The sequence below is a fragment of the Chromatiales bacterium genome, from assembly GCA_020445605.1.
Taxonomy (GTDB): Bacteria; Pseudomonadota; Gammaproteobacteria; order JAGRGH01; family JAGRGH01; genus JAGRGH01.
In genome coordinates, this window is record JAGRGH010000007.1 from 1 (window position 1) to 55,523 (window position 55,523).

Genomic DNA, 55,523 nt, shown 5'->3' on the forward strand with positions numbered 1-55,523 from the left:
CTTGTACGTCGTTCTCGGACCTGGTCTTGGCATCTCAAACACTCCTGAAGGGTTAGTTCAGGGTGTCCACTAAACCGTGGGAACTATCAATTCTCATTTCAACGGCCTGTTAGCGCGAGACAGGGACGTCTCGCCCGAAAATCAAACATGCAAGTGTTTGATTTTCGTGAGCAACCGAAAACCACGCTTTTCGGTTGCGACGTTGAAAAGGCCATGGATGGGCCTTTTTCAACAAACTGCTAGGCAGCGCCCTGCTTCTCGGCACGCTTGCGCCGCTGTTCCCGCGGGTCCGCAATCAGGCCCCGGTACAGCTCCACGCGATCACCGTCTTCTAGCACGCGCGACCAGTCGACCCGTTCGCCAAACACGCCGACGGGCGTCTCGCCAATGGATATTTCGGGAAACTCGGTGCGGATCCGGCTCTTGCTCACGGCATCGGCCACGTTCGCGCCGTCCGGCAATTCCACGACGAGCATGAGCTGGCGCTCGGGCAGCGCGTAGACGACCTCGATCCGCATCAGCCGTAGACCACACCCGCCCGGCGCACGAAGGCATCGACCATCGCCTCGACCAGGCTGCGAAACAGCGGCGCGAACGCGGTGGCGAGAAACCGGCTGGAGAACTCGAATTCCAGGCTCAGGGTCACCTTGCTGCCCTGCCCGCCGACCGGATCGATCTGCCAGTAGCCGTCGAGGCGCGAAAACGGGCCGTCGACCAGTTCGATGTCCATGCGACCCGGCGGACGGATGCGGTTACGCGTGGTGAAGTGCCGACGGATCGGGCCCTTCGCGACGTCGATGCGACCGACGACCTCCTCGGCTGTGCGCGAGAGCTGCCGCGAGGCGACGCAGCCCGGCAGGAACTCGTGGTAACGATCCACGTCGGCGATCAGTTCGAACATCTGCTCCGGCGTATGGCCGACCAGTGCGCTGCGCAGGATGCGTGGCACGAATTCAGATCAGGCCAATGGCGTGCAGGAACACCAGCAGCACGGCGAACGGCGCCACATAGCGCGCGAGGATCATCCACATGCGGTAGCTGATCTCGTGGCCGGCCTGGTCGAATTCCTGCTGGCTGACCCGCGGCGAGAGCACCCATGAACTGAACACGGCGATCAGCACGCCGCCGAGCGGCAGCAGGATATTCGCCGTCACGTAGTCGAGCAGATCAAATATCCCTTTGCCGAACAGGGTGTGTTTTTCCCAGAGATTCAGCGAGAGCAGCGCGGCGACACCGATCGTCCAACTGATCAGGCCCGCGATCGAGGTCGCCTGCACACGGGTGAGGTCGAACTTCTCGACCATCCACGCGGAAACCGGTTCGAGCAGGGAGATCGCCGAGGTCAGTGCCGCGAACACCAGCAGCGCGAAAAAGCCGACCGCGAACACGCTGCCGCCCGGCATCTGGCCGAATGCGACCGGCAGTACCTTGAAGATCAGGCCCGGCCCCTGGGTCGACGCGAGTCCGAATCCGAACACCAGCGGAAAGATCGCCAGCCCGGCGAGCACGGCAACGACTGTGTCGGCCGCGGCGATGATCAGCGACATGCGCGGGATGGACGCGTCACGGTCCAGATACGAGCCATACATGAGCATCGCGCCCATGCCGAGGCTCAGGCTGAAAAACGCCTGACCCATGGCATCGAGCACCGAGCGCGCGGAGACCTTCGACCAGTCCGGCGAGAACAGATAGTCGACCGCGGCACTGAAATCACCCGTGTTCGCCGCATAGCCGACCAGCAGCACCAGCAGGATGAACAGCGCGGGCATCATCCAGCGCACGGCGCGTTCCAGGCCCGCCTCAACGCCTCGCGCGACGATGAACACGGTCAGCGCCATGAAGATCGTGTGCCAGGCGAGCAACCGCTCGGGATCGCCCACCAGCGCACCGAACATCGCATTGGCGGCCTCGAGGCTGATGCCCTGAAACACACCGGCGCTGGCACGCACGGCGTAGGCCAGGGTCCAGCCCGCGACCACGGCATAGAACGACAGGATCAGAAAGCCCGACAGCGTGCCCATCCAGCCGATCGCGACCCACAGCCCGGTCTTGCCCTCGGCGGCGGAGATCTCGCGCAGGGCGTTGATCGGGCTCATGCGCCCGCGCCGGCCGAGCATGACCTCGGCCATCATGATCGGGATGCCGATCGCCAGCACGCAGGCGAGGTAGATCAGCACGAACGCGCCGCCGCCGTTCTCGCCGGTGAGATACGGAAAGCGCCAGATGTTGCCGAGCCCGACGGCCGACCCGGTCGCCGCGAGCACGAACGCCCAGCGGCTGGACCACTGCCCGTGCATGGTGCTTGCCATCGTCAAATTGCTCCGGCCTGAGAAACCACGGCCATTCTCGCCAAATCGAAGCGGGTCGAACAAGCTGGCTGATCGTTGCGGCCGGGGCGGCGGGTACAATTCCGCGATGGGAACCGCGAACGAAAAGAAGAAGGGTGCGGGTGGATCCACCATCGCGCTGAACAAGCGGGCGCGCCACGAGTACTTCATCGAGGAGCGCTTCGAGGCCGGACTCGCCCTGACCGGCTGGGAGGTCAAGGCCCTGCGCGCTGGACGCGCACAGATCAGCGACGCCTACGTGCTGCTGCGCGATGGCGAGGCGTATCTGTTCGGTGCGCACATCAATGCGCTGGCGTCGGCCTCCACGCATGTCGAAACCGATGCACAGCGCACCCGCAAGCTGCTGCTGCACCGGCGCGAACTCGACCGTCTGACCGGTGCGGTGGAACGCAAGGGCTACGCGCTGGTCGCGCTCGCGCTGTACTGGAAGGCGGGCCGGGCGAAGATCGAGATCGGCCTCGCCCAGGGCAAGAAGCTGCACGACAAACGCGAAACCGTGCGTGACCGCGACTGGGCGCGCGATCGCGAGCGGCTGCTAAAGCACAAGTCGCGCTGAGCGTTCAACCCAGGCCATCCGCGCGGTTGCATGCCGCGCGCCTGAACCACTGCCAAGTGCCTGTCCACGCTATGGCTGAGCAGGCTGTTGAGATTCTCATTTCAACAGTCTGCTCTAGCGAGACAGAGACGTCTCGCCCGAAAATCGAACACACAAGGGTTTGATTTTCGTGAGCCACCGAAAACCGCGCTTTTCGGTTGCGATGTTGAAAAGGCCATGGACGAGCCTTTTCCAACAACCTATTAGGGCTGCAACGCTGCGCCAAGCGTGGCGCGAACAGGCCAACCTGCCACGACGCGCTCAGCCCGCCGCGCGATACGGCACGGACGCGGCCCGGCCATGGGCTGCGACCCCGTCGACGAAAAATCCCTGCGCCGCGTGGAAGCGGTGTTCACGCACCATTTCGAGCAGCTCCCGCGTTTCAACGCCTTCGGCGACGGTGCGGTAGCCGCAACCCCCGACGATGTCCACGAGCTGTTGCACGATCCAGCGCTGGCGGTTCTCGGAGCCCAGCTGCCGGACCAGCGACGAATCGAACTTGACGATGTCGACGGGCATGTCGGCGAGATAGCCTAACGAGGAGTATCCCGTGCCGAAATCGTCGAGGGCGACGCGCCAGCCGGCCTCACGCAGCCGCTCCAGCGAGCGTGCGGCGACATCGAGCTGTGGAATCAAAACGGATTCAGTGATTTCGACCAGCATCGGCCGGCGCATCTGGCCGACGAGTTCGATCAGCATGGCCTCGACCTGGTCGTCGAGCAGTCCTGGACCGCTGATGTTGATCCCAACTCCGACGCCGTCGGGCAGTGCGCCGGCCCTGAGGTCCGAACTCACCCGCGCGACCACGGCACGGTCAAAGTCGACCTCCAGACGCCGTGCCGCGATCACCGGCATGAAGTGGTCGGGCCGATAGCGCCGGCCCGCGTGGTTCAGCCTGGCCAGCGCCTCGTGATAGTGGATGCGCGAATCGTCCAGCTGCAGGACCGGCTGATACTCCATTTCGATGTGTGCCGGATCCGCGATGGCATCGTAGATCGCCGTGCCGATATCGCTGGCGACCAGATGGCTGCCGCCACTGCTTTCGAGTTCGTGCGAATACTCGCAGACCGGCGGACGACCGGGCCGTTTCGCCGCGAACATCGCGATATCCGCGCGGGCGCGCAGTTGCGACAGCGCATCGCGATCGCCGGCCGGCGCCGCCGCGATGCCGACACTGAGCCGTACCGGCTCAAACACACCCTGGGAGACGAAATCCAGCGCGCGCACGGCTTCAAGGCATTGCTGCGCGATCCGCAGCGTCTGCGGGCCATCAAGGTCGAACAGCAGTGTGATGAATTCGTCGCCACCGAGCCGGTACAGGCGACCACGCTGATCCAGCGCCGCATCAATCGCATTGGCCAGGGCGCGCAGCAGCGCGTCGCCGACATCGTGGCCGTAGGTGTCGTTGAAACTCTTGAAGCGATCACAGTCGAACAGCATGCACTGCACGATGGAAAACCGGTCGTTGCGTCCATCCAGCAGTTCGAGATAGTCCTCCTCGAACGCGCGCCGGTTGTGACAGATGGTCAGCTCGTCGCGGTAGATCATCTCGCGCAGTTCGACGTTGGCGCCGGCGAGGTCGCGTTGCGCCCGATCGAGCCGCGCGTGGTAATCGAGCATCGAGCGACGCACCTTTTCGAGTTCCGCCAAGGGCAGTTCCGCGCTGCGATGGAGCATGTCCTCGGTACTGCCGCCCAGATTCAGGGCATCGATCTGACTGGATAGCCGGCGTGCGGGCAGCACGACGAACCAGCGCAGCAACAGGGCGAAGATGACGCCGGCTAGCGCAACTGCGGCGCCGATCTCGATGATTGAGCGGACGACGACGTGTGTCACGTCGCGCCCCTGGGTGTGTGCGCGCGGGACGAATTGGGTGTTGGCAGCGAGTTCGGCCACCGCCAGCGACACGTCCGGCGCAAGCACGACGCGCAGCGAATCCGCATCGATGTAGTCGAAGCGGCGCAGCGAACGCAGGGCGTCGATCACGGGTGCCTGAACCACGACCCAGCCGATCGCGGCGCCGTCCGGACCCGTCAGTTGACCGGCGTCGATGAATTCCGCCACGCCGCGTGCAAGGCGCACGCGCGGAAACGGAATCGAAAGATCGATCTCCGAGCCGGGCGCGCGGACGCCCTTTTGCAGAGGCTGGCCGGTCGCGGAGTACAGCTCCACGTTGCGTATCCAGTCCGGTGTGCGCCAGGTCGCCATCGCCCGGCTCTCGTGCCAGTAGGCGTAATACACCGGGTCGGCGAGTTGCTGGCGTACCTCGTCCCAGGCCAGCAGTTCGGCAACGGCATGACTGCTGCGCCCGGTCAGTTCTTCGATCGCCGAACGCAGTTCCGCACGCTGTACCGCCTGCTGATCGGCGCGGGCCTGACGTTCGACCTCATCCAGCCGCTGCGTGATCAGCAGCCACAGCGCAGCCACGAGCAGCACCAGTATCGCGACAAAGCCGGCCACCAGGGTGGTGACCGACAGGCGCTTCTCCCATGGTCCGCTGTCGTGACTCAGTTACGTTCTCCGCTGAGCATGGACAGGACCGTGTCGTGCAGTTCGAACTCGTGGCTGGCGTCGAAGAAATGGTCCGCGCCGGGAATCACCGTTGCGTTGGCACCGCCCGCAGCCAGGCGCTCGGCCCAGTCCGGACCGACCCGCCCGTCGTCCCCGGCCATGATGACATCCACGCCCACCCCGGGAATCGACAGCAGCTTCAGGAGATCGGCGACGGTCCAGTCCGCGTACGACAGGAAACTTTCCGGCGTGGCGACCAGCCGGTCGCAGAACGACAGCCGATAACGGAACAGACTCTCCGCGCGGCGCCCCATGCGCGCCGAGGCAGCCCCGCGCAGCGCCAGAAAGCCCGGCCGCTCGGTCTCGACCCGCGGGTCGATCAGGCTCAGCAGAATCAGACGCGAAACCCCCTGTTGCGGTTTCCCTTCCATGAACTTCAGCACGTTGAGAGAACCGAAGCTGTGGCCGATCAGCACGACTTCGGCATGCCCGCGCGACCGTAGCCAATCGACCCAGACACCGATCTCGCGGGAGTCCGCACCCAGTTCGTGGGCATGAATGGCATCGCAGGCAAGGCTCTGGCGACGATCGGATACGCGCAGCGAAAGATTCGGTGTGAGTACCGAATGGCCCGCCTCGGCGAGCGTCTCGGCGAGTCTTGTGACCGTTGGGAACGAATAGGTCTGATACAGGCCGTGAACGATCACGACTGCCGGTCGCGCCGTTCCGCGCCCCCAATGGGCGGCGTTCGCCCGAATGCCGGCGGCGACCTCGAGATTGACGATCTCCTGCGCACGCGCGGTCCCGTGCCAAGTGTTGGCAGCGAGGACGAACAGCACGACGAACCACGGTGCAGGGCGTTTCACGATCGTCGCAGGCGCAGGCAGAGTCAATGATTGATCCATCAACGATAGCGCAAAACCCGCGGTTGCGGGGCCGACGCCGCCCGGCCGGCCGCGGACGACGCGATGGAACTGTATATATAATCAGTGGATGCCGACCACCGCTCGACCCACCAAAGGCCGCGGCGCAACCGCCAATCCGGCCAGCCGCTACCGGATGACCGCCGTGGACCCGGTCGATGACGGGTGGCCAGCCGCGGACTCGCCGGAGGCATCCGTCAGAACGACCGTGACGGCCGATCCCGCCCGTTCGGTGCTGAGCTTCAACACCTCTCCCGATGTACCGTTCGACCGGTCCGTCAATCCGTATCGGGGCTGTGAACACGGCTGCATCTACTGCTACGCGCGGCCGTCCCACGCCTGGCTGGAGCTTTCCCCGGGCCTCGACTTCGAGACCCGGCTGTTCGCCAAACACGATGCCGCCAACGTACTCGCGGCGGAACTGCGCCGCCCCGGCTACCAACCCGCGCCGATTGCCCTGGGTGCAAACACCGATTGCTGGCAGCCCGTTGAACGCGACCTGCGCATCAGCCGCGCAGTCCTGGAACTGCTGCACGACTGCGGCCACCCCGTCACGATCGTCACAAAGTCCAGCGGCATCGAGCGCGATGTGGATCTGCTCGCGGCCATGGCAGGGCGCAATCTCGTACACGTCGCCGTCAGCGTGACGACGCTCGACCCCGAACTCGCGCGTCGCATGGAACCGCGCGCCGCCGCGCCATGGCGACGGCTCGAAACAATCCGGCGACTGTCACAGGCCGGCATTCCGGTGCACGTACTCGTGGCGCCGGTCATTCCCGCGCTGAATGAGCCGGAAATCGAGTCAATCCTCGAGGCTTGCGCGCAATCTGGCGCTGCGGCCGCCGGCTACGTGACGATCCGGCTGCCGCTGGAGGTCAACACCCTGTTTGCGCAATGGCTCAACGAGCACTACCCGGACCGTGCGCGGCGTGTGCTGCATGGGATCGAATCCCTGCATGGTGGCCGGCGCTACGACCGGCGTTTTGGTCACCGCCAGCGTGGCAACGGCGAGCGCGCGAAAATCATCGCAAAAAGGTTCGAGATCGCAATGCGTCGCCATGGTCTGGGGTCGGAACTGCCGCGACTCGATCTCGGCCAGTTCCAGCCTCCGCCCGCGTGCGGCGATCAGCTGAACCTGTTCTAGGGCCTGCGTCGGCTGCCTATTCGGTGCGAGCCTTCGCCCGTCGCCACGCGGCATCCACGGCAAGCGGATCATCAACGTCGAACGGCGCGGCCTTGCATTGCGCCTCAACCGCGCGTGCGCGTTGCTCGAAACGCATATTGGCCGCGCGCAGCAGGGCCTCCGGATCATGTCCCGCCCAGCGCGCCATGTTCACCATCGTAAACAGGATGTCGCCAAGTTCCCGCCCTTCTGCCGCGGCATCATTCGCCGCACCGAGTTCGGCCAACTCCTCGTCGAGCTTTTCGCGAACCTCAGCCGCGCTCGACCAGTCCAGCCCGAGCCGTCGGGCGCGCTTTTGCAGCTTCGCCGCGCGGGTCAGCGCCGGCAGCGAAACCGGAATGTCGGCAAACAGGGAGGCATCGCCGCGCTCTGCGAGCTTGAACGCTTCCCAGCGTTCGGTCTGCTCGTTGGCATCGGCAACCACATCGTCGCCAAACACGTGCGGATGGCGGCGGCGCATCTTCGTGACGATCGCAGCGACGACATCGGCGAATGCAAATGTGCCCTGCTCTTCGGCCAGCCGCGCGTGGAAAACCACCTGAAACAGCAGGTCTCCGAGTTCCTCGCGCAAGGCGTCAGGATCACCGCGTTCGATGGCGTCGGCAACCTCGTAGGCCTCCTCGATCGTATACGGCGCGATGCTGGCGAAGTTCTGTTCGAGATCCCACGGGCAACCGCCTTCGGGATTGCGCAGGCGCGCCATGAGGTCCAGAAGTTCGGTGATCGGCATGGACGGAAACCGGGCAGAAGCGTGGTACTGGATACCATCGCTGGGCGACGACCGCAAAACGGCGACGCGGGCGCCCGCGTCGTTTTGCAACGCACGCTAACACGCGAGAGACAGGATGTCAGGCCCACTGAACACCCCGGTGGAGCCTGCGTTGCTGAACGCCCGCCGTCACGTCAGGGCAAGATTCAGAGCCCCCGCTGGATCGGGTCAGACACAAGACGGTGCTTCAAGCGGTGAGTGCATGCAGCGGAGGACGCCGCGGGGCGCGGGCATTGGCGGCGCGCACCTGCTCGCAGATCCGGGCCTGCTCGTCTTCACCCAGCGCAAACAGCTGGCGCAGGCTGGTGATACGGTTCGCCGCCAGAACCGATGCGAGCACATCGCCATCAAAGCCCGTGCCAGGCAGGCGCCGGCGGACGATCAGATACAGTAGATTGCAAAGTGCCTCATCGGGTGCTGCGGCCATCGCGGTGCTTCCTCCGGTTGAATTCGTCTTGTATGCCACCAAGTTATCCGCCGTTTATGACACGGTGGTGACAGTTATCGTTCCAACCTTATGAAAAGAAATGAACTTTTTCAAGGGCCGCCGGCACTTACGCGGCGCGGTCCGGATCACATGGCCCCCGTCTCGGACCACCTGCGCAAATGACCACGACGCTGGCCAACCGCGGCGGCACGCCGCCGATCGTACTGGGGCTGGTGATCGCGAACGTCGCGGTATTCGCGCTACAGATGTTCGCCGGGGTGGGTTTCACGAAGGCGTTCGCGCTGTGGCCCTGGGTCTCGGTCAGCAGCGGGGCCGGGGGCGTCGGGCCGACCCTGTTCGCGCCGTGGCAACTGGTGACCTATGCGTTCTTGCACGGCGGCCTGCTGCATCTCGCCTTCAACCTGTACGGGCTGTGGTTCTTCGGCCAGCATATCGAGGCGGTCTGGGGTGCGCGCCGGTTCGCGATCTTCTATGCGGTGTGCGTGATCGGCGCGGGGATCGTGCAGCTCATCGTCGCCACCAACAGCGGCGAGCTCTATCCAACGGTTGGCGCGTCCGGCGGGGTCTTCGGAGTGTTGCTGGCGTTCGGGCTGATGTATCCGAATGCGCGGCTGATGTTGCTGTTTCCACCAGTGCCGCTGCAGGCCAAGTACTTCGTGCTGATCTACGCGGGGCTGGAACTGTGGCTCGGGGTCACGGGCACCGCCGAAGGCGTGGCGCATTTCGCGCATCTGGGCGGCATGCTGTTCGGCCTGCTGCTGATCGTCTACTGGGGAACCTTGGGGAGGCGCTGATCGGTCCGTGCGGGATTGCCGGCTGCGCGTCCCGGCGCCCCAGATAACGCTGAACAGATCAGCGCCAGACCCGCGCGACGTCAGTGGTGCGTGTGCGAGACCCGCGGTTCGACATCCAGCGGCGTCTCCTCGACGACCGCACCGCGCCGCACGCGTTTGCCGATGACCACACAGGCGCGTGCAAAGGCGTTCTCGGCCTCGGCGGCGCACCAGTCCCACTCGTGTCCTGAACCATGCACGGCAGCATGCCAGTGGGCGGTGATCCAGACCTCGCCAAGGCGCAGTTCGACCGTCCAGTCATGCCAGGTGGTGCCGTCCGGATCATCGTCCTCGACGAATTCCAACTCCACCAGGCGACAGAGGTTTCCGGTCAGCGCGTCCTCGGTGGAGATTTCGGACAGCACCAGTTTCGGATCAACGCAACTCTCCCAGCCGGTGTGGACCGAGTGGGCGGTCGTATACAGCGCGTGAATCAGGCCACGCGGGCTGATGCTGACGTGCAGCAGGGCATCCCAGTCCGGGTCGAGTTCGGATTCGGGGTCTTCTTGCAGTTCCATGATCTGAATGGGCGAAAGCGGGGCTGCCAGCGTCAGCAGGCATGATCACACGTCGGCGCCGACGCGGCAATGACAGGCGTGCAGTCGCGCCCGCCCACGGCCAGCGCCGAAACGAAAGACGCCGGCCGCAGGCCGGCGTCGTCGTCGGTGGTCACGCCGGCGCCGTTGCGGGCGGGCCAGCCCGGATGCCTACTGGGCGCTGAGATAAGCGCCCATATTCGCGACATCCGCGTCGGAAAGCATCGAGGACATCGCCTGCATCGTCCCATTCTTGCGCGTTCCGCTCTTGTAGTCCGCCATGGCCTGGGTGAATGCGACCGCGGGCATTCCGGCCAGCGGCGGGTTGGACGGGGCGGCGCTCTTTCCACCCGGGCCGTGACAGCCCGAACAGCCCTTGCCGTTGTAGGCGGCCTCGCCGGCGGTGGCATCACCGGCGATGACCGGGACGGCGAACGAAACAAGCGCGCCTGCGAGCGCGGCTTTGAAAATGGCCTTCATGGGGGATCCTCGTCTGGTTGGGTGATGCGTGGCGGAGACCCCGCCACGTTGCTGCAGTTTTGACTGCACCGGCACGGGCTCATTGGGCCGGGCGGTCGGAATTGATGATTGTTTACAACTAAAACTCTGATCAATTCAGAGTTTCCCGTGGCACAGGGACGTGCCACCATTTTCAATGTGCCTAAGCCATTGAAAATATAAGAAAACGAAAAACCGCGCTTTTTCGGGCTCAAAGCTCTGTTAATCCAGGATGGATTAATCAGAGCTTCCCCAAGCTCTGATGCCGGCAAGCCAAGCTGCCGCAGGCATGAAAACAAAAGGGGTGGTCACCTCGCATTCTCCAAATCGCGCAGGCCCGCAGCCATGGAAAACGGTGGCACATCCCTGTGCCGCTGGAAACGCCTGACTGGATCAGGGTTTCGATCGGGCATGCGCGTTACAGATCGCCGTTTACGCCCGCGCCGACGATGCTGTAGATGTTGTTGCGAACGGTGGCACCCAGGCCCTGAAGCTCGCCGGGCAGCGCCACCTGTCCGAGCATCTGGTCCATGTTCAGCGTGATCAGCCAGTTCTTGCCGTCCTTGTCCTCGACCAGGGCGATGCGACATGGCAGAAAGCTCGCGAAAACCATGTCGTGTTCGACCATGCGTTTGGCGATCAGCGCATCGCAGAACTGATAGATTTCCATGCGCCGGGCGTCCTCGCCCATTGCCTTGACCTGTTCGGACAGCGGCATGTGCGCGACCAGCTTGAAGTTCAGCGTGTTGGCACGCAGCTTCATGGAATCAATCGCATCCTGCGCACTGATGCCGTCGGCGAGCGGACACTGGATCACCGACAGTTCGCGCATCTGACAGCTCTCGGGTAGCGCGATCATCTCTTCTGCAACCACGTTGGTTGCGGCGGCACCCAGCAGGACGGCCGCAATCAGTGCATTTTTCATGGGATACAACTCCTCCTCAGGGTCGTGAATTCTTGAATTTTGGGCAGCCGAGTGTAGCAGAGCCGCCACGCACTACGACCGCAGATCAACACACGCCGACCCGCCGGGCAGGCGTTTCACACAGTGGACGACCGCCGACCGTCAGGTCGCAATCCGCAATGCAACCCAGACCAGCCCGACGATCAGCGCGATGAACGCGACCGTAAACACAATGCCGACCACAATGAACTGGCCGGCGCGGCCGCGCTCGAAGTCCCGGCGGCGCTTTTCGTCGCTCTGCACGCCAAACCACGCGGAAACGACGCTGGCGAAGACCTGCAACAGGGTGGGTGGGGACTCAGGGGCCTTTGACATGCCGACATTCTAACAGGCGATTGAAATTCTCTTTTCAACGGCCTGTTAGCGCGAGACTGGGACGTCTCGCCCGAAAATCGAACATGCAAGTGTTTAATTTTTTTGAGCAACCGAAAACAGCGCTTTTCGGTTGCGACGTTGAAAAGGCCATGGATGGGCCTTTTTCAACAACCTGCCAATTCAACCAGGCGCCCGCTGACCGGGTTCGAGCCTGCCGGGCGGCGGACCGCCCCGCGAAAGCAAACCTCTCTCCCACAGGCCAGCGCCCCCCCCGCCCGGTCGCGACGGCCGCCGTTGCACACGCAACACACCGACGTGCCATCGGTTGCCTGCCGCACGGTCCCGACCGACACGGCGACGGGCAATGAGCTAGACTCGGACTCCCGACCACCGCCCGCTCCGCGCCCGGGGCCGCGCGTCGGCAGAACATCGCCGGAACACGTTTTCACAAGGAGCAGCCAGGCCATGCCCAATGCCGTCATCATCGACGACCAGGCGACCAGTCGAATGATCATCGAGGAACTCGTGCGCAGCATCGGCAACGACGTCGTTCCGGTCGTGTTCGAGAGCCCGTCCGAGGCACTCGCCTGGATCAAGGGCAACCCCACCGACCTGATTCTGGCCGACTACAAGATGCCCGAGATGGACGGCGTGCGGTTTTGTTACTGGCTGCGCCAGATTCCGGGCTGCGCGGACATCCCGATCATCGTGATCACCTGTGTCGAGGACCGCTCCGTGCGCTATCGCGCGCTGGAGGCCGGCGCGACGGATTTTCTGACCAAGCCGCTGGATCATCACGAATGCCGTGCGCGCTGCCGCAACCTGCTGGCGCTGCGCCACCAGCAGAAGATCGTCAAGGAGCGCGCGCGCTGGCTGGAGCGGCGCGTCGAGGAATCCACCGCCGAGTTGCAGGTGCGCGAATACGACACGCTTGCGCGCCTGGCGCGCGTCGGCGAGTACCGTGACGAAACCACAGGCAACCACGTTCTGCGCATGGCACGCATCGCGCGCCTGATTGGCGGTGAGCTCGGGCTGAGCGAGACGGAACTCGACATCCTCGAGCGGGCGGCCCCGCTGCATGACATTGGCAAGATCGGCATCCCGGATGCGATCCTGCTCAAGCCGGGTCCGCTGACTGACGAGGAGTGGGTGATCATGCGCAAGCACAGCCGGATCGGCCACGAGATTCTCAAAGGCAGCCCATCGATCTATCTGCGCACCGGCGCGGAAATTGCGCTCCGGCATCACGAATGGTTCAACGGCCAGGGCTACCCGGACGGCCTGCGCGGTGAGGAGATCCCCCGTTATGCGCGCATCGTCGCGGTCGCCGATGCGTTCGATGCGCTGACCAGCGAGCGCCCGTACAAGCGCCGCTGGCCGGTAGAGGACGCACTGAAATTCATCAACGAGGAGCGCGGCCGGCGGTTCGATCCGGAAGTCGTCGACGCCCTGAACGCCCGCACCGCGCAGGTGATCGGCGTGATGCACGAGTATCCGGACCACCCGGCCGCCGGCATCGGCAAACTCGCACGCTAACCAACATGGATGACCCGTCGCCGCGTGTTGCGTTCGTGCGCACCGCAGCCATCGCCAACGATCATGTGCTGCCCGCGCTGCGCAGCTGGAACCTCCAGCTTTCCGAACACGTAACCGCACTCGGCGCCGCGGCGGCGCTGATCGGAGATCGTTCCACGGCGCCGAAGGTCGCACTCATTGACGAGCGACTCATGGACCTGCCGGCGGAGTGGATCGCTCGCCAGTTCCGCGCCGACCCGGACCTGGGCGAGGTGCGCCTGGTGCTGCTCGCCGCGCCGCAGTCAGACGAGGAGCGCACCGACACCGACCTGTTCGACGCCATCGTGCGTGCTCCGATCGCCAAGACCGCGCTGTACGCCGCCGTCTTTGCAAGCGGTTCCACGCAGCGAGCGGCCGAACGCGGCAACGTGCTGTCCTTGCGTCGCCCCAACACCGCCGCGACGGCCTGGTCGATCCTAGTCGTCGACCATGATCGCGCTCGCAGCCACACCCTGACGCGCGGCATCGAGGCGGACGGCCATCGCGTATTTCAGGTCGACTCGGTCGATGCCGCCGTCGAAGTCGTTCTGGAACACGGCTTCGATGCCGTGGTGCTCGCCGAGGCCCTCGAATCGCGCCTGCTGCGGCTGCTCGTGCAACGACGGTCCAGCCGCCGGGGCGACGCGCTGCGACCACTGTTTTTTGTTCTGCGTGACGCGGCACCGAACCCACCGCGCGCCGGTGTCGCGGAACAGGTCGACGGCGAGCTGCGTTCTCCGTATCGCCCCGCAACCTTGCTCGCCGCCATCGCCGCCGGCGTGGAACGCCGCGCGCGCGATGCATGGGCCGTTCAGGGCCGTGCCGCCATCGAACAGGGTGACCGGATCATCGCGGATATCGACCCGAACCGACTGCGAGAACTCGCCGCGCTGGGAAGCGATTCGAACTTTCTGAACGACCTGTTCGACAGCTTTCTGGCCGAGGCCGACGACCTGCTCGCGGATCTGCGCGCGGCGCCGGTAGCGCGGGAAGCAGACCGGACGCGCGACCTCATCGAGAGCCTCGGCGCAACGGCGGCCAGCGTCGGCTGCATGCGAGTCTGGGATACCTGTCTGCGTGCGCATTCGGCGGTCGGCACCGAAGCATTCGCCGATGCGCTGTTGCAGATTGAACTGGCCTACACACTGGCGCGCGGGGCAATCCGGCAGCTGGCCCGACACCCGGCCACCGGCGCCTGACAGGCCGTTGCAAAGGCCTCGCACGTTCGAACCCAACCGCCCCGGCAGCACACGGCATCCCAGGTTCCAGCGGGCCATGCAGATCGCACATTCATGCCGGCCTTCAGGGAAGCTCTGATCAATCCATCCCGAATTGCCAGAGCGGCACGTCCATGTGTCGCGGGAAGCTCTGAATTTTGCAGCGTCTCCTTGGCCGATGAAGATGCAGGCAATGCAAAAACCCCCGATATTTCAGCCGCCGAGCCCTGACGACCGTTGAAGGATTGATCTGAGCTTCCATAGGCAACTTGCTGGCAAAACACGGAAGTTTCACAACAAAACTGCTATTTTCGGCTTACACCCAATGGCCCGCGGGTTTTGCGGGCACTTTGCCTACGATCCAGTGGCGTCGGAAGTCGCCGGATCAACACAGCCCAATCGTTAGCAGGATTCAACGGAGAGCCCCAATGAGCATGATTCAGCCCCTGACCCGCAGCACCCGGCCGACCCGCCTGGTGGTGGAAACCGATACCAACGGCCGCGCCGACTGGCTGCGTCTGCACTACGACGAACGCCCGTGCATGACCGAGTCCATCGTCAACGAGATGGCCGAACTGGCGAAGGAACGCAATCGCCCCGGCGCGCTGAACGCCGCGCGCTTTCAGGTGTTCACCTCAACGCACCCCGAGGTGTTTTCACTGGGCGGCGATCTTGAGCTGTTCGCGCAATGCATTCGCACGCAGGACCGCGACCGACTCGAACGCTACGCAAACCGCACGATCGATCTGATTCATGCGACCGCCAGCGGATCCGGCGACCATCCCGTCGAGTCGATCGCCGTCGTTGCCGGCATCGCACTGGGTGGCGGTTTCGAATCGGCCCTGGCCAACCACATGATCATCGCCGAGGAACGCGCACGCTTCGGCTTTCCCGAATGCACCTTCGGCATGTTCCCGGGCATGGGCGGCTACAGTTTCCTGAGCCGGCGCGTCGCACCGGGCATCGCACGCCGCATTGTCGCATCCGGCAAGATCTACACCGCACGCGAGATGTTCGAACTTGGCGTGGTCGATCTGCTGGTCGCCGACGGCGAGGGCGAACGCGCCGCGCGCCGCTATCTCGACCAGCAGGCGCAACGCGGCGACAGTGGTCGCTGGCTGAGCCGCGGGATCGCTGCGGCACATCCGGTGACACGCTCGGAACTCGATCACGTCGTCGAGGTGTGGATCGAAACCGCCATGCAGCTGGAACCGCGCAACCTTCGCCTCATGGACTATCTGGCAACCAACCAGCGCCGGCGCTGGATCGAACAGCCGGTGGCGCTGGCGGCTTCTGCCTGAGGGGCGTTTCTTCCGGATACGGCATAAGATAGGGCTGCCGGTGGCCGCGGGGCACGGTCACCGGCAAAACCGTTCACCCCTGTGGCCGTACGCAAGGTGCATGCCCTATGAGTACAAACAGTCTTCAGGCCGTCGCCGGCGCAATCGCGCGCCAGAAGATGATCGACGCCTCGACCATCCGCCCGGACACCACGCTGGAGGAACTCGGCGTGTCCTCGCTTGACGTGACGACCATCGCGTTCGAACTCGAAGAGGAATTCAACCTCTCGATCCCCAATGAGGCACTGGACGGCCTCACCACCGTGGCGGATGTCGTCACCCGGCTGAACGGACTGCTCGACGAGCGTTGACGGTCTTGCGCCGGACACCGTCATGGCGGCGGTGCGGCCTAGGGCCGCGGTCCATCCCGCGACGGCAACGCATGACTCGTTTCGAATACGTCGGCGTCAGCGTTCCGCAGCTTCAGCCCAGGCGGCTGCGATCCGTGCCGGCGAAACCTTCTCCGGTGCGCCGACCTCCTGTGCAAACACCTGAATCCGGTAGGACTCCACCAGCCAGCGGCGCGGGTCATCCGGCGCTGGCACCGTAACGGGTACCGCGTTCGCAAACTGCGCATACCGTTCGCGGTCACGCAGTGGATTCTGCCGGCGTTTTTCGATGCGCTTTTCCAGCGCCGCAAGGTAACGCGGCAGTTCAACGAACCGCTCCAGCGGGGTCACGGAAACGAAGCCGCGGTAGACCAGCGCGTTCAGCTGCCGGTCCATGTCGAGCCAGGCGGGGTCGGAAGTCTCAGCCGGCGCGCGTAGTGCGACGCGAATGCGATGCGCGGCACCGAGCATCACGCCAACACGTTGCGCCAGTTCGCGCGCCGCACCGGCCAGCCGCGGCGCGCCGGCTTCGAGCGCCGCGCCAAACGCCTGTGCGTCGCGAATCACCGCAGCGCCTGTGAAACAGCTCTGCTCGATCGCGCGCGCGGTCAGCGCGCGGCGCAGACCGGCGGCATCGAGCGGCAGCGGTTCGCGCTCCGGCAACGCCGGCAATGCGTGATACGGCAGCCATTCGCGATCGAACTCCGCCAGGCCGCGGTCGATCGCGCGCGCGGTGGCACCGAGTTCGCGGCGCGCGAGTGCGATCAGCCCGGCGCGGTGCGCGCGCGATGCGCCGATTGCGCTTGGCAACACGTCCAGATCGACGGCGCCGTCGGCGCGCGCGATCAGTGCCGGATAACCGGCCAGACCCTGGCCGAGGTCCACACGTTCCGGCAATGATCCAAAGTCCCACTGCGCGATTCCCGCGCGCGTGAACTGCCTGCGTGCAACCGTCGTGAACGCCTCGCCGGCGGCCGATCCCAGCCGGTGCTTGAGCGCAATGAGATCGCGCGAGCCTTGCAGATCGCGTCCCTGTTCGTTGATGACACAGAACCGCGGCCGCAGCCAGTCCGGCAACGCGCCGAAGTCGATCGCGGCCTCGGTCAGCTCGATGTCGGTCTCGCGCCGCACCGCGGCGACCAGCCAGCGTGCGACGCACGCGGCAGGCGGCGTGGATACCGCCAGCAGCGAACGCGCGCGGTCCGGCGCTGGCCCCAATGAACGACGCACCGCCTTCGGCAATCCACGCAGCAGTGCGGTCACGAGTTCCAGCTGCCAGCCCGGGACGATCTCGGCGCCGACGGAGTCGGCCACGAGCGGCAACGCGGCCAGCGGAAATCTGACCGTCAACCCGTCGTCGTCGGCGCCGGGGTTGTAGCGGTAGCTGAGTGCGAGCGATGTGCCTTCAACCGTCACCCGATCCGGGAACCGCGCGTCGATACCATCAGCCAACCCAGGGTCGAGCCAGTCGGCCAGCGTGAACCGCAGACGTTCGCCCTGCGGGTCGCCCGCGGCGTTCAGCCACGCCACCAGGCCCGGCGCATCGTGCACATCATCCGGCAGCCGCAGGGCGTAGACGTCCGCGATTTTCTGCGGTGAAGGCGTGATCTCCGGTCTGCGCAGGCGCTCACCGAGCGCCTCGATCCCGGCGAACAGTGCGCGGTTCGCGGCGTGGAAGGTCGGCAGCCGCGCCGGCAGGTCGCCGGCCAGCACTTCGTCGATGAAGATTCGCCTTGCACCGGCCGCATCGTGGCGCGCGAAATCCCCGCCGGGTCGCATGCCGAGCACCAGCTGGCCGTAATGGCGCCGCTCGCGACACTCGACCCGACCGCTGCGTTCGTTCCAATGCGGGTCGACCCATTCGCTGCGTATCCGCTCACGCGCGATCTGTTCGATCCAGCGCGGCTGCAGACGGGCGACGATCGCTGCCCGCACCTCGTGGGTCTGCACGAGTTCGGCGGCGAACACCCATGGCGGCGGCTTGCCCGCCAGTGCGGACTCCGGCGCGAGCCGGAACTGGCGGCCGCTCATCGCACGGTACAGGCCGTCGTGATCCAGCCTGCCGACCGTGTCACTGAATCCGGTCAGCAGTGCCAGATGCAGGGCCTCGTCCGGGCGCCGCGCCGCCGCCGCATTGATCCAGCCGAGTTCGCGGACCACGCGCCGCAACTGCCGATGTACGTCGCGCCATTCCCACAGCCGCGCCAGCGAAAGAAAATTGCGCTGACACCAGTCACGCAGCTCGGCGTTGGTGTGATGCACCCGCGCGGACTCGAAGCCATCCCAGAGTTTCAGCCAGCCGACAAAATCCGAGTGTTTTTCGGCGAACTGCGCATGCGCCTCGGCCGCGGCCTTGCGCGCGTGCTGCGGCCGCTCGCGCGGGTCCACGACCGACAGCGCCGCGCAGATGATCAGCGCCTGATCCAGCACCCCGCGCGCATGCGCCTCGTACAGGATGCGCCCGACGCGCGGATCGACCGGCAGCCGCGCCAGTGCACGGCCGATGTTCGTAAGCCGGCCACCGCGATCGAGCGCATGAAGCTCGACCAGCAGCCGCTCGCCGGCGGCGAGTGCGCTGGGGTCGGGAACGGTCGGAAACGCGAACGCCGCCGGTTCCTGCACGCCGATCCCGTGCAACTGCAGGACCACCGCCGCGAGATTGCTGCGAGTGATCTCCGGTTCGGTAAACCGCGGCCGGCGCGCAAAGTCGTCGGCGTCATACAGGCGCACGCATTCGCCCGGGGCGATGCGCCCGCACCGACCGGCGCGCTGGTTCGCGGCGGCCTGCGCAATCGGTTCCACCGGCAGCCGCGCAATCCGCGAGCGCGCGGAAAACCGGGCGATTCGCGCCAGTCCCGTATCGATGACCCAGCGCACGCGCGGCACGGTGATCGAGGTCTCCGCGACGTTCGTTGCGACCACGATCCGGGCACGCGATTGCGGATTGAAAACCCGCTGCTGTTCGATGGCCGGCAGGCGTGCATACAGCGGCAGGACCTCCACGCGCGGACCCAGCGCACGCGACAGCGCACGCGCCGTATCCCGAATCTCACGCTCGCCCGGCACGAACACCAGCCCGTCGCCGCCGCGCCCGGCGAGCAGGCGTCGCGCCTCGGCCACGATTGCCGCGGCCGTTTCCCGCGCATCCGCCAGCGGCGCATGGCGGATGTCGACGGGATACGAACGCCCGGGCACCTCGATCACCGGGGCACCGCCGAAGAAATCCGCGAACTGCTGTGGATCGATCGTCGCGGAGGTGATCAACACGCGAAGATCGTCGCGTCGTTCGATCAACCCGCGCAGATGTCCAAGCAACAGATCAATGTTGATCGAACGCTCATGGGCCTCGTCGATGATGATGGTGTCATAGGCGACCAGCGCACGGTCGCGCTGCAGCTCCGCAAGCAGAATGCCGTCGGTCATGAGCTTCACGCGGGTCAGCGCCGAGGTCGCATCCTCGAAACGCACCTTGCAGGCAACGGCATCGGTCCCGGCGACGCCGAGTTCGCTCGCAAGCCGTGCCGCGACACTGCGCGCGGCAATGCGTCGCGGCTGGGTGTGACCGATCCAGCCACCGCGCCCCCGCCCGGCGGCCAGACAGAGCTTCGGCAGCTGGGTGGTCTTGCCCGATCCGGTCTCGCCGCAGATCACGACGACCGGATGCGCGCGTACCGCTTCGATGATCGATTCGCCCGCGCCACAGATCGGCAGGTCCGGCGGGCAGCCGAGATCCAGCGGCAATGCCAGGCGCGCGCGCTGCGCACTGAGCGCGGCGTCCGCCTCGCGGCGGATGGCGGCCAGCAGATCGGCGCGCCGGTCCGACGGCTGACGCGCCGCCTCGCGCAGGCGGTGTGCGAACCGCCTTGCATCGTCCGCGCGCAGCTCGGCCAGCCGTTCGGGTTCCAGCCAGGGACGGGGTTCGGACTCGGGCACAGGGACTTGCGGATCGACGCTATACTGCGCGGCCTTGCGCCGCGGCAACGATTGTACGGGCGCCTCAGGGCCTGTTCGCACTCATCCGATCGCCGCTGTTGCCCCTGAAAAATCGCCAATCAAGGCACGAGGAAAGAAGTTTGGACATTCCAGATGTACGACGAGTGACAGCGAGCGTCGGCTTTTCAGGGGCCACCCCAAGGTTCAAACTTCAATCTGACTGAATGGGCCGTGCGCATTTTTTCGTATGACCGCGTTGTCATTCGCTCACATAGCGTGGCTATGCCACACTCATTCCGCCTTGCCATACGAAAAAATCCGTACGGCAGCGGTGACCGGATGAGTGCGAACAGGCCCTAGCGACCCACCGATTTGAATCCGGCCCTAGATCGACTCCAGCCCTACCCGTTCGAGCGACTGCGTGCGCTGTTCGCAGGCGCGCGTCCGCCCGCGGAACTCGCGCCGATCCGGCTGTCGATCGGCGAGCCTCAACACCCGACGCCGACGGCAATCCTCGCCGCCTTCGGGCAGGCGCTGACCGGCATCGCGCACTACCCGGTCACGCGCGGCGAACCGGCGCTGCGTGAAACCTGCGCGGCCTGGGCCAGCCGCCGCTTCGGACTGTCGCGGGCGCTGGACCCGGAACGCGAGGTCCTGCCCGTCAACGGCACGCGCGAGGCGCTGTTTGCGATTGCGCAGACCCTCGTTGACGTGCGTGCGCGGCCGCTGGTGGCGATGCCCAATCCGTTCTATCAGATCTATGAGGGCGCGGCCCTGCTCGCGGGCGGCACCCCGTACCTGCTGCCGAACGACGGCGCTGGGCGCGTGGACCTCGCCGCGGTCCCGGCCGCGGTCTGGGACCGCGTGTCGCTGGTCTATCTCTGCTCGCCGGCCAACCCGGCCGGCCATGTGCTGAGTCTTGCGCAACTGACGCCGGCGCTGGATCTCGCCGACCGACACGGGTTCGTGGTGTGCGCGGACGAGTGCTATTCGGAGATCTACCCCGACGAAGCCGTTCCGCCGCCGGGCCTGTTGGCGGCCTGCGCGCGCAGCGGGCGCGACGGCTACGAACGGGCGCTGGTGTTTCACAGTCTTTCCAAACGCTCCAATGCGCCCGGGCTGCGCTCGGGTTTCGTCGCCGGCGACGCGAAGCTCATCGAGGCATTCCACCGCTACCGCACCTACCACGGCTGCGCGATGCCGCCGCCGCAGCAGGCGGCCTCCATCGCGGCCTGGAACGACGAGGCCCATGTGGTCGGCAACCGCGCCATGTATCGCGCGAAGTTCGCCGCGGTGCTCGACGCGCTCGGCGGCTGCCTGGACGTGGGCCTGCCCGAGGGCGGTTTTTATCTCTGGCCGCGCACGCCCGTGGACGACGAGCGCTTCGCGCGCGAACTGTATGCGCAAAAGCACGTGAGCGTGCTGCCCGGGCGCTATCTGTCACGTCCGATCGACGGTGCGGACCCCGGCGCCGGCCGCGTGCGCATCGCGCTGGTCGCGCCGATCGACGAATGCGTCAGCGCCGCCAAGCGCATCCGTGAATTCGTACACTCTTTGTGAATACTGACCCAGTTCCGAGGAATCCATGAACGATCTGCAATCGATTATTGACGCCGCATTCGAACGCCGCGGCGAAATCACGCCCCGCTCTGTCGACACCCCGGTGCGCGAGGCCGTGCTCGAAGCCGTCGATCTGCTCGATCGCGGCGAGATGCGCGTCGCCGAAAAGATCGACGGCCGGTGGCGCGTGAACGAATGGCTGAAGAAGGCCGTGCTGCTGTCGTTCCGCATCCAGGACAACACGATGCTCAAGGGCGGCTTCACGAACTACTACGACAAGGTGCCGCCGAAGTTCGCCGACTACAACTCGCGCCAGTTCCGCGAGGGCGGCGTGCGCGTGGTGCCGCCGGCCAGTGCGCGACGCGGCGCCTACATCGCGCCAGGCGTCGTGCTGATGCCGTCGTATGTGAACATCGGCGCGTATGTGGATTCCGGCACCATGGTCGACACCTGGGCCACCGTCGGATCGTGCGCGCAGATCGGCAAGAACGTGCACCTGTCCGGCGGCGTTGGCATCGGCGGTGTGCTGGAACCGCTTCAGGCCGCACCGACCATCATCGAGGACAACTGCTTCATCGGCGCGCGCTCCGAAGTGGTCGAGGGCGTGATCGTCGAGGAAGGCTCGGTGATTTCCATGGGCGTCTACATCGGCCAGAGCACGCGCATCTACGATCGTGAACGCGACGAGGTCATCTACGGCCGCATACCGGCCGGTTCCGTCGTCGTCTCCGGCAACCTGCCTTCGAACGACGGCAAGTACAGCCTGTACTGCGCGGTGATCGTCAAACGCGTCGATGAAAAGACCCGCTCGAAGGTCGGCATCAACGAACTGCTGCGCTCGATCTGAACGCCGGCGCAAGCATGGATTCCACACTGGAACTGGCCGCGGAACTCATACGGCGCCAGTCGGTTACGCCCGCCGACGAAGGCTGCCAGCAGGCGCTCGGGGATCTGCTCGCCGAGGACGGTTTCACGGTCGAGCACCTGCGCTTCGGCAAGGTCGACAATCTGTGGGCGCGCCACGGCACCGACGGGCCGCTGGTGGTGTTTCTCGGGCATACCGATGTCGTGCCGACGGGCCCGGCCGAACGCTGGAGTTCGCCGCCGTTCGAGCCGACCCTGCGTGACGGCATTCTTTACGGTCGCGGCGCGGCGGACATGAAGGGCTCGGTCGCGGCCTTCGTGCTGGCGGCCGGGGACTTCGTGCGCGCAAACCCGAATCATCCGGGCTCGGTCGCGGTACTCCTGACCAGCGACGAAGAAGGCCCGGCCACCGACGGCACGGTGCGGGTCGTGGAAACCCTGGCCGAACGCGGTGAGCGGATCGACTACTGCATCGTCGGCGAGCCGTCCTCGCGCGAACGGCTTGGCGATGTCATCAAGGTCGGCCGGCGCGGCTCGCTGGGCCTGCGCATCGTCGTGCACGGCACCCAGGGCCATGTCGCCTACCCGCACCTGGTCGACAACCCGATCCACCGGCTGGCGGCGATCCTCGCCGACCTCGCCGCCGAGCGCTGGGACGACGGCGAAGGTCCGTTCCCGCCGACGAGCTTTCAGGTCTCCAACCTGCACGCCGGCACGGGCGCGGACAACGTCGTGCCCGGCACCGCCGAGGCGCTGTGCAACTGGCGTTTCTCCACGGCGCTGGACGAGGGCCGGATCCGGGCCCGGGTCGAAGCGATCGCGGCACGGCACGCGGAGTCGGTCGACTGGCACTGGCGGCTCTCGGGTCAGCCGTTCCTGACCCGCGGCGGGCGCCTGGTCGAGGCCGTGGCGGGCGCGGTGCGGTCGGTCGCCGGCATCGATCCGGAACGCTCCACGGCCGGCGGGACCTCGGACGGCCGTTTTGTGGCCCCGACCGGGGCCGAAGTCGTGGAACTCGGCCCGGTCAACGCCTCGATCCACAAGATCGACGAACACGTGCGCGCCGAGGATCTCAGCGCCCTGCGCGGCATGTATCTGGCCGCGGTGACGGAACTGCTGTCGAAGAATTGAACACCATCGGACCGGAAACCCCGCATCAGCGTCAAAATTTTTTACACTCGGGGCAGGCCGCCACCCCGCCTCGATCTCAACTCATTGTTTATTCTGAACATTTTTTTCTGGCACGGAAGTTGTATCTCTCCATCACAACGCGCTCGCGCGAAATTCACAACGCAAGGTAACCCGAGATGAAAAAGCTCCACATCCTGTCCCTGCTTGCCGGTTCGGCCCTGCTCTGGTCGGCTGGCGCCAGCGCCCTGCTGATCGACGACTTCGCCACCGATCAGGCACTTAGTGTCCAGAACGGCAGCACGAACGGCCCTGCCGGCGGCAGCGTCGCTGGCCCGGGTATCTTGGGTGGCACGCGCAATGTGGTCGCGGATGCGACGGCGACCGGCCCGAGCTCCGCGTTCCTGGACGTCGTGGCCGGCTCCGGCGCGACCCCGCCGGGTTCGCTGAACATCAGCAATGCGACGGGCGTGAATGGCGTCGTCATCCTCACCTACGACGCGGCTGGAGCTGGGCTTGGCGGGGCTGACCTGACCGACGGCAGCGGTATCGGTTTCCAGGTCATCTCGATCGACCTCTCCGTATCCGTCCTGATTGAACTGACGGAAACTGCGGGGGCGGGTGGATCAACCGCTTCGCGCGTCGCCTCGTTTGCGGGTCCCGGTCCGGCGTCGTTCTCGTTCGCATCGTTCGCAAACATCGCGAACGTCGACCTGACGAGCATCGATCGCGTTCGGCTGACCTTCAGCAATCCGGCCACGGCTTGGGACGGTGCGATTGACTTCATCTCGACCACGATCTCCGAGCCGAGCGCCATTGCGCTGTTCGGTCTGGGCCTGCTGGGTCTGGGCGCCGCGCGCATCCGTCGCGCCAAGGCCTGATCCAGAAAGCCTCCAGCTGGAGCTTTTGAAAGGGCGCCTTCGGGCGCCCTTTTTTATGGCCGGGCGTTCAGGGTCCCGGAGCGGCGCTGGAACCCCGCCGCAGGCAGGCAGCCAGGGTCTCGGGCAACTCCTGTACCGCGCTGACCCGCACCGTCTTCTGCCGGCCGCGCAGACCACGCGCCAGTACAACGTTGCGCGGCGCAACGCCGAACAGCTCCGCGAGATAACGAACCACCTCGGCATTCGCGCGTCCGTCCACCGGCGGCGAAGCGATTGCCAGCTTCAGCCGCCCGCCGTGCAGGCCGGTCACCGCGGTTTTGCGCGCGCCGGGAACGACGTGCAGTTCAAGCACAAGGTCTCCGTGGTCCCGGCGCACCCAGCAAGCCTCAATGGCCATCCGGCCGCCCCGCACTCACCCGGGACCTTCCGCGGTCGACCGCCGGTCGCCACACGGTAACCGCGTGGGGCGTTCTACAATGCCGTGCTTGTCGCGCCACAAAAGTCTGGTCGATGAAATTCGCGTTCCGACCCTGTCTGCTCGCCGCGCTATGTGCCGCCACGGCATCACCGACCGCGTCGGGCTCCGGCCCGGCGCCATTGCCCATCGCGGATATCCACCTGCATTACAAGTGGAACCAGGCCGAGAGCCTCAATCCGCAAGAGGCCTTGCAGCGCCTGCGTGCCAACCATGTCGTGCTGGGCGTGGTCATCGGCACGCCACCCGAGCGCGCGCTGGATCTCTCCGCACTCGCGCCCGACACGGTGCGTGCATGGTATGGCCCGTATCGCACGCCGCGCGACTGGTCGCGCTGGTATCGCGACGAATCCCTGCCCGTGCGCGCCCGAGCGGCACTTGCCGGCGGGCGCTACCAGGGCATCGGCGAACTGCATCTGATCGGCGGCTTTGCGCCGCGATCCGAACACGCTGGTATCGCGGCGCTGTTTGAAGTCGCGGGCGAGTTTTCCGTGCCGGTGCTTGCGCATGTGGAGTTCGGCCGCGCCGACTATGTGATCGGCCTGTGCAGCGCCCATGCACGCACTCGCATCCTGCTCGCGCACGCCGGCGCCCCGATGTCGGTCGCACAGGTGGCGCGAGCGCTCGAAGCCTGTCCGAACCTGTTTGTGGAACTGTCTGCACGCGATCCATGGCGTTATGGATCGAGCCCGATTGCCGACGAACAGGGTCGACTGCTGCCGGCATGGCGCGAGCTGGTGCTGAACCACGCGGATCGTTTCATGGTCGGGTCGGATCCGGTCTGGCCCGTGGACCAGCTGGATGCCTGGGACAGCGTGGATACCGGCTGGGATCGCATCGGGGATTTCCTGGACTTCCACCGTGGCTGGCTCGCCGACACTCCGGAGCCGGCGCGATCGGATATCGCCTCGCGCAACGCCTTACGGCTGTTCGGCCTGGGCCCCTGAAGCGGCGCGGCGGTCCGAAGCCACCGGCTCACCGATCAGCAGGGGAATCGACGGCGCCCACTCCAGCCACTCCGGCTCCGGACGTTCGTGCAAACGAAAGCTCGCGCCCTCGGCAACCTGCGGGCCCGGCTGTTCAGGTAACTCTGCACCCTCGACTTCGCCCTTGACGGTCCCCGCGCCGCCGGGCGTCGCAAACGCCACTCCGCCGGCGGCAATGGTCTCCAGCGTGCCGGAGCGCAGCTTCAGCCCGCTGACCAGTCCGAACTCCACATCGAGCCCGCTGACGTTCCAGAACCTCGAGTTCTCGCGCACCAGCGCGACATAGGGCGCATCGATCCGCGCTGTGATCACGACGCGATCACCAAGATCGCCGAGACTCACGGCCTCGACCGCACCAACGGCGATCTCACGGTACTGCACCGGATTGCCGACCCGCACCGAGCCGACACGATCCGCTTCCAGCAGGACATGCAGCGCGCCAACCTGCGCGCCCGAAGCGTCCGCCCCGCCGACCACGAACCGGCGTTCTGGACTCCCCGGACCGGGCACGAGCTCAAGGTAGGCGCCGGTGATCAGGGTGTCGAGATTCGCGACGCCGCCGAGCCCGATCTCGGCGGAAACCTCACGGAAGCGCGTACCCGTCCGGGCCAGGTGCGCGGCCTCGTCATACAGCAGGACCTGTGCACGCAGTGCGTCGCCAGCAAGCCGCAGTCGCTGAACACGGCCGACCCGGGCACCGCCATAGCGAATCTCGGCCTTCGGTCCAATCCTGCTTTGCAGCGCGAGCCGCAGTTCGATGCTGGTGCCGCCGCGTTCGGCGGCCTCCGCGTCGTCGAACAGTTCGTAGACGGCCGGCGTCTGACTCGTGCTCGGCGCGAGATCGGCAAATTCGATGCCGCCGCGCAAGATCGTGTCGGCCACCGCCGTACGCAGTTCGATGCCGTCCAGCCCGGCGCGGAACTCCACGGGCGCGATACGCCAGAACCGCGTTCGCGCCCCCACCTTGGCGGCATGGGCGGAGTCGATCGAAAGCAGCAGCCGCACCCCGCCGCCATCGGCCAGCTCGGCGCCGTCGACCCGGCCGACTTCTACGCCGAGGTGGCGCACGGGCGCGCCGCTGGCCAGTCCGTCGAGCGTGTCGGCCCGTAGCTCCACCCGGGTTGCGGTCGCGTGACCGGCGAACGCCGCGGCGCGATCGGGGTACAGTCGGAAGCGCTGGCCCGATGCCGCAGGCTCGCCACCGTCGCTGTCGAAGGAGATGGCGCCCAGCAGCAGCCCGGCGAGTGGTCCGCTGTGCCACTCGAACCCGGCCGTGCCAATCGACACCGAAGCCCCGCCGCTGACCCAGAAGCGCGAATCGGCACGTACGCGTTCGCGATGCGATGCGTCGATGTGCAGTTCCGTACGCACCTGCCCGGCGCGGTTCAGCCACGACCGCACGACCTCGCCGACCGCGACGCCGTGAAAGTAGACCGGCGCGCCGCGCGTGAGCGCAGGCTGTTCGTCGGACTCGAGCACGACGCGCAACACGGCGTCGGCATCGGCGCCGGTGCTCAATCGCCCGTCGGCATTGGCGGCACCGAAATCCTCGTAGAGGTGAAACCGCCGCCGCTCGGCCGGCAGCACACCGTTCGCCGTCCGTCGATACGCGGGCGTCTGAAACTCGATTCCGCCGGCGAGCAGGTCGGCGACCGATGGCAGGCTCACGTCGAGACCGCGTGCGGTGAGGTCGATGGCGGTACGTCCCCGGCGCCAGAAACGGGTGTCGGGATGCACGAGATCGACGTAGGCCGGGTCGATGTGCACGTCGACCAGAATCCCCTGCCGGTCCTGGTCGAGTTCGACCTGCTGGACCGAACCGACCTTCACATCCCGATGCGTAACCGGGGCGCCCTGCGCGAGTGCGCCGACCCGCGGCGCGTCCAGCCAGAGCCGCAGGCCTGCCGCATCGGCCGGCAGGCCCGGTGCGCCGGCCAGCGCGATGAAACTGCGTGTCGGCATGCCATCGCCCGGCTGGCCCGCGATATAGCGCCCGGCCAGCAGCGTATCGAAACCGCTGGCACCGGCCGCCGACAGCTCGGGCTTGACCAGCCAGAACTGCGTGCCGGTATTGAGCAGCGATTCGAAACGCGGATCGAACATCGCCTCGGCAAGCACTTCGGAAAGGTCGGGTCGATAGCTCAGGCGCTGCACGACACCGATGTCGATCCCGTTGATGCGAATCTTGGTCGTCCCGGCGACCAGTCCGTCGGCCCGCGCAAAGCGGATGGTCGCCGCAATGCCCACCGCCGCGGCCTCGACGCTCTCGTACAGCGGAAAACTCGCGCCCTCGGCAACCGGTTTGCCACGCTCGACCTCATCGGGATTGTGGAAGGCAATCCCGCCGATCAGCATCGATTCGATCGATTCGGTGCGAACCTTCACTCCGGAGAGCGAACCCTCGATCGCAAAACCCGAAACGTTCCAGAACCTGGACGTCGTTGTGACCAGGTGCTGGAAGCGCTGCTGGACAAAGACATCGATATGCACCTTGCGATCGTCGGCAAGCCGAACGCCGAGCACCTCACCGACGCGTATCTCCCGATACAGCAGCGGCGAGCCGACACCGATGGAACCCCGCTCGGCGGCGGTCAGTTCGATCCGCAGGCCCTCGTCGTAGATCAGATTTGGCGGGTCCTTGAGCGCAACGAAGTGCTTGCGCGGCTCGCCCTCGCCGGGGTGCACCGCTATGTAGTCGCCCGACAGCAGGGTCTCCAGGCCCGAGACACCGGCGACCGAGAGTCGCGGTCGCACGATCCAGAACCGCGTGTCGCTGCGCAGGGCATCGGCCATTTCGGCATGCAGTTCGACTTCGACCAGCACCTTGCTGAGCGGCTCGTCCAGACGCACCGAACGCACCTTGCCGACCGCGACACCGCGGTACACCACCGCGGTCTTGTCCGCTTCGATTCCATGCGCGGATTCGAACTCGATCGTCACGACCGGGCCGCGGGTGTGGTAGCCCGTGTACAGCAGCCATGCGGCGAGCACGACGGCCGCGAGTGGCACGGCCCAGACGAGGCCCAGACCGCGGCGTGCGCCGAGATCCGGCGACGGCAGCTCCGGTTCGTCGTCAGCGGGCACGGACATCGTTGTCCCACATCACGCGCGGATCGAACCGGCTCGCCGCAAGCATGGTCAGAATCACCACGGCCGCAAACGCACTCGCGCCGGTGCCGGCCGTGACGACGGCGATCTTGCCCAGGTCGACCAGCGCGACCAGCAGCGCAATCACAAACACATCCAGCATGGACCAGCGACCGATCAGCACCGTGGCATTGTAGAGACGCGTGCGCAGACGTGGCGTGAGCCGCGATGCACGACGCAGCGAAAACAGCAGGATCATCAGCACAACGATCTTGGTCACCGGCACGACAATGCTGGCAACGAACACGATGCTGGCCACCGGATACATACCGGAACGCCACAGCTCCACGACGCCGTCGATGATCGTGACCGGTTCGCCGCTGCCGAAACGCTGCATCGTCAGGATCGGCAGCAGGTTCGCGGGCACATACATCACGATCGCCGCGACCAGCAGCGCCCAGGTCGCCGCCTCGTGAGCCGGCTTGCGCAGGTGGATGGGCGCGCGACAGCGTGCGCACTTGTGCGGGTCGGCCGCATGCGGCTGCACGTGACCACAGACGTGGCAGCGCGACAGCGAGCGTGAGCGCGCAGTGACCGGTTCAGCCATGCGGGCGCGCAATGCCGTTCCAGGCGCTGTCGCGATCCTCGACGCGCTGCAGGGCAATCAGCACCACGAACAGCGCGCCGAGCGCAATCAGTCCGCCACCGACATGCACCGCCGCGAGATCGCGCAGCTTGATCATCGACACCATCACGCCGAGCAGATAGATCTCGAGCATGCCCCATTCCTCGATGCCATGCAGCACGCGCAGGGCGCGTGCCGACTTGCGGCCGGTCCGCCGGCGCAGCACCGCCACGTTGACCAGCAGATGAACGCCAAGCTGCACCAGCGGCGCGATCAAACCGAACAGCGCCACCCACAGCGCGACATCCCAGTCGCCGTGCGCGAGCAGCGCCGCGACGCTCTCCGTCATGGAGACCTCGCGGGCGCGGCCCAGTGCGTCCAGACGCATGATCGGCAGCAGCACGGCCGGCCACCACAACATCAGGCCCGCGAACGACAACGCCACGGCACGCTCCGCCGCGCGCGGGCGGAAGCGATAGACCACGCTGGCACAACGCGGGCAGCGCGCAGTGTGCGCCTTCGCGGTCTCGACACGACCCACGATCAGGTCGCAGCCCGGGCAGGCGTGTGCGCGCGGCGTTACCGGATCGTCCATCAAGCCACTAAAGCAAAAACCCCGTCGTGGCGACAAGCCACAACGGGGTTTCTTCAGAGCTCCGGCCGAATCGGTATCCCTAGCAGGTTGTTGAAAAAGGCCTCTCCATGGCCTTTTCAACGTCGCAACCGAAAAGCGTGGTTTTCGGTTGCTCACGAAAATCAAACACTTGCATGTTCGATTTTCGGGCGAGACGTCCCTGTCTCGCGCTATCAGACTGTTGAAATGAGAATTTCAACAGCCTGCTAGCGGCCGTTCGCTGAAACGCGCGGCGGGCGATCAGCCGCAGCCGCCACCGGATGAACCGCAGGCCGAGCAGCCACCGCTGCCACCGACCGCCGCAAACACGTTGTTGAACACGAAGCTGGCCTGGCCCATGCCGCGGTCGACGAAGTCGATCTCGACGCCGCGCAGGAAGTTCAGCGCGACCGCATCGACATAGACCTTGTAGCCTTCGCCTTCGAGCACGGCATCGTGTTCGTTGCGGCTGTCGGTGAAGGTCATGCCGTAGCTCATGCCGCCGCAGCCCCCGCCCGTCACGAAGATGCGCACGGCTTCGATGTCGCCGTCGTCGACTTCGCGGAACAGTTCGGCGAGCTTGTCGGCCGCCGCTGGGGTGATTGCAATGTCCTCGTCGCCGAGGCGGGTTTCGAACACGGGGCTGGACGAAACCGGGGAAACTTGTGCAGTCTGCATGGGATTGACCTCCGCGACCTGTCGCCGCGATCAGTTGTTTACTGGATTGGTCGGAATTTTACACCGGCACGACCGCATACTCCATACGCACCCACCCGCCACCCTGATGCCCGCCGAATCCCCCCGCGTGCCGCGCCGTCCCGTCGTTCTGGTGTTCGCCGGTCATGACCCGGGCGGCGGCGCGGGAATTCAGGCCGACATCGAGGCCATCGGCGCCATGGGCGCCCACGCCGCGACGGTGGTGACCGCGCTGACCGTGCAGGACACGGTCGGGGTCACGGCCATCGGCGCCGTGTCGTCCGAATCGATTCGCGCGCAGGCTGGCGCCATCCTGGCCGACTGCCCGGTTGCCGCGATCAAGACAGGCCTGCTGCCGAGCGCCGAAATCGTGGAAACCGTCGCCGGACTGGTGCGGGGTTGCGGAGTCCCGCTCGTGGTCGACCCGGTACTGCGCTCGGGCGCCGGCGACGCGCTGACCGATCCGGCCGTCGTTCGCGCACTCATCGAACGGCTGCTGCCGCTCGCGACCATCTCAACCCCCAACGCGGCCGAGGCCTGTGCGCTGGCCGGTCTGCCGGCCGATCGGGCCGCAACAGCGGCGTCGGACCTCAGCCGGACCGCCGGTTGCAGCGTGCTGCTGACCGGCGGGGACGTGATCGAATCCCCGGACGAGGTCGTCAACCGCCTGTTCGCAGAAGGCAGAGAGCGCCGCCAATGGCGCTGGCCACGCCTGCCCGGCGCCTATCACGGCTCCGGCTGCACCCTAGCCGCGGCGCTCGCGGCGCGGCTGGCGGCCGGGGATTCACTGGACGCAGCCTGCGAACTCGCACAGTCATTCACCGACCGGGCGCTAGGCGCGGCCTTTCGCAGCGGACGCGGTCAGCTCATACCGGGTCGCCGCGGCGGCGGTCCGGCAACGCCGTCCGGTTCCAGCTAGGGAAACTCTGAATTGTCAGAGTTTCCCGCAGCACATGGACGCGCTGCCATTTTCAACGGGTGTAACACGTTGAAAATGAAAGAAAGCGAAAAATCGCATTTTTTCGTTTTCTGCGCTCTGGCAATCTGGGATGGATTGATCAGAGCTTCCCTAGGAATCACCTGTCCGGGCCTGCAGCTGGCGCTTGAGCTCCATCGCCGCGCGCGTATAGGCCGCGCCGCGACCATCGATGAAATGCACGTGCGCGCGGTCGTAGTCCGAGATCATGCAGGTGACCAGCGAATGCGAACTGGTGTGCATGCCGTAGACGATACGCCCGGTGCGGCGTAATTCGTCCAGGTACTCGACCAGTTGCCCGCGCTGGGCAGGCGTGCCCGACACCATCATGCGCAACATGTCATCAAAGCGCTGAAAGTCCGTATGCTCAACCAGCCGCTCGCGATAGCGAGCCCAATCGGTCTGCCCGGTTCGCGTGCCACGATTCATAAGCCACCGTCCCACTGCAGTCAGGGCAAGCAGCTTCACGAAATAGAGCGCGCGCCGATACCACGGCAGCAGCCCCGCACGAATGCGCACCTCGACGCCCAGCTTCGCCGGACTCGAGGACAGACGCATAGCGGATGGCTCAAGTGGACGACAGCGCTCGACGCATCCATAGATTTCGCGCAATCGGGCAAGGATTTCGGCGTAGAGGTCGACATCGCGATCAATGACCTGCACCAACAGATTGACCACCTCCCCGCTCGGTGCGGGAATCTCGCCCCAGCGGCATTCGAATCCTCGCAGGAGGTCGTCTTCAATCGGTCTGTCGCCAGCCGCACCCTCCGCAAGGAGATAGCGGCCCGCCGCGTCTTTGATCATGCGCTCGGCCGCGCTGAGACCGCGGCCACCAAAAATCGCCTGATCATAGTGCGCGCTCGGCGCGAAACGGCCGATCAGAACGTCATCTCCGTGTGCGCGAACGTCTGCAATCGGCACAAAGCCGATGCGCAGTTTCAGCGCAAACCGGCGTTGCGCGATGGTCCGCGCCACGACCAATGCCTGCTCCACCCGCCCGCGCAGGTCGCCTGGAATACAAAATGAGGCGCCATCGCCGCCAAAGGTGTACGGAATCGGGATGCCCCGGCTCGCGTTGAGCGTGGCGACGATGGCTGCCGCACCGATGGCATTGACCTCGCGATAGCGTCCGGCTTCCACCGCTCGCGTGGAGTCGGCGATATCGGCGACGACGACCAGCCAGTCGTCCGGCAACGGCGTGAGCAGCGCCAGATCGAGGAACGCATCAAACTCCGCGTGACCCGGAAGATCGCGGTAGAACCAGCGTGTGGTGCCGGCCGCCGCCACGCCGCCGGGCGGCTGTTGGTCAGCGTTCGACGAAGTTCCAGTCAAGGCAGAAATCCGAAAGGTGCGATCGGGCGCGATCCGGCATTTTGCGCCGCCCTGCCCGGCGCAGGCTCAGAGCCGCGCTCCGACCAAAGGATCGGGCAGCGCGAGGTGCGCGGCGATGGCCGCCGCGTCAGGCCGTTCGATTACGCCACGCTCGGTGACGATGGCGTCGACGAGCGCCGCCGGTGTGACGTCGAACACGGGGTTCCAAGCGCCGGCGCCGTCCGCGGCGATCCGCCCGCCACCCATGCAGCCCAGCAGCTCGTCGGCCGCACGCGTCTCGATCGGGATGTCGGCGCCCGTCGGCGTGGCCGGGTCGATGGTCGAAACCGGCGCGGCCACCATGAAGCGCACGCCGTGGTGGCGCGCGAGCACGGCCAACGCATAGGTGCCGATCTTGTTCGCGACGTCGCCGTTCGCGGCAATCCGATCGGATCCGACGACGACCCACTGCACCCGGCCCTGCGCCATCAGCGCAGCCGCCGCACCCTCGGCGATGAGGTCCACCGGAATGCCCTCCCGCACCAGTTCCCAAGCGGTCAGGCGCGCGCCCTGCAGCCAGGGCCGGGTCTCGTCGGCGAATACGCGCTGGATGCGCCGGTCACGCCATGCCGAACGGATGACCCCGAGCGCCGTGCCGTAACCACCGGTCGCCAGCGCTCCGGCGTTGCAGTGTGTCAGCACGGCCTGCGCCTCGCCGATCAGCTGCGCGCCGAAATCCCCCATGGCAAGGTTGGCCTGCAGGTCCTCGCCGTGGATGCGCCGGGCCTGCGCGTCGAGCGCAGCAAGCGGCGCGTCGTCAGAGCCGGCGAGAACCGCGCGCATGCGCGCGATGGCCCAGGCCAGATTCACCGCCGTCGGGCGGGCCGCGTTGAGTTCAGCAAGGGCCGGCGCCAGCGCCTCGCGCCAGCGGAGCGGATCGCGCTCGATTGCGCTTCGGGCCGCCAGCACAACGCCATAGGCAGCGGCAATGCCGATCGCCGGCGCGCCGCGCACGACCATGTCGCGGATTGCGGAAGCGACCGCCGCGCTGGATTCCAGCCGCAACCAGATCTCCTCGCGTGGCAGTCGCCGCTGGTCGAGCAGTTCCAGCGCGACGCCATCCCAGCGAATGGGCTGTACACCGGCGACATCGGTTGCGGTGATGGACTCGGTCACTGAACTTCTCCCCCTGGGATCTGGTGCGGAACGACGCGAAACCGCACTACGGTTGCTATGATCGCGCGCCCTGCGGGCGACCGAAAGGCCATGCCACAAATCGATCTGCGTCAGGCGGCGCTGCTGACGGTGGCCGCCGAATTCTGCTTTGCCGCAATGGGCGTCGCGATCAAGAGCGTGTCCGCCGAACTCTCGACGGCCATGATCGTGTTCGTGCGCTCAGCCATCATGATCGCCGTGCTTGGGCCGTGGCTGTCGCGCGCGGGGCAGGCGGGCCTGCGCACCCGGCGTCCCTGGCTGCATCTGCTGCGGGGGCTGGCCGGCGTCAGCGCGATGTTCTGCTTCTTCTACGCCATCGCGCATATTCCACTCGCCCAGGCCTGGCTGCTCAAACTCAGCGCACCGCTGTTCATTCCGCTGATCGCACTGGCGTGGCTGCGCGAACCGGTCGGCGCGCGCGTTGCGCTCGCGGTTACGCTCGGCTTTGTCGGGGTGTACCTCGTGCTCGCCCCGGGCGGCGCTCAGGCCTCACCGGTTGCCTGGATCGCACTGGCCGGCGGTGCATTCGCGGCGGTCGCCAAGACCTCGATACGGCGGCTTTCTTCGACCGAACCGGCTGCACGCACGGTGTTCTACTTCGGCGTCGTTTCGACCGTCGTTTCGGCGCCATTCGCGCTGAGCGACTGGACCGCACCGAGTCCAACCGGCTGGCTGTGGCTGGTGATGATCGTTGCCTTCGCCACGGCCGGCCAGCTGTTGATGACCCGCGCGTTCGCGCATGCGCCCGCGGGCAGCGTGGGTCCGTTCGCCTACAGTTCGGTGGTGTTCGCGAGCCTCTGGGGCGATCTGCTTTGGGATGAAACGCCCGGACCCTGGACCATCGCCGGTGCTGCGCTGATCGTCGCGGCCGGCTGGGTGCTTTTGCGCTCACGCGGACCGCTGCGGCGCACGGTCGCGGAACCCGCACCGGGCAGCGGCGCGGTATGAACCAAACCCGCCGTGGTGTGCGCCATGGAAACGCTGGCCCAGAAGGATTTTTAACAGACTGTTGAAATTCTCTTTTCAGCAGCCTGATATCGCGCGACAGGGACGTCTCGCCCGAAAATCGAACATGCAAGGCTCTGAATATCGAGAGCAACCGAAAACCGGGTTTTCGGTTGCGATGTTGAAAAGGCCATGCACAGGTCTTTTTCAACGACCTGTCAAAGAGACTCTGGAAACTTCAGAGTTTCCTTGGTGATCTAGGCTCCGACGAACCGGAATGACTTGATCAGAACTTCACGGGCAACAAAGACGATCAAGCACCTTGCGCCATAAGGGACGGGGGCCCGTCGGACGCATGTGAATCGACCAGTAGCGCTCGTTGATCGAGCGGTAATCCTGCCATTGGAAGTCCAGTTCCGGGTTGATGTCGAGTTGGGGATAATCCTTGAACAGGTCGGAACGCAGGAAAATGAGGTCGACCTGCCACAGCCGATCGCGATAGTAGCTGGGCTCGACGATGTCGTAGAGAACGAACCCGCGCTCGGCGAGATGTACCGCCCGCTCAATCAGTGCGGAAAGCGGGGCCTCGATCACCACGATGGAAGCATTGAGCAGGCTATCGGCCGCGCCATTCAGAATCGGGATTTCGTGGCCGTCTACATCGATCTTGAGCAGAAACGGCGTGGGCACCGGATGCTCTGACAGAAACGTGTCCAGGCGCGTCTGACGGACCGGTTTGCACTCCACGACCCGGGAATCATCGGATTTCCCGACCGGCTTGTCACTGACCCGTGAGTGCGTAACGCGGTCGGAACCGTCGATCGACCGGCCGACCTGCCATGCATCGCCGTCCGTATCGGAAAGCGCGAGATGAAACAGTTCGTGCCTGATCGACGCGTAATTGTTTCGAATGACGTCGAAATAACTGTCGACGGGCTCGAACAGATAGTGGGTCAGCTTCGGGAACGTCCGCATCAACGGGCGCGTGGCGCCCGCGATGCCGATATCAACGATGCTGGCGACCGGCACGCCGGCCCGGATGAGTGCATCCAGGCCGTTGTCCATGGTCGGACGTCGCATGCGATTCCCTGGAGCTATTCGTTCACGGCCTTCATGGAGAGCCGGATGCGGCCCTGCTTGTCGACCTCGAGCACCTTGACGCGAACGACGTCGCCTTCCCTGAGCTTGTCGCTGACATTCTGCACGCGCTCTTCGGAGATCTGCGAGATGTGCACAAGGCCGTCCTTGCCGGGCAGGATCGTGACGAACGCGCCGAAGTCCATGAGCTTCGCGACGCGTCCCTCGTAGATCGTCCCGACCTCGACGTCGGCGGTGATGCGCTCGATGCGCGCGCGCGCGTCGTCCGCCGCACCCTTGTCCACGGATGCGATCGTGACCGTGCCATCGTCCTGCAGATCGATCTCGGTGCCGGTCTCCTCGGTGATCTGACGAATGGTCGCGCCGCCCTTGCCGATGACTTCGCGGATCTTTTCGGGGTTGATCTTGAAGGTCAGCATGCGCGGCGCCCATTCGGACATCTCGGCACGCGGCGTGGTGATCACACGATTCATCTGCTCGAGGATGTGCAGACGCGCGCGATGGGCCTGACCCAGGGCGGTCTCCATGATCTCGCGCGTGATGCCGTCGATCTTGATATCCATCTGCAGGGCATTCACGCCCTTCGCGGTGCCAGCAACCTTGAAGTCCATGTCGCCGAGGTGGTCTTCGTCACCCATGATGTCGGTCAGCACCGCGAACTGATCGCCCTCCTTGACGAGGCCCATTGCAACACCGGCAACGGGCGCGGAGATCGGCACACCGGCGTCCATCAGCGACAGGCTCGTGCCGCAGACCGATGCCATCGAGCTGGAGCCGTTCGACTCGGTGATCTCGGAGACGACGCGGATCGAGTACGGGAACGTCCCGGACTGCGGCATCACGGCCTGAATGCCGCGCTTGGCGAGTCGGCCATGGCCGATTTCGCGGCGCTTCGGCGAACCCACGCGGCCCGTTTCGCCGACGCAGTACGGGGGGAAGTTGTAGTGCAGCAGGAAGTACTCTTTGCGCTCGCCCTCGAGCGCGTCGATGATCTGTGAATCGCGCATGGTGCCGAGCGTCGTCACGACCAGGGCCTGCGTCTCACCGCGCGTGAACAGCGCGGAGCCATGCGTGCGCGGCAGCACGCCGACGCGGATGTCGATCGGGCGCACGGTCTCGCGGTCGCGCCCGTCGATACGCGGCTCGCCGGCGATGACGCGACCACGCACGATGCGTTTTTCGAGCGACTCGATCGCCTCGCGCACGGTGCCCTCGGCCAGACCGTCGTCGCCCGCGCACAGCGAGGCAATCGCGGCATTACGAATCTCGGACAGCCGGCCCAGACGCTCGAGCTTGTCGACGATGCGATAGGCCGTCTCGATGTCGCCACGCACCGCGGCTTCGATCCGATCGATCGCCGCCTGATCCTTTTCCTTCGCGGTCCAGGCCCAGGCCTGCACGCCGAGTTCAGCGCGCAGTTCGTTGATCGCGTTGATTGCCGTCTGCAACTGTTCGTGACCGAACACGACCGCACCGAGCATGACGTCCTCGGGCAGCTCGCGCGCTTCGGACTCCACCATCAACACGGCATGGCTGGTGCCGGCGACGATGAGGTCGAGATCCGACGTCTGCAGGTCCGTCATGGTCGGATTGAGCAGGTACTCGCCGTTGCGATAGCCAACGCGCGCCGCGCCGATCGGGCCGTTGAACGGCAGGCCGGAGATCGCCAGCGCCGCAGAAGTGCCGAGCATGGCCGGAAGGTCCGGATCGATGTCCTTGTTCAGCGACATGACGGTCGCGATGACCTGCACCTCGTTCGTGTAGCCCTTCGGGAACAGCGGACGAACCGGACGATCAATCAGACGTGATGTGAGAATCTCCTTCTCGGAGGGACGCCCTTCACGACGGAAGAATCCGCCCGGAATGCGGCCCGCGGCATAGGTCCGTTCCTGGTAGTCGACCGTCAGCGGGAAGAAATCGCGACCGGCGTCGGCGCTGCGCGACCCGACCACGGTGACGAGCACCGAGGTGCCGTCCATGTCGACCATGACCGCACCGCTGGCCTGGCGTGCAATCTCGCCGGTTTCGATCGTGACGGTATGGGCCCCGAACTGGAATTGTTTGCGAATCGGACTTGGCATGGTGATCGTTCCCGGCGAGCAGACCGTAATGACGGTCTAAGTGGATTTAATCTGGTACAGGCGCAAAAACGCCCGCGCTAAGCGGGCGTTTTCTATGGAATTAGTGCTGAACTCGCGGCATGGTCTGGCGCGCGCCGTTTAGCGGCGCAGACCCAGACGGCCGATCAGCGATCGGTAACGCTCGAGATCGCTGCCCTTGAGGTAGTCGAGGAGCTTGCGCCGCTGGTTCACGAGGCGCAGCAGACCACGACGGGAGTGGTGATCCTTTTTGTGCTCGCTGAAGTGCGAGCCCAGATCGTCGATGCGCGCCGACAGAAGTGCAACCTGCACCTCCGTGGAACCGGTGTCACCCGGCGTGCGCGCGTACTGCGAAATGACCTCGGACTTGGCCGTGGCGGTCATGGTCATGGGCGTAGTGCTCCGAAACCGTATCAATATCGAGCCGCGCATTGTATCCGCCGCGACCCGGCCGGACAAGCCGGCACCCTGGAAGAACAAGAAAAAGGAAAGGCCGGGCGGATGTCCGGCCTTTCCGAGATCGAGACAGAGCGTTGTGAGCCTCGTCCGTGAATCAGCCGCCGATCGCGTCCAGCGCCGCGAACACCTGGTCGCGGATGGCTTCGACCCCGCCTACGCCGGCGATCTTCGCGTACTGGGGCGCATTGGGCGCCCCGGAGGCAGCGAATTCGCCGTAGTAGTGCACGAGTCGCTCAGTCTGGTCGTGGTAGACCTTCAGTCGCTGGCGGATCGTGGCTTCCCGGTCGTCATCGCGGTGAATGAGCGGTTCACCCGTGACGTCGTCCTTCCCCTCGTTCTTTGGTGGATTGAATTCGATGTGATAGGTCCGGCCCGAGGTCAGATGCACGCGCCGGCCGGACAGGCGGCGGACGATCTCGTCATCCGGCACGTCGATTTCGACGACGGCGTCGACATCGATGCCATTCGCCTTCATGGCGTCGGCCTGCGGAATGGTGCGCGGGAAGCCATCAAGCAGATAGCCGTTCGCACAGTCGCCCTGCGCCAGACGCTCCTTGACGATGCCGATGATGATGTCGTCGGACACCAGCCCGCCGGCATCCATGACCGCCTTGGCCTGCTTGCCCAGTTCGGTGCCGGCCGCGACTGCGGCGCGCAGCATGTCGCCGGTGGAGATCTGCGGAATGCCGTAACGCTTGGTGATGTACCCGGCCTGGGTACCCTTGCCGGCCCCGGGGCCGCCGAGCAGGATCAGTCGCATCGTATCGTTCGCCTGTTGGAATCTGTGAGCCCGGCATTATCGTGGCTCGCCCGGCGGGGCGGCCAGCCGGCATTTTCGATGGCGGAATAGCCGCGACTTATATGGCCGCGGAGCCACCGGGGCGCTAGCAGGCTGTTGAAACTCTTATTTCAACAGCCTGATATCGCGAGACAGGGACGTCTCGCCCGAAAATCGAACACCCAGGTGTTTGACTTTCGTGAGCCACCGAAAACCGCGCTTTTCGGTTGCGATGTTGAAAAGGCCATGGATGGGCCTTTTCTACAACCTGTTAGGACGCAGCCTCCAACCGTCCGTCGGCACGGCCCTGCGCGCCGGCGATCAGCCGCAGCAGGCCGGCCGCGTCGATCCCCACCGCGGCGCGCTGCTCGGCCTGGGTCGCGTGTTCAATGAAGGCGTCGGGCAGCCCGGCGTGCGCGACGGGCGTGCCGATTCCGGCCGCAGCCAGCCATTCGGCGACCGCGGAGCCCGCACCGCCCGCGATCGCGCCATCCTCGACGGTGACCAGGAGCGCGTGCGAGGCCGCGAGACCAGCGATCAGCTCGATGTCGAGCGGCTTGACGAAGCGCATGTCCGCCACGCTCGCATCGATGCGCTCGGCCGCCTCCAGCGCCGCGGCGAGCGGCGTACCGAAGGCGAGAATCGCAACACCGACGCCGCGCCGGCGGATGACCCCCTTGCCGACCTCAACACTGTCCAGCCCGGTCACGGGTTCCACGCCGCTTGCACCGCCGCGGGGGTAGCGCACAGCGGCCGGTCCCACATGCCGGAAACAGCTCGACAGCAGCCGCCGCGACTCGGCCTCGTCCGACGGCGCCGCAATCACCAACCCCGGGATGCAGCGCATGAAACTCAGGTCGTAGGCGCCGTGGTGGGTGGCCCCGTCGGCGCCGACCAAACCCGCGCGGTCGATCGCGAAGGTCACGTCCAGGCCCTGCAGGCAGACGTCGTGGATGAGCTGGTCGTAGGCGCGCTGCAGAAAGGTCGAGTAGATCGCGACCACCGGTTTGTCACCCTCGCAGGCAAGGCCGGCGGCGAAGGTCAGGGCGTGCTGCTCGGCGATGCCGACGTCGTAGTAGCGATCGGGAAAGCTCTGTGCAAAGCGCTCCAGCCCTGAGCCCTCGCACATCGCCGGGGTGATCGCGACCAGCCGCTCGTCGGCCGCGGCCATGTCGCAGACCCAGTCGGAAAAGACGTTCGTGAAGGTACGCCCGCCACCCTTCTTCTCGACCTTGCCGGAGGCGCGGTCGAACGGCGCGACGCCGTGATAGCCGCAGGGGTCCTGTTCGGCCGGGTCGTAGCCGCGCCCCTTCTGGGTGACGACATGCAGCAGGCGCGGTCCGCGCATCTCGCGCAGGTTCTCGAGGGTGCGCAGCAACAACGGCAGATCGTGGCCATCGAGCGGGCCGACGTAGTTGAAGCCGAGTTCCTCGAACAGCGTGCCGGGCAGCATCATGCCCTTGACGTGCTCTTCCCAGCGCCGCACCCACGCCCGCAAAGCAGGCATCGGCGCGAGCACGGTCTTGCCGCCCTCGCGCACGCGCCGGTAGAAGCGCCCCGCGAGCACCTTGGCGAGGTAGCGCTGCATGGCACCGACGTTCGGCGAGATGGACATCGCGTTGTCGTTGAGGATCACGAGCATGTCGGTGTCGAGCACGCCGGCGTTATTCAGCGCCTCGTAGGCAAGGCCCGCGGTCATTGCGCCGTCGCCGATGATCGCGACGACCGGGCGGGCATCGCCACGTCGCGCGTGCGCGACGGCCATGCCGAGCGCCGCACTGATCGAGGTGCTGGAGTGGCCCGCGCCGAAGGTGTCGTAGACGCTCTCCTCGCGGCTCAGAAATCCCGCCAGCCCGCCGCGCTGGCGAATGCTCGCCATGCGTTCGCGCCGGCCGGTCAGGATCTTGTGCGGATAGGCCTGGTGGCCAATGTCCCAGACCAGGCGATCGTGCGGGGTTTCGAACACCCGGTGCAGCGCGATCGCGAGTTCGACGGTGCCGAGTCCCGGCGCCAGATGACCGCCGGTCCGGGCGACCGTCTCGAGCAAGAACTCACGCAGCTCCTGCGCCAGCGACTCGAGCGCGGACTCGTCCATGGCCCGCAGGTCGGCCGGTGAATCAACGGATTCGAGCAGCGGGTATGCCTTCACGGCCGGGCGGTCCGGAGATGTCAGGGGATCGGATAAACCACAATTTTATCATGCGGGTTACAGCATTCATGCCGGACTGGGCCCCCTGGCCGGCAGAATGCAAAACAACGCCTATACTCGGATAACAAAAATAAATGAGGAGTGTACGTCCATGCCATCCAGCCGACTCGCACGCTCGATGCTCTTGGCGGCCTGCATCTATATGCCGGTCGCGGAAGCGTTTTTCTGCTTCAGCTTCGGTACCGGGTCACGGTCGCGGCACTCGCACGCTCCGGCCGGCTTCGCGGCACCGGTGATGCAGGGCGGGCCGATGTCGCCCTGGATGGGGCCACCGCCCGGTGCGCCGATGGCATGGCAGCCAGCGCCAATCCCGCATGCCCCGTATGCCCCGCCGCCACAGCCACGCGCGGTGACCATGCCAAAACCTGCCTCGGTGGCGCCCATGCCTGCCTCGGCAAGACCAATCACGGCGGAACCGAAGCCGGCGCAGGTGGCAATGCCAGTCAGCGAATCGCGCCCCGGCGTTCGCCCGACACCGGTGCGCCAGACCCCGCGCCCCGCGGAACTGATCCCGGTCGGAATGACGATCTCGCGTACACCGCCAGTCAGTGATTCCAAACCCCTCGCCGACGACTATGCCCCACCCCCGGGGCCCTATCTGCGCTTCCGGCCGGACTAAAACCGGCCCCAGAGCCCCCACGGTCGCAGCGGTCGCGCAATTTCGTTTCAGGCGAGGCACCCCAACCACGGTGCGGCGCTCGCCACGGCAGCGAATCGCATCGCGGCTGGCAGCGAAAATCGCACCGTCTCGGTTGCGCAGCCAGGATCATGGTGCCGAGCTTCTTGTTGCAGCGTTGGACTAACCTGCAAGAACAGCCGTCGATTTTCCAGGGAGCAAGCGACATGTTTAATCGAACTCGAACATTCCTTGTTGTTTTTCTGATGGGCGTCAGCCCCGGCCTGCTGGCGGCCGGCGGGCCAGCCGTGACCGGTGCCAGTGGGGGAACGACCTTCATCAGCATAGATGACACCGACCAGACCCTGGGCTTCACCTTCGAGGCCAATGCGGATGTGGTGGTGACGGCGCTCGGCGTCGCGGATACCACTCCGGGCGACCCGCTGAGCCAGACCCACCAGGTCGGCCTGTGGACGGCCGGCGGAGTCCTTCTGGCATCCGCAACCGTACAGACCGACAGCACCCTGATTGGTGGTTGGCGCTACGTTTACATCCCGCCAGTCACGCTGCAGACCGGGCAGACTTATGTCCTCGGCAGCGCCGTAACGAGCCCATATCTCGACCCGTACAACCGCGTGCCTGATGTGGGCTCGGTTTCGACCAACCCGAAGATCACGATCGGGATCTCGGCGACAAACGATTCCGCTGGCGGGTTTTCATTCCCGCTCAACGTGAATGCGAGCTTCCTGGCAAGGCTCGGCCCGAACATGCTGATCGGCGCCTCGCCCGTGCCGCTGTCACCGCTCGCGCTTGCCGCAATCACCACATTCCTGGCGCTGGTCGGGCTCGTGGTCATCCGTCGGCGTTCCCAGGCATGAGACCGATTTCGGAATGATTTCGGCCGGACTGAGGCCGGACCAAACAGAAGGCGGCCCATGGGCCGCCTTTTTTCTCCGTCGGCGGGCAATCGATGCCGACACCCGGAACCCCGGTCTTCGGCACGATCGTCCCGCGTGCGGCACTGAATCTGCCTAGCGGTAGTCCGGCAGCAGATGCTGTTCGAGGTCGCCGGCATCGCGTTCGTGGATCGCAACGTCCCGGATGGATCGACCAAACACGATTGCTGCGTTGGGCTGGGCGCTGACCAGCGGATGCCAGCGTGGCAGGTCACGACCCTCGGCAATCAGCCGATAGGCGCAGGACGCCGGCAGCCATGAGGCATCCGTCAGCACCTCGGGCGTGACGCGCACGCAGGCGGGCTGGCGCCGGCTTCGGTTCGGATAATCGGTACAACGGCACGCATCGAGATCGAGCAGGTCGCAGCACACGTTGGTGTAGAAACGCTCGCCGGTGTCTTCGTCCTCGAGCCGGAACAGGCAGCACTTCGCGCAGCCGTCGCATACCGATTCCCATTCCTCCGGCGTGAATTCCGACCAGTGCTTGTGTTTCCAGAAGGCCTGCATCGCGCGAGTATACGCGCGGTCCTGCATGCCCCCTTTTGCCGGATGCGTTGACCCCGGGCACGGCGTTCGCTAGCGTAGCCGGCCCGTTTTCCAACGCCTCTTAGCGCTGCAATGGCCCAGTACGTTTACACGATGAACCGCGTCGGCAAGATCGTGCCGCCGAAGCGCCAGATCCTCAAGGACATCTCGCTGTCGTTCTTTCCCGGCGCAAAGATCGGCGTGCTCGGCCTGAACGGCGCGGGCAAGTCCACGCTGCTCAGGATCATGGCCGGGGTCGACACCGAGATCGAGGGCGAGGCGCGCCCGCAGCCCGGCATCAAGGTCGGCTATCTGCCGCAGGAACCGCATCTGGACGAAACCAAGGACGTTCGTGGCAACGTCGAGACCGCCATGGCCGACGTCACCGAGGCCCGCGCGAGGCTCGACGCCGTGTATGCCGCCTATGCCGAGCCGGACGCTGATTTCGACGCGCTCGCGGCCGAACAGGCGCGGCTCGAGAATCTGCTCGAGGCCAGCGGCGGTCACGAGATGGACCGCCAGCTCGAGATCGCCGCCGACGCGCTGCGCCTGCCGCCCTGGGAGGCCGATGTCGCAAAGCTCTCCGGTGGCGAACGCCGCCGCGTCGCGCTGTGCCAGCTGCTCCTGTCGAAACCCGACATGCTGCTGCTCGACGAGCCGACCAACCATCTGGACGCCGCGTCGGTCGCCTGGCTCGAACGCTTTCTGCACGAATATGCGGGCACCGTCGTGGCCATCACCCACGACCGCTACTTCCTCGACAATGTCGCCGGCTGGATCCTCGAACTCGACCGCGGCCGCGGGATTCCGTGGGAGGGCAACTACTCCTCCTGGCTCGAGCAGAAGGAAAAGCGCCTGGAGCAGGAGAAGCGCGAGGAGGTCGCGCACCAGCGCAGCATGAAATCCGAACTCGAGTGGGTGCGCACGAACCCGAAGGGTCGGCATGCCAAGAGCAAGGCGCGCCTGCAACGGTTCGAGGAATTGCAGTCGCGCGAATTCCAGACCCGCAACGAGACCAACGAGATCTACATCCCGCCGGGCCCGCGGCTCGGCGATCTGGTCATCGAGGCAAAGGGCCTGAAGAAGGGCTTCGGCGACCGGCTGCTGGTCGAGAACCTGAGTTTCAGCCTGCCGCGAGGCGGCATCGTCGGCGTGATCGGGCCGAACGGCGCGGGCAAGACCACGCTGTTCCGGATGCTCACGGGCACCGAGCAGCCGGATGCCGGCGAAATCCGCTTCGGCGATACCGTGGACCTCGCCTATGTCGACCAGAGCCGCCAGTCGCTCGACGACAGCAAGACGGTCTGGGAGGAGATCTCCGACGGTCAGGACATCATCCGCATCGACCGTTACGAGATTCCGTCGCGCGCCTATTGCGGGCGCTTCAACTTCAAGGGTACGGACCAGCAGAAGCGCGTCGGCGATCTGTCCGGGGGCGAGCGCAACCGCGTGCACCTCGCCAAGCTGCTGCGCTCCGGAGGCAACGTGCTGCTGCTCGACGAGCCGACCAACGATCTGGACGTGGAGACGCTGCGTGCGCTGGAAGAGGCCCTGCTCGCGTTTCCGGGCTGCGCGGTGGTGATTTCGCACGATCGCTGGTTTCTCGACCGCATCGCCACGCACATGCTCGCGTTCGAGGGCGACAGCCAGGTCGTGTGGTTCGAGGGCAATTACGCCGACTACGAGGAAGACTTCAAACGGCGCAACGGCGAGGACGCCAGCCAGCCGCACCGGATCAAGTACAAGCGGCTCGCCTGACCGAGACCTTGGTGACCAACGACACGCCGCTGGAAGCGCTGTTCGAACGACTCGATACGCTGATCGCGCAACTCGAGCGGCTGCTGCCTGGCGAATCCGCGGACCCGGCCAGCGCCATCGCCAGCGGCGAAGCGCTGCGCTTCACGCGTGAGGGTGCACGTCGAGCACTGCAGCCGGTGCGGCATCCGCATGCGATTGCGCTCGACGATCTGCACGGAATCGACCGGCAGAAGCAGGAACTGCTGCGCAACACCCGCCAGTTCCTCGCGGGACGACCGGCGAACAATGCGCTGCTCAGCGGCGCACGCGGCACCGGCAAGTCCTCGCTCGTGAAAGCGGTGTGGAACGAGTTCCGCGCCGCCGGTCTGCGCCTGATCGAGATCGCGAAGGACGATCTCGACGCCCTGCCGGCACTGCTGGATGCCCTGCATGGCCGCCCCGAACGCATCGTGATCTTCGTTGACGATCTTTCCTTCGACGCGAACGAGGCAGACTACAAATCACTGAAGGCGATGCTCGATGGTTCGATCGCCGTGCCGCCGGACAATGTGTTGCTGTATGCGACCTCGAACCGCCGGCATCTGCTGCCGGAATACCAGCGCGACAATGCCGACAGTCATCTCGTCGATGGCGAGATCCACCATGGCGAGGCCGTGGAAGAGAAGATTTCATTGTCGGAGCGCTTCGGACTGTGGCTGAGTTTTCCGCCGGCCGGTCAGAAGCTGTATCTGGAGATCGTGCGTCACTGGCTCGAGAAGCTGGCCCCGCAGTTGCAATTTGACAACGCCGCAGAGCAGGCGGCGTTGCGTTTTGCACTCGCGCGCGGCGGACGCAGCGGTCGCATCGCCTGGCAGTTTGCACGCGACTATGCGGGACGCTTGCCCACGTAGGCCTTTCGCATGAAACTGTCGCGGAATCTGCATCCGCAGCCGCATCGGTTCACTCGAGACAGGATCGACAACATGCCCAGTTCATATGCGTTTCGTATCGCCACCGTGCTGGCGCTCATCACCCTCGCACCGGTCGCGCTCGCCCATCAGCAAGGCGCGGTGGATTCCGGCGCCTTGGTCAGCGGTTTCATGCATCCGTTCGGCGGCATCGACCACCTGCTCGCGATGCTCGCGGTCGGCATGTGGGGCGCGCAGCTGGGTCGCCCGGCACTGTGGATGTTGCCGGTCGCGTTCCCGATGCTCATGGCCGCGGGCGGCGTGCTGGGCATCGCCGGCATACCGTTCCCCAGCGTCGAACTGGGCATCGCGCTGTCGGTCGTCGTACTCGGCGCGGTGATCCTGCTGAACGCACGGCCTCCGCTCGCAATCAGTCTGGCGATCGTCAGCGGTTTTGCGCTGTTCCACGGCTACGCGCACGGCGTGGAGCTGCCGTCCCAGGCCGATCCCCTGCCCTACAGCTTCGGCTTCGTGCTCGCGACAGGCCTCATTCATCTGGCCGGCATCGCGATCGGCCTGATCACGCACCTGCCGCGCGGACTGGCGATGCTGCGTGCCGGCGGTGCGGCGATCGCCGCCACGGGCGTCTGGCTGCTGGTCGGGCTGTGAAACATCGTGCGGCGGCGCTCGCCGCCGCGTTCTACGCCGGCCCCGCCGCGGCACACCTCGGGTTCGCCGCGAACGATCTCTACTCCGGGCTGCTGCACCCGCTGCTGCACCTGTCCACGTTGTTGCCACTGGTCGCGCTGGTGCTGTGGCTCAGTCAGCGGGAGCCGCGGGAACTCACGCGCACCGCCCCCGCACTCTTGGGCGGAACCGGCGTCGGCATCGTGGCCGCGCTGTCTGAACTACCCGTTGCAATCCTCTCCGCCCTGCTGCTGCCGCTCGCACTGGCGCTGGGGCTGCTGCTTGCTTCGCGCGCGCGGCTTGCGTCGTTCATTGCGATTACGCTGGCCGCGTTCGTGGGCGTGGGCGAGGGCGTTGCAAACGTGGAGCCGGTGCGCGCACAGATCGCGAGCCCCATGCTCTACGGTTCGGGGCTGCTGCTCGTCATGGGGCTGGCCGTGTTGCATCCGGCCGCCCTGCTCGCGGGTCGCCGACAGGCCTGGATTGTGGTCGGCACCCGGATCGCCGGCAGCTGGATCGCCGCCGCCGCACTGCTGGTGCTGGTGCTGGAATGGAGCGGACGCCTGCCAGCCGCATCCGGCTAGTCCGCGGACCGTTTCAGCCCGGCGGCCAGCCCAGATGCCGGCCGGCGAGCAGGTGCAGATGGATGTGGAATACCGTCTGCCCGGCATCCGCGTTGACGTTGAACACCAATCGATAGCCGGGTTCGGCACACCCCTCGTCGGCGGCGATACCCTGCGCCGCCAGCACCATCCGACCCACGAGTTCGGCATGCCGTGGCTCGACGTCGTTGATGGTCGCAATGTGCTCGTTTGGCACGATCAGAATGTGCGTGGGCGCCTTCGGATTGATATCGCGAAAGGCCGTGACCCACTCGTCTTGGTACAGGGGCGGGCCGCCGAGGCTGCCGGCAACGATCTTGCAAAACAGGCAATTCGGGTCGTTCATGGGCTCTCCAGTTCACTCGTGTGGGCCAGATTCTAGTGTCCTGTCCCCTGCAACGCCCCGGAGCGACAGCCAGTCGCTCGCGCAGCACCGGACCGCCCAGGAGGCCAGGCAAAAGTTTTGTGCAATATTCACCTTTGGCTGTCCGCAGGACGTGCGCGCGTCCAGCATGAGCATCACCTTAGGCTCTCCCGCTCAGGAGACTGTGATGAAACAGCCGATTTCCGCACTGATCCTTGCAATCGCGTCCATCGGCGCACATGCCAGCGACGATGACCCTTTCCTGGCCGAGCTCCGCGCCGAGGCTGCCAAGCTCGAGAACGCAACCGAGATTCATTTCCGGGCCGATCAGGCACGGATGGAACAGGTTGCCCCGGTGGCAGCCGCCTGGGCACGCACGCGGGTCGCCGTCGAGCCCGCCGACGTGATGGCCTCCTACCAGCGTCCGCCGTTGAAATCCGCCCTGCGCGAGCGGTCAGGTAAGGACGCCGACCGGTTTGCCGAACTCGAGACCGAAGTCCGCGCGATGGTGTTCGCCGCATATGCGCAAGGCGCCAGCATCGAAGACCTGGCGCCGCTGATTGCCGAGATCGCCGGCACCGATTCCGGGGGCTGAGTTCGGTTCACAAGGGCCGCAATGAGGCTACAGGACGGTGCGGCCGCGCAGCGCCTGACTGAGCGTGCCACCGTCGACGAATTCGAGTTCGCCGCCCATCGGCACACCATGCGCGATGCGCGTGGCCCGCACGCCGTGACCGTGGGCGAGATCAGCGATGTAGTGCGCGGTGGCTTCGCCCTCCACGGTTGAATTGGTCGCGATGATCAGCTCGGTGAGCCCACCCTCGGCAAGCCGTGCGTCGAGCTGATCGAGACCGATTTCGGCCGGACCGATGCCGTCGAGCGGCGACAGCCGGCCCATGAGCACGAAGTAGCGCCCGCTGTAGGAACTGGTCGCCTCGATCGCCCGCACGTCGATCGGTGACTCCACGACACAGAGCAGGCCGTCATCGCGATTCGGGTTCGCACAGAGCCTGCACACCGGCTCTTCACTGAGCGTGCGGCAGCGCTGGCAGTGGCCGATGCGCTCGACGGCGAGCTGGATCGTCTCGGCCAGCTGGCGACCGGCCGGACGCGCGCGTTCGAGCAGGTGGTAGGCCATGCGCTGGGCCGTCTTCGGACCCACGCCGGGCAGACAGCGCAGGGCCTCGATCAGGCGATCGAGCAACGCGCTCACGCGACGCCAATCAGAACGGCAGTTTCAGGCCCGGAATATTCAGGCCCGAGGTCATGCCCGAGAACCGCTCCTGGGTCAGGCGTTCGATGCGTGCGGCAGCGTCGTTTGCCGCCGCGGTGACGAGGTCCTCGAGCATCTCGCGATCTTCCATCGCACCCGGCTCGATCGTCACGCCGAGGACCTGGTGACGCCCGTTCATGCGCAGCTTCACCATGCCGCCGCCGGACTCACCGGTGACCTCGGCATTCGCGAGTTCCTGCTGGGCCCGCTGCAGGTCTTCCTGCATCTTCTGGGCCTGTTTCATGAGATTGCCGAGACCGGCTTTCATGGCGTTACCTGCTTGGATTGGGGAGAAAGGGCCACGGGTCAGTCGTCGACGACCTCGACCGAGCCCGAAACGATACGAGCGCCCAGGGTCTGCTGCAACGCCTGTACGGTCGGGTCGGCGGCGACCGCCTGCTCGGCGCGGCTCTGGCGCTCGGCCGTCTGCTCGGCCTGCCGGCGGGCCGGTGTCGCAAGCGGCGCCTCGGCGGGTTGCAGCTGAAGCACAACCTCGCTGCCAAAGCGCTGACGCAGGGCCTGTTCGAGCCCGCCGCGCACGGTCGGCGTGGCCATGCGCACGCGTTCCGGGTCGATGACCAGGGTGATGCGCCGCCCCTCGCGACCGCCCCATACGCAATGCCGCGCGACCTCGAGCGCCAGCCCGCCAAGCCCCAGCTGCTCGAGCAGTTCGGCCCAGTCGGGTGGGTCGATGTCATCGATGGCCGGCCCGGATTGCACCGCTGCGGGTGGGGCGGACTGCGTACGCTCCGAGCGAATCGATGCTGGATCCGGTCTGGTCGGTCTGGCCGGCGTATGCGACGGTTCGGCTTCGGCCCGTGGCGCCACGCCACCGGGGCGAAACGACAGCATGCGGATCATCAGCATGTCGAAACCCGAGTGCGGGTCCGGGGCCAGCGGGAGATCGCGGCGGCCAAGGATCGCAATCTGGTACCAGAGCTGAAGCTCCTGCGGATCGACCGCGGCGGCCAGCGCGACAAGCGCATCGCGCTCGGGCACGTCGCTGCCCAGCGCGCCGGGCACGGCCTGCACCAGCGCCATGCGCTGGAGCCACATGGCCAGATCGCCCAGCAGCTCGGTGAAGTCGACCGTGCCGGACTGCGCGAGCTCGGCGCTCAGTGCCAGCACGCCCGGCGCGTCCGCGGCCGCCAGCCGCTCGATGAGCCGCCGCACCCGCTCCCCGGGCACCACGCCGAGCATGGATTCCACGTCGGCCAGGCGCACGCGCCCGGCGCCGAAGGCAATCGCCTGATCGAGCAGACTCAGGGCATCGCGAACGCTGCCGTCGGCGGCCTGCGCGAGGCGCTCCAGCGCGCTGGTCTCGGCCTCGATGTCCTCGGCCTGGATGATCGTCGCCAGATGCTCGTGCAGCTCGCGCGGAGTCAGGCGCCGCAGACTGAAACGCAGGCAGCGCGACAGGATGGTCACGGGCAGACGCTGCGGATCGGTCGTCGCGAGCAGGAACTTCACATGCGGCGGCGGTTCTTCGAGCGTCTTCAGCAGCGCATTGAAGCTGTGATTGGAGAACATGTGCACCTCGTCGATCAGGTACACCTTGAAGCGGCCGCGCACCGGCGCGTAGGGCACGTTCTCGAGCAGCTCGCGCGTCTCGTCGACCTTTGTGCGGGAGGCCGCGTCAACCTCGATCAGGTCCACGAACCGACCCTCGGCGATCTCCGTGCAGCTCGTGCATTCGCCGCAGGGCGTCGAACTCACGCCGCGTTCGCAGTTGAGCGCACGCGCCAGAATGCGCGCGACCGTCGTCTTGCCGACCCCGCGCGTGCCCGTGAACAGGAAGGCATGATGCAGCCGATCGGAATTCAGTCCGTTGGTCAGCGCACGCACGACCGGCGCCTGCCCGACCAACTGATCGAAGCGCGCCGGGCGCCACTTGCGGGCAAGGACTTCGTAGGACATGAGCGGGCGGTCAGCTGGCGCAAATCGGAAGTGGCCATCCTACCGCCGGGCGCCGGCGCCCGCACGATTGATTGCATTGATCCGGCATGCCACCGGCACGGCGGGAACCGCGGCTCAGGGATGTGCCGCCGCGATCCAGCAGGCGCGCGCCGCGGATCACAGAGAAAAGAAAAAACCGCGCCGTTTCGTCTTTGTTGCGCTGGCAATCCTTCGACGGATTGATCCGTGCATCCGGAATCGATGGCGGCGGCCGCGCCAGCCACACCCCGGCGCCCGAGTCCACTGCTGCGGCTGCTCCCTTCCGGGCCTGACCGGGTTCACAGCTTTTCGTCGCGGGGGGACCGACGCGGCCACCATGGACGCGGTGCGCGCAACACGCTTGCGCGATGATCGAATGGCGGAGAGAGAGGGATTCGAACCCTCGATAGGCTTGCGCCTATACTGACTTTCCAGGCCAGCCCGTTCGACCGCTCCGGCATCTCTCCTGCAGTTGGACGGCTTGCACCGCCCCCGCCCCGACGACCGGCATGTCCCTTGGGATCGATGCGGGGCCGCTAAGACTAAAGCCAGCGCTACACTGCGCGCAAACCAAACGAAGGCGAATCCACGAGTGCCCGCCCCGTGGCGAGTCTGATCCTGCATCCCGAGCATGCCGATGACCTCCCGCGGGCGGACCTTGTGCGCATCGCCGCCGCGCTGGCGCTCGGCGGCGCCGATCCCGAACCGGGCTGCGTCCCCGTCGGCGCCGGATTCGTGGAGCACTTCACGCTGGTCGGCTGCGCGCCGGCGCTGGTCGACGCCGCCGGCGAACCCCTGTGCCTGCGGCTCGTGCGCGAGTCGCACGCAACGCTGCTGGCCGGGACCAACGCCGTCGCCCCACGCTGCCGCAACTGTAGGCACCGGTTTGGCGACTGGCGCGAACACCTGGAGCGCTGGCGCGCCGATCCGCTGGGCGAGTGGCCCTGCCCGGGCTGCGGCACGGCCCTGAACGCCGCACGCCTTGATTGGCGACACCATGCCGGCGCGATCCGCGCCGCACTGGAGTTCGTGCCGGTTTTTCCAGGCGAGGTGCAACCCCAGTCGACGCTGTTCGCCCGGCTGCGCGAACTGAGCGGCAGAGACTGGGACTATTTCTTCCACGCGCCATGACGACCGGGCGCGCGGCGCAATTCGCATGCCTTTGCGTCTTTGCGCTGCTCGCCTGCGGCTGCGATCGTCCGCCACCCGGCGGCACCGAACCCACGAGCACCAATTCCGGCGACGACCTCCTCGCGGGCATGCGCGGGAGCGGCCGGCTGCGCGCGCTGGCCGATCCGCTCGCAGTCGCGCAATGGACCGCCGGCAAACGCGACACACCGCTCACGCAGGAACTGACGGTGCTGGAGCGCTTCGCTGCGGTCCATGACGCGGAACTCGAGATCATTGCGGTCAAACGCAAGGCCGATCTGGACCGCGCACTGTTGGCTGGCGAGGGCGACATCATCGCCGCGCGCCATGCCGTCACCGGAGCGCGGCGCGAGCAGCTGGACTTCAGCGTGCCGTTCGAGCATCTCCAGACCGCGATCCTTGGCCCACCCGGCAGTCACAAGAGCGTCCATCCGAAGGAGCTGCGCAGGCACAGCATCGGCGCGATCGAGGCCAGCGCGGCCTGGGTGGATGTCGAGGCGGTTGCGCAGCAGTACCCGGGGATCGAACTGCTGCCGCTCGATGACCAGCTCGACATCGACGCACGGCTGAACCTGCTTGCCGATGGCGGCGTCGACCGGCTCGCCGAGAGTGCCGACGAATTTGCCGCCGCGGCGCCCGGGCATCCCGCAATCCGCGTCGTGCAGACCCTGCCGGGCGAACGGCTGGCCGCCTTCGCGATCCGCAAAGGGCAACCGGAGGCCCTGCTCGCGCTGGACCGGTTTCTCGAACGCGAACTGCTCGCGCGGGTCGAGCGCGAGCGATCGACCGGTGACCTGCCCGAGGTGCGCGCGCGCGGCAGCCTGCGCATCGCCCTGCGTGACGCGCGCGGACATCACTATCTGTGGAAGGGCGAGCAGCGTGGCTTTCAGTACGAGCTGGCGCACCAGCTTGCCGAGGCGCTGGACCTGCGCCTGGACGTCGTTCGCGCGCGCGACCGCACCGAGGCGCTGGCGATGGTCGCCGACGGTCGCGCCGACATCGTCGGCGGCCTGCTGCGCCCGCAGGCCGTGCCCAAGGGGCTGGCCGCGACCGCGCCGTATCTCTACGTGCAACCCAGCATCCTGACGCGTGCCGATGAACCGCGCCCCGAGTCGCTTGAAGTGCTCTCGGCACGCCCGGTGTTCGCGCGGCCCGGCACTCCGGTCTGGGACCTCCTGAAGACCGCGACCGCCGGCACCGATCTGCCACGCGCCGTGCTGGTGCCGATCGCGACCCAGTACACGCCATCGCAGCTACTCGACCAGGTCGCCAGCGGCCAGATGCCGTTTCTGGTCAGCGCGGAGGCGTCCCTGGCCCTGCGCATGAGCGGGCGCACGGATATCGTCGAGACGCTGGAGATCGGCGAACAGGCCCGCTTCGTCTGGTACCTGCGCGCGTCGAACCCCGCGCTGCGCGAGGCGATCTCCAAATACTTCAGCCGCAGTCTGCGCGGCCTGGAATACAACCTGCTGCTGCAACGCTATGTGGAATCGCCGAACGACGACGTGGCCGGCGCACCGGAACACCCTGGCACCAGCGAGCTGTCGCCGTTCGATCGCGAGGTGCGGCGCTTCGCCACGCAGTATGGCTTCGACTGGCGGCTGATCGTCGCCCTGATGTTCGAGGAGAGCCGGTTCAATCCGCGCGCGAAGTCCTCGGCCGGCGCGCTTGGACTGATGCAGGTCCTGCCAGCGACCGCCGCGCAGTTCGGGATCGACGATCTGCTGGCGCCGGAGCGCGCCATCGAGGCCGGGGTGCGTTATCTCGACTGGCTGCGCGAGCGTTTCGAGCGCGATCTGCGCGTCGAGGACCGGCTGTGGTTTGCGCTGGCCTCCTACAACGCCGGTGTCGGTCATGTGCGCGACGCGCGCATCCTCGCGCGCCAGCAGGGACTGGACCCGGACCGCTGGTTCGGACAGGTCGAAAAGGCACTACGCCTGCTGGAGCAACCCAAGTTCGCCGAAAAGGCGCGCTACGGATACGTTCGCGGCGGGCAGACCGTGCGCTATGTGCGTGAAGTCCGCGCGCGCTATCACGCCTATCTGGAGTTTCTCGTCGCCGCCGAGGCGGACATTCGCTAGGACCTTATGCAGACGCCGGATCACGCGCGAACAACGGCGCGCTTTCGAAGGTCCGCGCAGGGAAACCGCGACCCTTCCAGACCAGCGCACGTTTGAGCACGAAGTCGAACAGGATCGGATTGTAGGCACGCAGATCCGTAAGAACGCCCGCGTGCTCGGCCGCCAGCAGTCCCGCATTCACCAGCCGGCGCACGATGATCAGCGGCGCCACGCCGGGCAGCGGAAAATCCGAGCCGTTGACCAACCGCCCGTCCCAGTCCTCGCGCTCGAGTATGCGCATCAGCCAGGGGTCGAAGCGGTTGATCTGCGGCATCGCGGAAATGTCTCCAAACACACGGCCGACATAGTTGGGTTCCTCCATGAGCCGTGCGAACAGCTCGAAATTCGCA

At 66.2% G+C, this 55,523-nt stretch carries 53 protein-coding genes, 1 tRNA gene and 1 other RNA gene; 22 read left to right on the forward strand and 33 right to left on the reverse strand.

The features are described from left to right. Positions 1-239: 239 nt before the first annotated feature. Genes KDG50_01560 through KDG50_01570 form a run of 3 tightly spaced genes read right to left on the reverse strand, consistent with a single transcriptional unit; the run spans position 240 to position 2,315 of the window. On the reverse strand, positions 240-518 hold the full coding sequence (locus tag KDG50_01560) for an RnfH family protein (protein ID MCB1864090.1): 279 nt from the start codon (positions 516-518) through the stop codon (positions 240-242). Continuing rightward, positions 518-901: a type II toxin-antitoxin system RatA family toxin gene (locus KDG50_01565; GenBank protein ID MCB1864091.1), complete on the reverse strand. Its 384-nt coding sequence runs from the start codon at positions 899-901 to the stop codon at positions 518-520. Before KDG50_01565 ends, KDG50_01560 begins: the two co-directional genes overlap by 1 nt. Before the next feature lie 52 nt (positions 902-953). Beyond that, positions 954-2,315, reverse strand: a complete 1,362-nt coding sequence (locus tag KDG50_01570; GenBank protein MCB1864092.1) for a sodium-dependent transporter — start codon at positions 2,313-2,315, stop codon at positions 954-956. A 100-nt stretch (positions 2,316-2,415) separates the two neighbouring features. Between KDG50_01570 and smpB the strand changes: the two genes are divergently transcribed. Then, positions 2,416-2,904 (forward strand): SsrA-binding protein SmpB, encoded by a 489-nt coding sequence (smpB, locus tag KDG50_01575; protein MCB1864093.1) that lies wholly within the window; start codon positions 2,416-2,418, stop codon positions 2,902-2,904. 300 nt (positions 2,905-3,204) lie between these two features. On the opposite strand, the gene KDG50_01580 is transcribed toward smpB, so the two are convergent. Both KDG50_01580 and KDG50_01585 read right to left on the reverse strand, forming a co-directional pair. Next, positions 3,205-5,403: an EAL domain-containing protein gene (locus tag KDG50_01580; protein ID MCB1864094.1), complete on the reverse strand. Its 2,199-nt coding sequence runs from the start codon at positions 5,401-5,403 to the stop codon at positions 3,205-3,207. A 47-nt stretch (positions 5,404-5,450) separates the two neighbouring features. Beyond that, positions 5,451-6,320, reverse strand: coding sequence for an alpha/beta fold hydrolase (locus KDG50_01585; protein MCB1864095.1), 870 nt, complete (start codon positions 6,318-6,320; stop codon positions 5,451-5,453). Between the two features lie 127 nt (positions 6,321-6,447). On the opposite strand from KDG50_01585, the gene KDG50_01590 reads away from it, so the two are divergent. Further along, complete coding sequence (locus tag KDG50_01590; protein MCB1864096.1) at positions 6,448-7,521, forward strand: PA0069 family radical SAM protein; 1,074 nt, start codon at positions 6,448-6,450, stop codon at positions 7,519-7,521. 16 nt (positions 7,522-7,537) lie between these two features. On the opposite strand, the gene mazG is transcribed toward KDG50_01590, so the two are convergent. Both mazG and KDG50_01600 read right to left on the reverse strand, forming a co-directional pair. Beyond that, entirely contained in the window at positions 7,538-8,290 is a 753-nt protein-coding gene (gene mazG / locus KDG50_01595) for a nucleoside triphosphate pyrophosphohydrolase (protein MCB1864097.1), read from the reverse strand. Between the two features lie 226 nt (positions 8,291-8,516). Continuing rightward, positions 8,517-8,756, reverse strand: a complete 240-nt coding sequence (locus KDG50_01600) for a hypothetical protein (protein ID MCB1864098.1) — start codon at positions 8,754-8,756, stop codon at positions 8,517-8,519. Between the two features lie 179 nt (positions 8,757-8,935). On the opposite strand from KDG50_01600, the gene KDG50_01605 reads away from it, so the two are divergent. Then, positions 8,936-9,571: a rhomboid family intramembrane serine protease gene (locus KDG50_01605; protein ID MCB1864099.1), complete on the forward strand. Its 636-nt coding sequence runs from the start codon at positions 8,936-8,938 to the stop codon at positions 9,569-9,571. Between the two features lie 80 nt (positions 9,572-9,651). Here KDG50_01605 and KDG50_01610 read toward each other — a convergent pair whose 3' ends face one another. The 4 genes from KDG50_01610 to KDG50_01625 all read right to left on the reverse strand — a co-directional run bounded on the left by KDG50_01610 (position 9,652) and on the right by KDG50_01625 (position 11,923). Continuing rightward, positions 9,652-10,128, reverse strand: a complete 477-nt coding sequence (locus tag KDG50_01610) for a hypothetical protein (protein MCB1864100.1) — start codon at positions 10,126-10,128, stop codon at positions 9,652-9,654. 189 nt (positions 10,129-10,317) lie between these two features. Then, complete coding sequence (locus KDG50_01615; protein MCB1864101.1) at positions 10,318-10,626, reverse strand: cytochrome c; 309 nt, start codon at positions 10,624-10,626, stop codon at positions 10,318-10,320. 436 nt (positions 10,627-11,062) lie between these two features. Next, the gene (locus KDG50_01620) at positions 11,063-11,569 is read right to left on the reverse strand and encodes a DUF302 domain-containing protein (protein ID MCB1864102.1); all 507 of its coding nucleotides are present in this window, start codon (positions 11,567-11,569) and stop codon (positions 11,063-11,065) included. A gap of 141 nt (positions 11,570-11,710) precedes the next feature. Further along, entirely contained in the window at positions 11,711-11,923 is a 213-nt protein-coding gene (locus tag KDG50_01625; GenBank protein MCB1864103.1) for a DUF2970 domain-containing protein, read from the reverse strand. A gap of 465 nt (positions 11,924-12,388) precedes the next feature. On the opposite strand from KDG50_01625, the gene KDG50_01630 reads away from it, so the two are divergent. From KDG50_01630 to KDG50_01645, 4 genes are all read left to right on the forward strand, one after another. Continuing rightward, a complete protein-coding gene (locus tag KDG50_01630; protein ID MCB1864104.1) occupies positions 12,389-13,459 on the forward strand; it encodes an HD domain-containing protein in 1,071 nt (356 codons plus the stop codon). Between the two features lie 5 nt (positions 13,460-13,464). Then, positions 13,465-14,676, forward strand: coding sequence for a hypothetical protein (locus KDG50_01635; GenBank protein MCB1864105.1), 1,212 nt, complete (start codon positions 13,465-13,467; stop codon positions 14,674-14,676). A gap of 446 nt (positions 14,677-15,122) precedes the next feature. After that, a complete protein-coding gene (locus KDG50_01640; GenBank protein ID MCB1864106.1) occupies positions 15,123-15,995 on the forward strand; it encodes an enoyl-CoA hydratase/isomerase family protein in 873 nt (290 codons plus the stop codon). Positions 15,996-16,102: 107 nt separating this feature from the next. Then, on the forward strand, positions 16,103-16,345 hold the full coding sequence (locus KDG50_01645; GenBank protein ID MCB1864107.1) for a hypothetical protein: 243 nt from the start codon (positions 16,103-16,105) through the stop codon (positions 16,343-16,345). 96 nt (positions 16,346-16,441) lie between these two features. On the opposite strand, the gene hrpA is transcribed toward KDG50_01645, so the two are convergent. Continuing rightward, on the reverse strand, positions 16,442-20,296 hold the full coding sequence (gene hrpA / locus KDG50_01650) for an ATP-dependent RNA helicase HrpA (GenBank protein ID MCB1864108.1): 3,855 nt from the start codon (positions 20,294-20,296) through the stop codon (positions 16,442-16,444). 372 nt (positions 20,297-20,668) lie between these two features. On the opposite strand from hrpA, the gene dapC reads away from it, so the two are divergent. From dapC to KDG50_01670, 4 genes are all read left to right on the forward strand, one after another. Continuing rightward, complete coding sequence (gene dapC, locus KDG50_01655; protein ID MCB1864109.1) at positions 20,669-21,856, forward strand: succinyldiaminopimelate transaminase; 1,188 nt, start codon at positions 20,669-20,671, stop codon at positions 21,854-21,856. Positions 21,857-21,881: 25 nt separating this feature from the next. Beyond that, complete coding sequence (gene dapD, locus KDG50_01660; protein MCB1864110.1) at positions 21,882-22,703, forward strand: 2,3,4,5-tetrahydropyridine-2,6-dicarboxylate N-succinyltransferase; 822 nt, start codon at positions 21,882-21,884, stop codon at positions 22,701-22,703. A 14-nt stretch (positions 22,704-22,717) separates the two neighbouring features. Continuing rightward, positions 22,718-23,851: a succinyl-diaminopimelate desuccinylase gene (gene dapE / locus KDG50_01665; GenBank protein MCB1864111.1), complete on the forward strand. Its 1,134-nt coding sequence runs from the start codon at positions 22,718-22,720 to the stop codon at positions 23,849-23,851. Positions 23,852-24,027: 176 nt separating this feature from the next. Beyond that, positions 24,028-24,729, forward strand: a complete 702-nt coding sequence (locus KDG50_01670) for a PEP-CTERM sorting domain-containing protein (protein MCB1864112.1) — start codon at positions 24,028-24,030, stop codon at positions 24,727-24,729. Positions 24,730-24,796: 67 nt separating this feature from the next. On the opposite strand, the gene KDG50_01675 is transcribed toward KDG50_01670, so the two are convergent. Next, a complete protein-coding gene (locus tag KDG50_01675) occupies positions 24,797-25,081 on the reverse strand; it encodes a YggU family protein (GenBank protein MCB1864113.1) in 285 nt (94 codons plus the stop codon). A 158-nt stretch (positions 25,082-25,239) separates the two neighbouring features. Here KDG50_01675 and KDG50_01680 point away from each other — a divergent pair, with 158 nt between their 5' ends. Beyond that, entirely contained in the window at positions 25,240-26,151 is a 912-nt protein-coding gene (locus KDG50_01680; GenBank protein MCB1864114.1) for an amidohydrolase family protein, read from the forward strand. Here KDG50_01680 and KDG50_01685 read toward each other — a convergent pair. The 4 genes from KDG50_01685 to KDG50_01700 all read right to left on the reverse strand — a co-directional run bounded on the left by KDG50_01685 (position 26,125) and on the right by KDG50_01700 (position 31,193). Beyond that, positions 26,125-29,280 carry an MCE family protein gene (locus KDG50_01685; GenBank protein MCB1864115.1) on the reverse strand — a complete coding sequence of 1,052 codons (3,156 nt, stop codon included), beginning with the start codon at positions 29,278-29,280 and terminating at the stop codon, positions 26,125-26,127. The genes KDG50_01680 and KDG50_01685 overlap by 27 nt on opposite strands. Next, entirely contained in the window at positions 29,264-29,884 is a 621-nt protein-coding gene (locus tag KDG50_01690; protein MCB1864116.1) for a paraquat-inducible protein A, read from the reverse strand. Before KDG50_01690 ends, KDG50_01685 begins: the two co-directional genes overlap by 17 nt. Next, the gene (locus KDG50_01695) at positions 29,877-30,497 is read right to left on the reverse strand and encodes a paraquat-inducible protein A (protein ID MCB1864117.1); all 621 of its coding nucleotides are present in this window, start codon (positions 30,495-30,497) and stop codon (positions 29,877-29,879) included. The genes KDG50_01690 and KDG50_01695 overlap by 8 nt, the downstream gene beginning before the upstream one ends. Positions 30,498-30,776: 279 nt before the next feature. Beyond that, on the reverse strand, positions 30,777-31,193 hold the full coding sequence (locus KDG50_01700) for an iron-sulfur cluster assembly accessory protein (protein MCB1864118.1): 417 nt from the start codon (positions 31,191-31,193) through the stop codon (positions 30,777-30,779). A 106-nt stretch (positions 31,194-31,299) separates the two neighbouring features. Here KDG50_01700 and KDG50_01705 point away from each other — a divergent pair, with 106 nt between their 5' ends. After that, entirely contained in the window at positions 31,300-32,130 is an 831-nt protein-coding gene (locus KDG50_01705; GenBank protein ID MCB1864119.1) for a hydroxymethylpyrimidine/phosphomethylpyrimidine kinase, read from the forward strand. A 150-nt stretch (positions 32,131-32,280) separates the two neighbouring features. On the opposite strand, the gene KDG50_01710 is transcribed toward KDG50_01705, so the two are convergent. Further along, positions 32,281-33,519: a DUF3095 domain-containing protein gene (locus tag KDG50_01710; protein ID MCB1864120.1), complete on the reverse strand. Its 1,239-nt coding sequence runs from the start codon at positions 33,517-33,519 to the stop codon at positions 32,281-32,283. A 66-nt stretch (positions 33,520-33,585) separates the two neighbouring features. Further along, a complete protein-coding gene (gene mtnA / locus KDG50_01715) occupies positions 33,586-34,662 on the reverse strand; it encodes an S-methyl-5-thioribose-1-phosphate isomerase (protein MCB1864121.1) in 1,077 nt (358 codons plus the stop codon). Positions 34,663-34,764: 102 nt separating this feature from the next. Between mtnA and KDG50_01720 the strand changes: the two genes are divergently transcribed. Next, on the forward strand, positions 34,765-35,661 hold the full coding sequence (locus tag KDG50_01720) for a DMT family transporter (GenBank protein MCB1864122.1): 897 nt from the start codon (positions 34,765-34,767) through the stop codon (positions 35,659-35,661). Positions 35,662-35,952: 291 nt separating this feature from the next. Here the strand turns inward: KDG50_01720 and KDG50_01725 are convergent, their stop codons facing one another. The 6 genes from KDG50_01725 to KDG50_01750 form a co-directional block, all read right to left on the reverse strand. Next, complete coding sequence (locus KDG50_01725; GenBank protein ID MCB1864123.1) at positions 35,953-36,738, reverse strand: FkbM family methyltransferase; 786 nt, start codon at positions 36,736-36,738, stop codon at positions 35,953-35,955. Between the two features lie 14 nt (positions 36,739-36,752). Next, positions 36,753-38,837: a polyribonucleotide nucleotidyltransferase gene (gene pnp / locus KDG50_01730; GenBank protein MCB1864124.1), complete on the reverse strand. Its 2,085-nt coding sequence runs from the start codon at positions 38,835-38,837 to the stop codon at positions 36,753-36,755. A 138-nt stretch (positions 38,838-38,975) separates the two neighbouring features. Continuing rightward, on the reverse strand, positions 38,976-39,245 hold the full coding sequence (gene rpsO, locus KDG50_01735) for a 30S ribosomal protein S15 (GenBank protein ID MCB1864125.1): 270 nt from the start codon (positions 39,243-39,245) through the stop codon (positions 38,976-38,978). A gap of 163 nt (positions 39,246-39,408) precedes the next feature. Further along, entirely contained in the window at positions 39,409-40,074 is a 666-nt protein-coding gene (adk, locus tag KDG50_01740) for an adenylate kinase (GenBank protein ID MCB1864126.1), read from the reverse strand. Positions 40,075-40,363: 289 nt separating this feature from the next. Continuing rightward, positions 40,364-42,265 (reverse strand): 1-deoxy-D-xylulose-5-phosphate synthase, encoded by a 1,902-nt coding sequence (gene dxs, locus KDG50_01745; protein MCB1864127.1) that lies wholly within the window; start codon positions 42,263-42,265, stop codon positions 40,364-40,366. A gap of 174 nt (positions 42,266-42,439) precedes the next feature. Continuing rightward, positions 42,440-42,859: a hypothetical protein gene (locus KDG50_01750; GenBank protein MCB1864128.1), complete on the reverse strand. Its 420-nt coding sequence runs from the start codon at positions 42,857-42,859 to the stop codon at positions 42,440-42,442. 210 nt (positions 42,860-43,069) lie between these two features. Between KDG50_01750 and KDG50_01755 the strand changes: the two genes are divergently transcribed. Beyond that, a complete protein-coding gene (locus tag KDG50_01755; GenBank protein ID MCB1864129.1) occupies positions 43,070-43,795 on the forward strand; it encodes a DUF4082 domain-containing protein in 726 nt (241 codons plus the stop codon). Between the two features lie 153 nt (positions 43,796-43,948). On the opposite strand, the gene KDG50_01760 is transcribed toward KDG50_01755, so the two are convergent. Next, complete coding sequence (locus KDG50_01760; GenBank protein MCB1864130.1) at positions 43,949-44,380, reverse strand: YcgN family cysteine cluster protein; 432 nt, start codon at positions 44,378-44,380, stop codon at positions 43,949-43,951. A gap of 111 nt (positions 44,381-44,491) precedes the next feature. On the opposite strand from KDG50_01760, the gene ettA reads away from it, so the two are divergent. From ettA to KDG50_01780, 4 genes are all read left to right on the forward strand, one after another. Beyond that, positions 44,492-46,156 (forward strand): energy-dependent translational throttle protein EttA, encoded by a 1,665-nt coding sequence (gene ettA, locus KDG50_01765; GenBank protein ID MCB1864131.1) that lies wholly within the window; start codon positions 44,492-44,494, stop codon positions 46,154-46,156. Between the two features lie 29 nt (positions 46,157-46,185). Next, the gene (locus KDG50_01770; protein MCB1864132.1) at positions 46,186-47,046 is read left to right on the forward strand and encodes an ATP-binding protein; all 861 of its coding nucleotides are present in this window, start codon (positions 46,186-46,188) and stop codon (positions 47,044-47,046) included. Between the two features lie 72 nt (positions 47,047-47,118). Further along, positions 47,119-47,712 (forward strand): HupE/UreJ family protein, encoded by a 594-nt coding sequence (locus KDG50_01775; GenBank protein MCB1864133.1) that lies wholly within the window; start codon positions 47,119-47,121, stop codon positions 47,710-47,712. Further along, positions 47,709-48,314 (forward strand): HupE/UreJ family protein, encoded by a 606-nt coding sequence (locus tag KDG50_01780; protein MCB1864134.1) that lies wholly within the window; start codon positions 47,709-47,711, stop codon positions 48,312-48,314. The genes KDG50_01775 and KDG50_01780 overlap by 4 nt, the downstream gene beginning before the upstream one ends. Positions 48,315-48,327: 13 nt before the next feature. Here KDG50_01780 and KDG50_01785 read toward each other — a convergent pair whose 3' ends face one another. Further along, on the reverse strand, positions 48,328-48,678 hold the full coding sequence (locus KDG50_01785) for a histidine triad nucleotide-binding protein (protein MCB1864135.1): 351 nt from the start codon (positions 48,676-48,678) through the stop codon (positions 48,328-48,330). Positions 48,679-48,883: 205 nt separating this feature from the next. Here KDG50_01785 and KDG50_01790 point away from each other — a divergent pair, with 205 nt between their 5' ends. Continuing rightward, entirely contained in the window at positions 48,884-49,291 is a 408-nt protein-coding gene (locus KDG50_01790) for a hypothetical protein (protein MCB1864136.1), read from the forward strand. A 27-nt stretch (positions 49,292-49,318) separates the two neighbouring features. On the opposite strand, the gene recR is transcribed toward KDG50_01790, so the two are convergent. The 5 genes from recR to KDG50_01815 all read right to left on the reverse strand — a co-directional run bounded on the left by recR (position 49,319) and on the right by KDG50_01815 (position 52,371). Further along, positions 49,319-49,909, reverse strand: a complete 591-nt coding sequence (recR, locus tag KDG50_01795; GenBank protein MCB1864137.1) for a recombination protein RecR — start codon at positions 49,907-49,909, stop codon at positions 49,319-49,321. A gap of 10 nt (positions 49,910-49,919) precedes the next feature. Then, entirely contained in the window at positions 49,920-50,237 is a 318-nt protein-coding gene (locus KDG50_01800; protein MCB1864138.1) for a YbaB/EbfC family nucleoid-associated protein, read from the reverse strand. Positions 50,238-50,275: 38 nt separating this feature from the next. Then, the gene (dnaX, locus tag KDG50_01805) at positions 50,276-51,886 is read right to left on the reverse strand and encodes a DNA polymerase III subunit gamma/tau (protein MCB1864139.1); all 1,611 of its coding nucleotides are present in this window, start codon (positions 51,884-51,886) and stop codon (positions 50,276-50,278) included. 250 nt (positions 51,887-52,136) lie between these two features. After that, positions 52,137-52,233, reverse strand: an RNA gene (gene ffs, locus KDG50_01810) — signal recognition particle sRNA small type. 48 nt (positions 52,234-52,281) lie between these two features. Continuing rightward, positions 52,282-52,371: transfer RNA gene (locus tag KDG50_01815), tRNA-Ser, on the reverse strand. A 136-nt stretch (positions 52,372-52,507) separates the two neighbouring features. Between KDG50_01815 and KDG50_01820 the strand changes: the two genes are divergently transcribed. Continuing rightward, the gene (locus tag KDG50_01820) at positions 52,508-53,035 is read left to right on the forward strand and encodes a hypothetical protein (GenBank protein MCB1864140.1); all 528 of its coding nucleotides are present in this window, start codon (positions 52,508-52,510) and stop codon (positions 53,033-53,035) included. Continuing rightward, positions 53,032-55,134: a transporter substrate-binding domain-containing protein gene (locus tag KDG50_01825; protein MCB1864141.1), complete on the forward strand. Its 2,103-nt coding sequence runs from the start codon at positions 53,032-53,034 to the stop codon at positions 55,132-55,134. The genes KDG50_01820 and KDG50_01825 overlap by 4 nt, the downstream gene beginning before the upstream one ends. Before the next feature lie 4 nt (positions 55,135-55,138). On the opposite strand, the gene KDG50_01830 is transcribed toward KDG50_01825, so the two are convergent. Further along, positions 55,139-55,523: hypothetical protein (locus KDG50_01830; protein ID MCB1864142.1), on the reverse strand; the 385-nt coding region annotated here is incomplete at its 5' end.

What these genes read in the sequence shown, in the direction of transcription:
- KDG50_01560 (MCB1864090.1), bottom strand. Translation starts at nt 518, where the DNA reads ATGCGGATCGAGGTCGTCTACGCGCTGCCCGAGCGCCAGCTCATGCTC.
- KDG50_01565 (MCB1864091.1), bottom strand. Translation starts at nt 901, where the DNA reads ATGTTCGAACTGATCGCCGACGTGGATCGTTACCACGAGTTCCTGCCG.
- smpB (MCB1864093.1), top strand. Translation starts at nt 2,416, where the DNA reads ATGGGAACCGCGAACGAAAAGAAGAAGGGTGCGGGTGGATCCACCATC.
- KDG50_01590 (MCB1864096.1), top strand. Translation starts at nt 6,448, where the DNA reads ATGCCGACCACCGCTCGACCCACCAAAGGCCGCGGCGCAACCGCCAAT.
- mazG (MCB1864097.1), bottom strand. Translation starts at nt 8,290, where the DNA reads ATGCCGATCACCGAACTTCTGGACCTCATGGCGCGCCTGCGCAATCCC.
- KDG50_01600 (MCB1864098.1), bottom strand. Translation starts at nt 8,756, where the DNA reads ATGGCCGCAGCACCCGATGAGGCACTTTGCAATCTACTGTATCTGATC.
- KDG50_01605 (MCB1864099.1), top strand. Translation starts at nt 8,936, where the DNA reads ATGACCACGACGCTGGCCAACCGCGGCGGCACGCCGCCGATCGTACTG.
- KDG50_01610 (MCB1864100.1), bottom strand. Translation starts at nt 10,128, where the DNA reads ATGGAACTGCAAGAAGACCCCGAATCCGAACTCGACCCGGACTGGGAT.
- KDG50_01615 (MCB1864101.1), bottom strand. Translation starts at nt 10,626, where the DNA reads ATGAAGGCCATTTTCAAAGCCGCGCTCGCAGGCGCGCTTGTTTCGTTC.
- KDG50_01620 (MCB1864102.1), bottom strand. Translation starts at nt 11,569, where the DNA reads ATGAAAAATGCACTGATTGCGGCCGTCCTGCTGGGTGCCGCCGCAACC.
- KDG50_01625 (MCB1864103.1), bottom strand. Translation starts at nt 11,923, where the DNA reads ATGTCAAAGGCCCCTGAGTCCCCACCCACCCTGTTGCAGGTCTTCGCC.
- KDG50_01630 (MCB1864104.1), top strand. Translation starts at nt 12,389, where the DNA reads ATGCCCAATGCCGTCATCATCGACGACCAGGCGACCAGTCGAATGATC.
- KDG50_01635 (MCB1864105.1), top strand. Translation starts at nt 13,465, where the DNA reads ATGGATGACCCGTCGCCGCGTGTTGCGTTCGTGCGCACCGCAGCCATC.
- KDG50_01640 (MCB1864106.1), top strand. Translation starts at nt 15,123, where the DNA reads ATGAGCATGATTCAGCCCCTGACCCGCAGCACCCGGCCGACCCGCCTG.
- KDG50_01645 (MCB1864107.1), top strand. Translation starts at nt 16,103, where the DNA reads ATGAGTACAAACAGTCTTCAGGCCGTCGCCGGCGCAATCGCGCGCCAG.
- dapD (MCB1864110.1), top strand. Translation starts at nt 21,882, where the DNA reads ATGAACGATCTGCAATCGATTATTGACGCCGCATTCGAACGCCGCGGC.
- dapE (MCB1864111.1), top strand. Translation starts at nt 22,718, where the DNA reads ATGGATTCCACACTGGAACTGGCCGCGGAACTCATACGGCGCCAGTCG.
- KDG50_01670 (MCB1864112.1), top strand. Translation starts at nt 24,028, where the DNA reads ATGAAAAAGCTCCACATCCTGTCCCTGCTTGCCGGTTCGGCCCTGCTC.
- KDG50_01680 (MCB1864114.1), top strand. Translation starts at nt 25,240, where the DNA reads ATGAAATTCGCGTTCCGACCCTGTCTGCTCGCCGCGCTATGTGCCGCC.
- KDG50_01685 (MCB1864115.1), bottom strand. Translation starts at nt 29,280, where the DNA reads ATGTCCGTGCCCGCTGACGACGAACCGGAGCTGCCGTCGCCGGATCTC.
- KDG50_01690 (MCB1864116.1), bottom strand. Translation starts at nt 29,884, where the DNA reads ATGGCTGAACCGGTCACTGCGCGCTCACGCTCGCTGTCGCGCTGCCAC.
- KDG50_01695 (MCB1864117.1), bottom strand. Translation starts at nt 30,497, where the DNA reads ATGGACGATCCGGTAACGCCGCGCGCACACGCCTGCCCGGGCTGCGAC.
- KDG50_01700 (MCB1864118.1), bottom strand. Translation starts at nt 31,193, where the DNA reads ATGCAGACTGCACAAGTTTCCCCGGTTTCGTCCAGCCCCGTGTTCGAA.
- KDG50_01705 (MCB1864119.1), top strand. Translation starts at nt 31,300, where the DNA reads ATGCCCGCCGAATCCCCCCGCGTGCCGCGCCGTCCCGTCGTTCTGGTG.
- KDG50_01720 (MCB1864122.1), top strand. Translation starts at nt 34,765, where the DNA reads ATGCCACAAATCGATCTGCGTCAGGCGGCGCTGCTGACGGTGGCCGCC.
- KDG50_01725 (MCB1864123.1), bottom strand. Translation starts at nt 36,738, where the DNA reads ATGCGACGTCCGACCATGGACAACGGCCTGGATGCACTCATCCGGGCC.
- pnp (MCB1864124.1), bottom strand. Translation starts at nt 38,837, where the DNA reads ATGCCAAGTCCGATTCGCAAACAATTCCAGTTCGGGGCCCATACCGTC.
- rpsO (MCB1864125.1), bottom strand. Translation starts at nt 39,245, where the DNA reads ATGACCATGACCGCCACGGCCAAGTCCGAGGTCATTTCGCAGTACGCG.
- adk (MCB1864126.1), bottom strand. Translation starts at nt 40,074, where the DNA reads ATGCGACTGATCCTGCTCGGCGGCCCCGGGGCCGGCAAGGGTACCCAG.
- KDG50_01755 (MCB1864129.1), top strand. Translation starts at nt 43,070, where the DNA reads ATGGTGCCGAGCTTCTTGTTGCAGCGTTGGACTAACCTGCAAGAACAG.
- KDG50_01760 (MCB1864130.1), bottom strand. Translation starts at nt 44,380, where the DNA reads ATGCAGGCCTTCTGGAAACACAAGCACTGGTCGGAATTCACGCCGGAG.
- ettA (MCB1864131.1), top strand. Translation starts at nt 44,492, where the DNA reads ATGGCCCAGTACGTTTACACGATGAACCGCGTCGGCAAGATCGTGCCG.
- KDG50_01775 (MCB1864133.1), top strand. Translation starts at nt 47,119, where the DNA reads ATGCCCAGTTCATATGCGTTTCGTATCGCCACCGTGCTGGCGCTCATC.
- KDG50_01785 (MCB1864135.1), bottom strand. Translation starts at nt 48,678, where the DNA reads ATGAACGACCCGAATTGCCTGTTTTGCAAGATCGTTGCCGGCAGCCTC.
- KDG50_01790 (MCB1864136.1), top strand. Translation starts at nt 48,884, where the DNA reads ATGAAACAGCCGATTTCCGCACTGATCCTTGCAATCGCGTCCATCGGC.
- KDG50_01800 (MCB1864138.1), bottom strand. Translation starts at nt 50,237, where the DNA reads ATGAAAGCCGGTCTCGGCAATCTCATGAAACAGGCCCAGAAGATGCAG.
- dnaX (MCB1864139.1), bottom strand. Translation starts at nt 51,886, where the DNA reads ATGTCCTACGAAGTCCTTGCCCGCAAGTGGCGCCCGGCGCGCTTCGAT.
- KDG50_01825 (MCB1864141.1), top strand. Translation starts at nt 53,032, where the DNA reads ATGACGACCGGGCGCGCGGCGCAATTCGCATGCCTTTGCGTCTTTGCG.